This is a genomic window from Quyinboa sediminis, assembly GCF_042219855.1.
Taxonomy (GTDB): Bacteria; Bacteroidota; Bacteroidia; order Bacteroidales; family UBA5342; genus JBHJHP01.
Window position 1 is genome coordinate 115,343 of sequence record NZ_JBHJHP010000005.1, and the last position, 57,671, is coordinate 173,013.

Annotated in this window: 45 protein-coding genes (2 of these 45 running past the window's edge); 28 read left to right on the top strand and 17 right to left on the bottom strand. The window is 42.0% G+C overall.

All coding sequences use genetic code 11. The features are described 5' to 3' along the window. Positions 1–336: the 5' end (the start) of an aspartate kinase gene (locus ACE1EF_RS13080; RefSeq protein ID WP_375721123.1), read on the bottom strand. Its footprint begins 978 nt before the window's first position; the window shows 336 of its 1,314 coding nt (coding positions 1–336); it begins with the start codon at positions 334–336; its stop codon lies beyond the left edge, outside the window. 159 nt (positions 337–495) lie between these two features. On the opposite strand from ACE1EF_RS13080, the gene ACE1EF_RS13085 reads away from it, so the two are divergent. Continuing rightward, the gene (locus ACE1EF_RS13085; protein ID WP_375721124.1) at positions 496–1,791 is read left to right on the top strand and encodes an MFS transporter; all 1,296 of its coding nucleotides are present in this window, start codon (positions 496–498) and stop codon (positions 1,789–1,791) included. A gap of 50 nt (positions 1,792–1,841) precedes the next feature. Here the strand turns inward: ACE1EF_RS13085 and ACE1EF_RS13090 are convergent, their stop codons facing one another. After that, complete coding sequence (locus ACE1EF_RS13090; RefSeq protein ID WP_375721125.1) at positions 1,842–2,105, bottom strand: DNA-binding protein; 264 nt, start codon at positions 2,103–2,105, stop codon at positions 1,842–1,844. Between the two features lie 172 nt (positions 2,106–2,277). Further along, positions 2,278–2,991, bottom strand: a complete 714-nt coding sequence (locus ACE1EF_RS13095; RefSeq protein WP_375721126.1) for a phosphatase PAP2 family protein — start codon at positions 2,989–2,991, stop codon at positions 2,278–2,280. Positions 2,992–3,108: 117 nt separating this feature from the next. Here ACE1EF_RS13095 and ACE1EF_RS13100 point away from each other — a divergent pair, with 117 nt between their 5' ends. The 5 genes from ACE1EF_RS13100 (at position 3,109) to ACE1EF_RS13120 (ending at position 8,431) form a co-directional block, all read left to right on the top strand. Further along, positions 3,109–5,541: an SPOR domain-containing protein gene (locus ACE1EF_RS13100; protein WP_375721127.1), complete on the top strand. Its 2,433-nt coding sequence runs from the start codon at positions 3,109–3,111 to the stop codon at positions 5,539–5,541. Position 5,542: 1 nt separating this feature from the next. Further along, positions 5,543–6,013, top strand: a complete 471-nt coding sequence (locus tag ACE1EF_RS13105) for an NfeD family protein (RefSeq protein ID WP_375721128.1) — start codon at positions 5,543–5,545, stop codon at positions 6,011–6,013. 4 nt (positions 6,014–6,017) lie between these two features. Beyond that, the gene (floA, locus tag ACE1EF_RS13110; protein WP_375721129.1) at positions 6,018–7,049 is read left to right on the top strand and encodes a flotillin-like protein FloA; all 1,032 of its coding nucleotides are present in this window, start codon (positions 6,018–6,020) and stop codon (positions 7,047–7,049) included. Between the two features lie 48 nt (positions 7,050–7,097). Continuing rightward, positions 7,098–7,739, top strand: coding sequence for an O-methyltransferase (locus ACE1EF_RS13115; protein ID WP_375721130.1), 642 nt, complete (start codon positions 7,098–7,100; stop codon positions 7,737–7,739). Between the two features lie 254 nt (positions 7,740–7,993). After that, positions 7,994–8,431, top strand: a complete 438-nt coding sequence (locus ACE1EF_RS13120; protein ID WP_375721131.1) for a hypothetical protein — start codon at positions 7,994–7,996, stop codon at positions 8,429–8,431. A gap of 38 nt (positions 8,432–8,469) precedes the next feature. Here the strand turns inward: ACE1EF_RS13120 and ACE1EF_RS13125 are convergent, their stop codons facing one another. The 4 genes from ACE1EF_RS13125 to ACE1EF_RS13140 are packed head-to-tail and all read right to left on the bottom strand — an operon-like array spanning position 8,470 to position 14,575. Continuing rightward, positions 8,470–9,777 (bottom strand): glycosyltransferase family 2 protein, encoded by a 1,308-nt coding sequence (locus tag ACE1EF_RS13125; RefSeq protein WP_375721132.1) that lies wholly within the window; start codon positions 9,775–9,777, stop codon positions 8,470–8,472. Between the two features lie 3 nt (positions 9,778–9,780). Further along, on the bottom strand, positions 9,781–11,184 hold the full coding sequence (locus tag ACE1EF_RS13130) for a TackOD1 domain-containing metal-binding protein (RefSeq protein WP_375721133.1): 1,404 nt from the start codon (positions 11,182–11,184) through the stop codon (positions 9,781–9,783). A 3-nt stretch (positions 11,185–11,187) separates the two neighbouring features. Beyond that, positions 11,188–12,240: an HlyD family secretion protein gene (locus ACE1EF_RS13135; RefSeq protein ID WP_375721134.1), complete on the bottom strand. Its 1,053-nt coding sequence runs from the start codon at positions 12,238–12,240 to the stop codon at positions 11,188–11,190. A gap of 10 nt (positions 12,241–12,250) precedes the next feature. After that, positions 12,251–14,575 (bottom strand): SPOR domain-containing protein, encoded by a 2,325-nt coding sequence (locus ACE1EF_RS13140; protein WP_375721135.1) that lies wholly within the window; start codon positions 14,573–14,575, stop codon positions 12,251–12,253. A 507-nt stretch (positions 14,576–15,082) separates the two neighbouring features. Between ACE1EF_RS13140 and ACE1EF_RS13145 the strand changes: the two genes are divergently transcribed. The 6 genes from ACE1EF_RS13145 (at position 15,083) to ACE1EF_RS13170 (ending at position 26,734) form a co-directional block, all read left to right on the top strand. After that, the gene (locus tag ACE1EF_RS13145; RefSeq protein ID WP_375721136.1) at positions 15,083–16,567 is read left to right on the top strand and encodes a glycoside hydrolase family 28 protein; all 1,485 of its coding nucleotides are present in this window, start codon (positions 15,083–15,085) and stop codon (positions 16,565–16,567) included. Between the two features lie 6 nt (positions 16,568–16,573). Next, complete coding sequence (locus ACE1EF_RS13150) at positions 16,574–18,676, top strand: TIM-barrel domain-containing protein (protein WP_375721137.1); 2,103 nt, start codon at positions 16,574–16,576, stop codon at positions 18,674–18,676. A 22-nt stretch (positions 18,677–18,698) separates the two neighbouring features. Further along, complete coding sequence (locus ACE1EF_RS13155) at positions 18,699–19,823, top strand: glycoside hydrolase family 88/105 protein (RefSeq protein ID WP_375721138.1); 1,125 nt, start codon at positions 18,699–18,701, stop codon at positions 19,821–19,823. A 196-nt stretch (positions 19,824–20,019) separates the two neighbouring features. Continuing rightward, entirely contained in the window at positions 20,020–22,863 is a 2,844-nt protein-coding gene (locus tag ACE1EF_RS13160) for a glycosyl hydrolase (protein WP_375721139.1), read from the top strand. A gap of 34 nt (positions 22,864–22,897) precedes the next feature. Beyond that, positions 22,898–25,705, top strand: coding sequence for a glycoside hydrolase family 2 protein (locus ACE1EF_RS13165; RefSeq protein ID WP_375721140.1), 2,808 nt, complete (start codon positions 22,898–22,900; stop codon positions 25,703–25,705). 12 nt (positions 25,706–25,717) lie between these two features. After that, entirely contained in the window at positions 25,718–26,734 is a 1,017-nt protein-coding gene (locus ACE1EF_RS13170; RefSeq protein ID WP_375721141.1) for a glycoside hydrolase family protein, read from the top strand. A gap of 49 nt (positions 26,735–26,783) precedes the next feature. On the opposite strand, the gene ACE1EF_RS13175 is transcribed toward ACE1EF_RS13170, so the two are convergent. Further along, positions 26,784–27,299 carry an aminoacyl-tRNA deacylase gene (locus tag ACE1EF_RS13175; protein ID WP_375721142.1) on the bottom strand — a complete coding sequence of 172 codons (516 nt, stop codon included), beginning with the start codon at positions 27,297–27,299 and terminating at the stop codon, positions 26,784–26,786. Positions 27,300–27,625: 326 nt separating this feature from the next. On the opposite strand from ACE1EF_RS13175, the gene larE reads away from it, so the two are divergent. The 5 genes from larE to nikR are packed head-to-tail and all read left to right on the top strand — an operon-like array spanning position 27,626 to position 31,547. Beyond that, positions 27,626–28,462, top strand: coding sequence for an ATP-dependent sacrificial sulfur transferase LarE (gene larE / locus ACE1EF_RS13180; protein WP_375721143.1), 837 nt, complete (start codon positions 27,626–27,628; stop codon positions 28,460–28,462). Positions 28,463–28,484: 22 nt separating this feature from the next. Then, positions 28,485–29,669, top strand: coding sequence for a nickel pincer cofactor biosynthesis protein LarC (gene larC, locus ACE1EF_RS13185; RefSeq protein WP_375721144.1), 1,185 nt, complete (start codon positions 28,485–28,487; stop codon positions 29,667–29,669). Beyond that, a complete protein-coding gene (larB, locus tag ACE1EF_RS13190; RefSeq protein WP_375721145.1) occupies positions 29,659–30,396 on the top strand; it encodes a nickel pincer cofactor biosynthesis protein LarB in 738 nt (245 codons plus the stop codon). The genes larC and larB overlap by 11 nt, the downstream gene beginning before the upstream one ends. Before the next feature lie 2 nt (positions 30,397–30,398). Continuing rightward, the gene (locus ACE1EF_RS13195; RefSeq protein WP_375721146.1) at positions 30,399–31,133 is read left to right on the top strand and encodes a hypothetical protein; all 735 of its coding nucleotides are present in this window, start codon (positions 30,399–30,401) and stop codon (positions 31,131–31,133) included. Positions 31,134–31,145: 12 nt separating this feature from the next. After that, entirely contained in the window at positions 31,146–31,547 is a 402-nt protein-coding gene (gene nikR, locus ACE1EF_RS13200; RefSeq protein ID WP_375721147.1) for a nickel-responsive transcriptional regulator NikR, read from the top strand. Between the two features lie 75 nt (positions 31,548–31,622). Here nikR and gnd read toward each other — a convergent pair whose 3' ends face one another. From gnd to ACE1EF_RS13220, 4 genes are all read right to left on the bottom strand, one after another. Next, on the bottom strand, positions 31,623–33,077 hold the full coding sequence (gnd, locus tag ACE1EF_RS13205; RefSeq protein WP_375721148.1) for a decarboxylating NADP(+)-dependent phosphogluconate dehydrogenase: 1,455 nt from the start codon (positions 33,075–33,077) through the stop codon (positions 31,623–31,625). A gap of 14 nt (positions 33,078–33,091) precedes the next feature. Continuing rightward, positions 33,092–34,366: a nickel-dependent putative hexonate epimerase gene (locus ACE1EF_RS13210; protein ID WP_375721149.1), complete on the bottom strand. Its 1,275-nt coding sequence runs from the start codon at positions 34,364–34,366 to the stop codon at positions 33,092–33,094. Between the two features lie 10 nt (positions 34,367–34,376). Next, positions 34,377–35,456, bottom strand: a complete 1,080-nt coding sequence (locus tag ACE1EF_RS13215; RefSeq protein ID WP_375721150.1) for a sugar kinase — start codon at positions 35,454–35,456, stop codon at positions 34,377–34,379. Positions 35,457–35,591: 135 nt separating this feature from the next. Next, positions 35,592–36,437 carry an SDR family oxidoreductase gene (locus tag ACE1EF_RS13220; RefSeq protein ID WP_375721151.1) on the bottom strand — a complete coding sequence of 282 codons (846 nt, stop codon included), beginning with the start codon at positions 36,435–36,437 and terminating at the stop codon, positions 35,592–35,594. A 203-nt stretch (positions 36,438–36,640) separates the two neighbouring features. Between ACE1EF_RS13220 and ACE1EF_RS13225 the strand changes: the two genes are divergently transcribed. Genes ACE1EF_RS13225 through uxaC form a run of 3 tightly spaced genes read left to right on the top strand, consistent with a single transcriptional unit; the run spans position 36,641 to position 40,373 of the window. Then, complete coding sequence (locus tag ACE1EF_RS13225) at positions 36,641–37,669, top strand: LacI family DNA-binding transcriptional regulator (protein ID WP_375721152.1); 1,029 nt, start codon at positions 36,641–36,643, stop codon at positions 37,667–37,669. A gap of 25 nt (positions 37,670–37,694) precedes the next feature. Next, complete coding sequence (locus ACE1EF_RS13230; RefSeq protein ID WP_375721153.1) at positions 37,695–38,945, top strand: tagaturonate epimerase family protein; 1,251 nt, start codon at positions 37,695–37,697, stop codon at positions 38,943–38,945. A 21-nt stretch (positions 38,946–38,966) separates the two neighbouring features. Next, positions 38,967–40,373, top strand: coding sequence for a glucuronate isomerase (uxaC, locus tag ACE1EF_RS13235; protein ID WP_375721154.1), 1,407 nt, complete (start codon positions 38,967–38,969; stop codon positions 40,371–40,373). A gap of 428 nt (positions 40,374–40,801) precedes the next feature. Here uxaC and ACE1EF_RS13240 read toward each other — a convergent pair whose 3' ends face one another. Both ACE1EF_RS13240 and ACE1EF_RS13245 read right to left on the bottom strand, forming a co-directional pair. Beyond that, positions 40,802–41,413, bottom strand: a complete 612-nt coding sequence (locus ACE1EF_RS13240; protein ID WP_375721155.1) for a hypothetical protein — start codon at positions 41,411–41,413, stop codon at positions 40,802–40,804. Positions 41,414–41,441: 28 nt separating this feature from the next. Continuing rightward, positions 41,442–43,424 (bottom strand): CotH kinase family protein, encoded by a 1,983-nt coding sequence (locus ACE1EF_RS13245; RefSeq protein WP_375721156.1) that lies wholly within the window; start codon positions 43,422–43,424, stop codon positions 41,442–41,444. A gap of 110 nt (positions 43,425–43,534) precedes the next feature. Here ACE1EF_RS13245 and ACE1EF_RS13250 point away from each other — a divergent pair, with 110 nt between their 5' ends. From ACE1EF_RS13250 to ACE1EF_RS13270, 5 genes are all read left to right on the top strand, one after another. Then, a complete protein-coding gene (locus ACE1EF_RS13250) occupies positions 43,535–44,125 on the top strand; it encodes a hypothetical protein (protein WP_375721157.1) in 591 nt (196 codons plus the stop codon). Positions 44,126–44,171: 46 nt separating this feature from the next. Then, positions 44,172–45,278: a metallophosphoesterase gene (locus tag ACE1EF_RS13255; protein WP_375721158.1), complete on the top strand. Its 1,107-nt coding sequence runs from the start codon at positions 44,172–44,174 to the stop codon at positions 45,276–45,278. A 252-nt stretch (positions 45,279–45,530) separates the two neighbouring features. Then, the gene (locus ACE1EF_RS13260) at positions 45,531–45,950 is read left to right on the top strand and encodes a peptidase associated/transthyretin-like domain-containing protein (protein WP_375721159.1); all 420 of its coding nucleotides are present in this window, start codon (positions 45,531–45,533) and stop codon (positions 45,948–45,950) included. Between the two features lie 158 nt (positions 45,951–46,108). Continuing rightward, complete coding sequence (locus ACE1EF_RS13265) at positions 46,109–46,594, top strand: hypothetical protein (RefSeq protein WP_375721160.1); 486 nt, start codon at positions 46,109–46,111, stop codon at positions 46,592–46,594. Between the two features lie 215 nt (positions 46,595–46,809). Continuing rightward, the gene (locus ACE1EF_RS13270) at positions 46,810–48,522 is read left to right on the top strand and encodes a T9SS type A sorting domain-containing protein (RefSeq protein ID WP_375721161.1); all 1,713 of its coding nucleotides are present in this window, start codon (positions 46,810–46,812) and stop codon (positions 48,520–48,522) included. A gap of 390 nt (positions 48,523–48,912) precedes the next feature. Here the strand turns inward: ACE1EF_RS13270 and ACE1EF_RS13275 are convergent, their stop codons facing one another. Beyond that, complete coding sequence (locus tag ACE1EF_RS13275; RefSeq protein ID WP_375721162.1) at positions 48,913–51,339, bottom strand: glycoside hydrolase family 2 TIM barrel-domain containing protein; 2,427 nt, start codon at positions 51,337–51,339, stop codon at positions 48,913–48,915. A gap of 297 nt (positions 51,340–51,636) precedes the next feature. On the opposite strand from ACE1EF_RS13275, the gene ACE1EF_RS13280 reads away from it, so the two are divergent. Continuing rightward, on the top strand, positions 51,637–51,873 hold the full coding sequence (locus ACE1EF_RS13280) for an SRPBCC family protein (protein WP_375721163.1): 237 nt from the start codon (positions 51,637–51,639) through the stop codon (positions 51,871–51,873). A gap of 3 nt (positions 51,874–51,876) precedes the next feature. Beyond that, a complete protein-coding gene (locus tag ACE1EF_RS13285; RefSeq protein WP_375721402.1) occupies positions 51,877–52,095 on the top strand; it encodes an SRPBCC domain-containing protein in 219 nt (72 codons plus the stop codon). A 109-nt stretch (positions 52,096–52,204) separates the two neighbouring features. Here the strand turns inward: ACE1EF_RS13285 and ACE1EF_RS13290 are convergent, their stop codons facing one another. Further along, complete coding sequence (locus ACE1EF_RS13290) at positions 52,205–53,821, bottom strand: hypothetical protein (protein ID WP_375721164.1); 1,617 nt, start codon at positions 53,819–53,821, stop codon at positions 52,205–52,207. Between the two features lie 194 nt (positions 53,822–54,015). Beyond that, positions 54,016–56,868 carry a bifunctional fucokinase/fucose-1-phosphate guanylyltransferase gene (locus tag ACE1EF_RS13295; RefSeq protein WP_375721165.1) on the bottom strand — a complete coding sequence of 951 codons (2,853 nt, stop codon included), beginning with the start codon at positions 56,866–56,868 and terminating at the stop codon, positions 54,016–54,018. Positions 56,869–57,007: 139 nt separating this feature from the next. On the opposite strand from ACE1EF_RS13295, the gene ACE1EF_RS13300 reads away from it, so the two are divergent. Continuing rightward, a protein-coding gene (locus ACE1EF_RS13300) for a metal-dependent hydrolase (protein WP_375721166.1) crosses the window boundary here: on the top strand, positions 57,008–57,671 show its 5' portion. 134 nt of this gene lie beyond the right edge of the window; the window shows 664 of its 798 coding nt (coding positions 1–664); it begins with the start codon at positions 57,008–57,010; its stop codon lies off the right edge, out of view.

The following is a 57,671-nucleotide window of genomic DNA, read 5'->3' on the forward strand; positions in this document are numbered from 1 at the left end:
TTTCTCCTCTTTTTCTGAAAAGTCTGAATCAGCAAAGGCACGCAGAAAATTAAACTTATCCTTAATCAGGGCATGTCCCTTTTCATTGTATGCATCCGAACTTAAAAGTTCATTAACGACATCCCTGTATTTTGCTTCCAGTCCGTCAATAACAGCTTTTGCACCCTGAATATCCTTTTTAAAATAGTGTTTACAAATTTCAACAAGGGTATTAGTGGTTCCTGACATAGCAGAAAGAACAACGATCTTTCGATCGCCTGTATCAATTAAATCAGCTACATTTTTAATTCTTTCTGCGGATCCTACTGATGTCCCGCCAAACTTTAGAACTTTCATTTTAGAGGTATTTTTATGTTTTTAATGAATTAATAATCAGCTTTAAATTTGGCTGCAAATATAATATTTTATCAACGTATTTATAATTTCAACAATAAAATGATATATCTGTTTATTATACTTTAAAATATGGAGATTTAACCGCAAATTTTATACACAATGAGGAATCTTTCTGAAATACCCTTTAATCCGTCCAAAACAAAATTCTTTTATGGCTGGGTTATTGTATTTGCCGGAACCGTTGGAATAATTTTCAGCATCCCCGGACAGACAATGGGTGTAAGTGTATTCACAGATCATCTGATTGAAGCATTACAGCTGGACAGGGATACTTTGAGTATAGCCTATATGCTGGGTACTATTGCGAGTTCTTTTCTGTTAACCTATGCCGGTGTATTATACGATAAATACGGCGCAAGGACTGTTGCCATAGGAGCAGCTTTATTTCTGGCCCTGTCCCTGTTGTTTGCATCCTACAGTCCTTTCATCAGCAAAAGCCTTTCATCGTTCTTAAACCTGCGGTATACCCTGATCTCATTCACACTGATCAGTATCATTTTCTTTTTAATCCGCAAAAGCGGACAAGGCATACTGACGATGGTTTCGCGCAACATGATCATGAAATGGTTTGACAAGCTTCGGGGTCGGGCCAATGCCGTAAGCAGTGCTTTTGTCTCTTTTGGATTCGCAATTTCGCCGCTAATATTCAGCATGCTCATCAAAGACAACGGCTGGCCGGGGGCATGGCGAATCATAGCAGCATCTCTTGTACTATTTGCAGTTTTAGCCTATATCCTGTTTCGTGACAACCCGGAGGAAAGCGGACTGAGACCTGATGGTAAAATCACTAAAGCAAAAGAGGAAACCGTTGTTCAACGTAAACAGTTCACACTTGAGAAAGCACAACGCACCTGGCCCTTCTGGGTCTTTACCTTTGCACTTGCTTTTTACAGCTTCTTCGGCACAGGTTTCACTTTTAATATCGAGTCTGTATTTGAAACTTTCGGTTACGATAAACTGGAAGGCATACGGATACTGATACCTATCTCGGTTGTTTCCATCGTGGTCTCTCTTATCAGCAATTTTATCAGCGATTTTGTAAGACTGCAATACCTGCTTTTTGTGCTGATATTCGGACAGTTTCTGGCCACTACGGGCATTATTTTACTCGCAGGGTCAATCGGATACTATCTCACTGTTGCGGGATTCGGAATTATGGGTGGAATATTTGTTGTTCTGGTATCTGTAACCTGGCCGCGTTTTTACGGCCGCAAACATCTTGGCGCCATTTCTGGTCGCAGCGGATCCATTCTGGTCTTTTCAAGTGCTACCGGCCCATTGTTCTTCAGCAAAATACTCACGGTCACCAAAGGATATCAGATGGCTGGTATCATCGGACTTGCCATGGTCATTGTGCTGGCAGTAACTTCCCTGAAAGCTAAAAACCCGCAATAAAAAAGCAGCGATTGTTTTTCAATGCTGCTTCTTTATTTTTTCGGTAGTGTTTACACTATTTTCTCCTGTTGTTCGGCCAAAATGTGTTGTGCCATTTCTAGAATAGTTGTATCGTCTAGCACAACAATACCTCCATCTGGTCCTGGTTCGTAATGTACCCCGGCGCTTCTCCCTTCCTTAAAGTTATAACCACCGAAATAATTACGTACAGTTTCTACCTTTAAATCGAGTTCATCCGCAATACGATGCATACTGCCGTGAGGCAGGCTATCTTTGATTTTGCGAAGTTCATTAAATGTGAGTGTTTTTGTCATAGCCCAGGAAATTATAAATTATTTACTCTGATTAATTGCATGCATTAAAGATAAAGAAATTTGCCGTTTATCAAAATTTTTACAGGGCTAAAAAATGTTAAGTTCATGTTGTTTAATGTCCTTTAACAGACTTAAAACCTTTGTTGATAACCGGATAAAAAAGAAAGGTGTTTTACGGCATAAAATCGATCACAAAACCGGAAAGAAGAATAAAAAAGAAGATGCTCATTAAGAAAACCAAAACCACACTAAACAGCTGCGATTTCCTAAAACCTGTCCTGGTATGGCTTCCGATGGTACGCTCTGTAGTGATGGATGAAAAAGCCGGAAGTTTAATACGCAAAAAGTCCAGACCTTTAAATGCAGCCCAACCGATCAGCAGGCCAAGCAATGCTCCCACAATAACATCAAACGGGAAATGTACACCTAAATACACGCGTGAATAACCGTTTAAAAATGCCCATGCAAACATGGTTAACGAAAACCAGCCGTTTCTGACTATCAGCGACATTAACATGGCTACACCGAAGGTATTGGCCGCATGGGACGATACAAAGCTGTACAATCCTCCACGGTAACCATTCACAATATGGATATTGTACATCATGTAAGGATTGTGAGAAGGGCGTAGTCTACCCACGAGATCCTTTATCAGACCTGACAACTGATCTGCCAGCAGAACGGTTAAAGCCAGGCTCAGAATTATCAGTATGCTTTCTCTGCCTTTATTGGCGATGATGACGTAAATAAGAATCAGGAAAAAAGGCAACCACGACATCGTGTCTGTTACTGCCCACCAGAATCCGTCCGCCACAGCGGTATGTGATCCGTTAAGAAAATCAAACAACCTGACATCAAGATCATTCATCCAATCTAAAAAGGCCATAGCATTTATTTTAGAAGCTCTAATATAGTATGTTTTAACGCAATGACAAATTACTTTGTTGCTTTTCTCTTTTAAAAAAAGCCGCTATCTTTGAGAATCGTAAAAGAACAGTACACAATGCAATTGAAACAGGCAGTTTTTCAACTCTTTTTAATCGTATCATTAAGTCTCTTTTCTTCCCTCAACGCCCAGACCAAACTCAGCGATGAGGCTGAAGAAATGTACCGCAACGAAAACTATCAGGAAGCCGCTACAATGTACCGGGAAATTCTGAAGAAATTTCCTTCCAATGCCATATACAACCATCGGTATGGTGTGTGTGTGTATGAGATAAACGGGGATCTGAATACAGCTTCCAGACATTTGGAGTTCGCGGCAAAAAAAGGCATTCGCTTATCCAGTTTTTACCTGGCTAAAATTCGTTTCAAACAATATGAATTCGATAAAGCCATAGACTATTACAATCAGTTTAAGAATTACATCCGGAATAACGATCCAAGGCAGGAAGAGATATCCGAAGATATCCAGCGTTGTGAGAGGGGAAAAGAGATGCTTCAGCGGGTTGAGGATATTGAGGTGACCGACACACTGGTGGTTCCCTTCGAACTGTTTTTCAGGCATTATGATATCAGCCATGAAACCGGCAGCTTTTCCAACCGCTTACCCGACGGTTCTGTATCTTCCGATTCACTCTACCTTCTTTATCTTCCTGAAAAAGGAGACAGAAGCTTTTATGATGAATTTGTAGACGCTACGGAAAAACGAAATCTGTTCAGAAAGGATAAACTACTGGATGCCTGGTCCGAGCCCAAAGCTATTGATGCAATCAATACGGTTTACAATGAGGTTTTTCCATTTTTAATGAGCGATGGCCTGACCATGTATTTTTGTTCTGACCGGCCTGAATCCTTCGGTGGTTATGACATCTTTGTAACACGTTATAATCCCTCCATTAACGGCTTCCTCCCTCCCCAACCCATCGGCATGCCATTTAACTCTTACGGGAACGATTACCTGTATGTTATAGATGAGTTCAGAAATACCGGTTGGTTTGCATCTGACAGGCACAACAAAAAGGGCTTTGTTACCATATATAAGTTTATTCCAGGTGCGACGAAAAAATACCTCAACACCGACAATACTGCCAGGTTAAGGAGTGCAGCACTCATTCATGATGTAAATTCAGCTGAAGGAGACATCCTTTCCTTACCAGAGGATACGACTTATGAAGAACCAAACCCCGAAGACCTGGAAGACACCGGAATGATTGATATACCGGGACCCCGGGAGCGCCGTTTTACTTTTATCGTAAACGATACAACGGTCTATAAAAATATGTCCGACTTTAAAAACAGGGACGCACTTACTACGTTTAAAACCTATCTGACCTTTAAGGATAAAACCGATTCGCTTTCTGAAGCCATCATGAACTACCGCATTAAATATGAATCCGAGTCCGGAGAGAACCAGCGAAACGCGCTTTCAGGTAAAATACTGAATGCCGAAGAGATGTTGCAAAATTATCAGTCTAAAGTTGACTCGCTGGAGCAAAGGACCCGTAAGCTGGAAATTGATGCATTGAAGGCTTACACCAAAATGATTAACGACGATGATGCTTATCTGGCGCCATGGAAGCCGGAACCACTGGAGATTAAAGTACCGAAGAAAATTGTTCCTTCCTTCTATAATCCGTATATGCAGCAACACTATGCCGAAATTTTCACTCCTGCTGAAATTGAACGGCTAAAGGAAGTGGAACAGGATAAACTGACGGCAGATAACCTGGTCCTTGACTGGCAGGAAATTCTCATGAAACTGAATAAGGATCCGAATGCAGACAGAATAATCGTAGAGAAACTGATTGAACGGGATTCCGCTTTTGCAGAACCCATGACCAGGGAACAGCTGGCAGAAATTTCGGATCAGATGAGACGGGAAAGTACGGACTATTATATAAAGGCACTTACCGGGAAATATGATATTCTCAGAAATAAAAACCTGTTTCTGGCCCGGATGACACCCGATGAGGTAACAGGAAAAGCGATGAAACGCCTGCAACAGGATGCTGAGTTTAAGTACTATAATGCATCATCAAAAACAGGTAACTTCACCGATTATCATTACCTGAATTTTGATGAATTGCAGCAGACAACCGGAAACCTTGAAAGCTCCATCGATCTGCTTGAACGCGAAATTGTGACCTACGATAAAGCAAAAAAAGCGTCTGAAATCAAGGCACAACAACTTGCAGCAGCTCAGGAACAGAAAAGCAACACCCCCAACCCGGGATTGAGTTATAAAGTGCAGATTGGCATTTTTAAAAACAAACCCAACAGCACAGCACTGGCTCAGCTCCCTCAGATTTCGACTGAACCGATAGAAGGATCTGACCTGGTTCGTTATTATTCCGGCGAATATAACACTAAGGAAGAAGCCGAAATTGAGGCCAAAAAAATCGGCACATCCGGTTTTCCCGGCGCATTTGTTGTTCCGTTTATAAACGGTGAAAAAAGTACCTGGGAAGCCATACAGAAACTTAATTCAAAATAAGATGAACCTCGTTATTATTATTTTGCTGATCCTGACAGGAATACTGCTGTTTGCAGTCGAATTCCTGTTGATTCCCGGTATTACCATAGCAGGCATCGGGGGCTTTTTGTTTATTGCTGCCGCAATATATTTCGGTTATGATGAATACGGAACACCCGGCGGACACTACATTTTTGCCTCTGCACTGGTGCTTACGGTCGGAGGCCTGTACCTGATGCTTCGGGGAAGAACCTGGAAACGATCCATGTTGAGCACATCAGTTGATGGCAAAGTACCGGAAATTAATACACTGGATGTTAAGGTTGGTGATCATGCCATTACCATTTCAAGACTGGCTCCTATTGGAAAAATTAAAATTAATGATACCTTTATAGAAGCAAAATCCCTGACCGGTTTTATTGACCAGAGAACTGAAGTTGAAATCGTGAAGGTGATGAAAACAAACGTGATTGTAAAACCCGTAAATAAATAATGTTATGATGAATCCCGGATTATTAAGCTTGATGGCTCCTGCATCCGACATGAGCAACCTTGGTTTAATCGGTTTAATTGCAGCCCTCGTCGTTGTTTTTATAATTTTTCTGTACTACGTTCCGGTTCTGTTGTGGTTCTCTGCATTGGTTACCAATGTAAAAATCTCACTGGTTCAACTTGTATTGATGCGCATAAGGAAAGTTCCTCCTCCAATTATTGTAAGAGCAATGATAGAGGCGCATAAAGCCGGACTGCGGAATATTAAACGCGATGATCTGGAAGCACACTACCTTGCCGGTGGACATGTGGAACAGGTTGTCCATGCACTGGTATCAGCAAGTAAGGCCAACATCGATTTGCCATTCCAGATGGCAACGGCCATTGACCTTGCCGGTCGTGACGTATTTGAGGCCGTTCAGATGTCGGTAAATCCAAAGGTGATTGATACACCGCCTGTTACTGCCGTTGCCAAAGACGGGATTCAGCTAATTGCTAAAGCCAGGGTTACGGTAAGAGCCAATATCAAACAGCTGGTTGGTGGTGCAGGTGAAGAAACCGTACTGGCACGTGTTGGTGAAGGTATTGTATCTTCCATCGGTTCATCCAACAGCCATAAGGCTGTACTGGAAAACCCGGACTCTATTTCGAAAGTCGTGCTTGAAAAAGGCCTGGATGCCGGTACCGCATTTGAAATTCTTTCCATTGATATCGCCGATATTGATATTGGTAAAAACATTGGTGCTGTTCTGCAGATTGACCAGGCCGATGCAGATAAAAACATTGCTCAGGCCAAAGCAGAGGAACGCCGTGCCATGGCTGTTGCATTGGAACAGGAAATGAAAGCCAAAGCCCAGGAAGCCCGCGCTAAGGTTATTGAAGCGGAAGCCGAAGTACCTAAAGCGATGGCCGAAGCATTCCGGTCAGGAAACATGGGAATCATGGATTACTACAAATTCAAAAATATTGAGGCTGATACCAACATGAGGGATTCCATCTCGAAACCGGACAGCAGCAACAGGAAGAAAAAAGACTAAAACACAGATAATAACGACAGCAGGGGCATTCTTTGTCCCTGCTTTTTTATGAAACAACTACCGGATAAAATCGAACAATACATTCTGGATCACATCGACGAAGAACCGGAATACCTGAAGAATCTCAGCAGAGACACCTTTGCAAATATTCTGTATCCGCAAATGTTAAGTGGTCATTTGCAGGGACGCATACTGAAAATGCTGTGCCGCATGATTAATCCGGAACGCATACTGGAAATAGGCACTTTTACGGGATACTCTGCATTGTGTATGGCCGAAGCACTTTCTGAAAACGGAACGATTGATACCATTGAAATAAATGATGAGCTGGAAACCTTTATCCGCGAACATTTCTCAGCGACAGCACATGGTTCAAAAATAAACCTGATTATTGGTGATGCCCTTAAGGTTATTCCGGAATTACCCGGAACATGGGACCTGGCCTTTATTGACGGAAACAAACGGTTTTATCCTGACTATTACAAACTGGTAATCGACCGCATAAAAACCGGTGGCTACATTATTGCCGATAACGTGCTTTGGGGTGGCAAGGTGGTTGAACCGGTGGAATCCAAAGACAGCCAGACCAAAGGCATACTTGAATTTAATACCCTGATAGCAGCCGATAAACGCGTTGAAAAAGTGATATTCCCGGTACGCGATGGGTTTACTGTGATCCGAAAACAGTAATGTTCATAACCCTGTTTTGCTCCTCTTCAATGACGCTTCTTGCTTTTAATCAATTATTTACTTACTTTTAGATCGGAAAACCTAATCAGGATTTATCTGATCAACAGTACTTGCCTTAATAATTTATTTTAAAATCGTAAAAGGAGTAAAAATGCACCACTAAGAATCTGCATAAGCCATTTCAAAATATCCAAAGAAACAGATAATTCCAAATCAACTTACAGTATTAACATCTACTTGAAAAACAACCCAAAATGACTAAAAACACTACCCGCCAATTATTAATTGCCATTTCCGTGTTGCTATTAACTTCCTGCTTATTATCCAATAGTTCCGGCAATTCTAGTACTGATATTAAGGAAGTTCTGGGCTCCTGGAACATCACAAAAGCATCATTACAGAAGATAAAACGTGATGACAAAAAAACCGGGGATAAGATGATAAGCTCTTTTACATTAAATGCAGATTCCACTGCAGTAGTATTATTTGGAGAATCCGGCAACAAAAAAATGGAAGGAACCTGGATATGGCAGGCAGAAAAAAAAGTGGGAAGTAAGAACTTTGGTCTTTCTTTAAAGAGCGACGTTGTTATTCGTGTGCATGGATTATACACCTTAGGATTACAATTAAGAAAAAACGGAAATAAGAAGAATCTGGTCGCCGGAGATTACACTTTTGAAAGACAAAAATAAAAGCTTAAACCATATGGTAATAAAATGCTGCCTTCGCATCAAATTCCCATATCCCTGGCCTGGCGGGATGATTTGGCCGGGTTCCACGGATCTTTATAGGAAGAATACCAGAACATCTCCAGCACGTAGGCAAAGGTTCTGACAATGCGCATAAACACACCCACATAGAAAAACATTAAGGGCACGTAGATCCAGTATTTCCACTCCTCACTTTTACGTTCAGAAAAGCCCATGGCCACGGCAAACTGAATAAAGTTTTTAATGATGTACAGGAACAGTTTAAAAAAGAATATCTGCCAGAAAAATTCAATATTGGTTATAATCAGTCCGATGATGTAGTAAAACCACAGAAAGTCCATAACCAGGTTGAAGAAGATGTTTTCGAAGCTGGCAAAGAAGTTGAGAAAATTAAAATTGCCCTGAGGCAGCAAAACATCAAAGTGTTTTCTGAGTCTGAACCGCACCAGTGATTTCGACCAGCGCAAGCGTTGCTTGGTCAGTTTCCACGGTGTATTGGGAACGCTGGTCAGACAAACAGCACGATCTGCAAATGCGATCTTATATCCCCTTTTTCTTACTTTCACAGTAATGTCACCGTCCAGTCCGGGACCGATATCCCATCCTCCGAGCGAGGTAATAACCTCACGGTCGAAGGCCCCAAAAGCGCCGGAAACAATCTTGTAAATGCCGAGGAAAGACGTCACAATCCTTCCCATTGAAATGGTAAACAAATATTCAATGGCTTCAAGCGTTGTCAGTACGTTTTCGTTATGGTTGCGAACCTTAACATTCCCGCCCACCGCCTTTACTTTCGGATCGATATAAAAAGGCAACAGCACCTGCTCAATGGCATCCCGGTCCATACTACAGTCTGCATCCAGGTGAACAATATACTTCCCTTTGGTATAACGCAAACCAAAATTAGCAGCACTGGCTTTCCCTCCGCGGTGTTCATTCCGGAGATAACGATCTATCATTTTCTGCCGCTCCAGGTTTCTGCAAATGGTAGGTGTATCATCGCTGGATCCGTCATCAATGATAATGAGCTCATAATTCTGCCAGGTCTGCTCTCTGAGACTCAAAACCAATTTATAAATGTGCCTCCCTTCATTTTTACCCGGAACGATAATAGATACCAGCGGATTGTCGAGCCGGAGCTTATTTTTGGCCATATCGAATTTCCGGTTCCGGCGTTTTTTGCCCAAAACAAAAATCAGCAGCACAACGATTTCAAAAAGGATGTATCTCGGGACTTCCAGAAAGAAAAAATACCAGAATAAGCGGACTATTTTTTCAAAGCCCATATTATACCAGTATTCAAAAAAGTTGTCCCAAAGTGTTGTCATAGGCTATGAAGATAGCATCTTGTTCACAATAACCTCAACGCTGTCTTCTTCCTCTATCTCATGTATTTTGAAATTCGTCAGAATTTTCCCCTTGTACTGTTCATTGCTGTCGATCACTTTCGAAAGAGAGTTCACATTATCGCTCAGCTGCTTTTCAATCTTAAACTGAAATTCATCCGGGACAATGAACATAAAGGTGTTATTCTTAAATGAAAATATAGATGAAGGCGGTGAAGATTTCAGTATAATCTCCGAAATTTCATACTGCAGTTTATTCAGTTGCTGCTTACTTAACACATCTTCCTGCGTAAACCTCAGGTTGATTGAACCTACAATGGTACACGAACTGTACCTCTTTGTCCTGTCAATTTCAAATTGCAGATAGGTGGTAAATATATTATAAGGTATAAATCCCGGGAAGAATGTTTCATCTTTTAGTGTCGGACTGCTGATACCCGATTTTGCGATCTCCTTACCCAAAGGTGTAAGTTTAAACGAATGGATGTCATACGGCAGCAGATCCTCCAGTTTATTGTGCGATTTACAGTTCATGCAAAAGGCTTCCATTACCGGTTCCTGAAAAAACTGTTTACAATCCTGGCATTCATAGGCCACCGATGGTTTATCATAATCCACACCAATGTGCCTGCATACTTTTTTACATTTGGGGCATACCAGTGATCCGTCCACAACAAAATCACTTTCCGGCCCGACATAAGCACACACAAAATGGTGCATGATATTTTCGGCTTTAAGCTGAGCCGAAGTACAGCTGGGACAAAGCTCACGGATGTTATGATACACCGAAAAACAATCCGGACAGAGATGTACCCTGTCCATAAATGTGCTCGACAGATAGCCCTCTGATACTGCATCGGTCAGCAGAGGCAGAATCTCCTGAGCAGACTGATCATTTGAAATGTGAATATCGATAAACGGATAAACATATCCGTACACATTACCAATATCAATAATAGGCCTTAGCTCCTTCTTCCGGGTATATAAAAACCGGAATGCCTTGGTTATGATACGGGTGGAATAAGGCGGCAGTGAAATATTGGGAAGTTCTTCAATGCTCTTGTTTATGCGCTCTGAGATTATGCCTATTTTAGGATCGTTGGGAGAGCGTACTATGCCATCTGTCAGTTCGAGGTAACGTTCCGGAATCTCATCCGGATCGTTAAACAGAAATACCGGAACCAGATATGTTAATTTTGAATTACTGGTACGGATCTGCTCTATAACTTTACCTGTTTCGTAGGTGAACTCCACGTGCAGATCAATGGCAACAGCATCCACGGCATTGTCTTCAATATCTGTCAGGTTAAACGTTGCCGGACTGGTCACCAGAAGAATTAGACGTCCTTCAGAGTTTGATAAAATGGCATTTTGTTCGTTTGATCCCATAGCTTAAAACAAAAAATCGAGAAACCGTTTGGTTTTAAACACTTTCACCCCAAGATTACTGTAGTGCAGCGGCCATTCCTTCCGGTGCTCCTCGTCCCAGGGTTCAACAATTATCTTTAACCGCATATTATTCGGATCGGTTGGGTTCTGCAAATACAAGGGCATCTCCTGCGCAGTGTAACTTATAAAAGACACTTTGCCTGACGACATCTCGCCGCCGGGAAATTCGATCCGTACCCTGGAACCAATTTTGAAATCGCCGATATCCGATTGTTTAACGTAGGCGGCTACCGTCACATTTTTAGGATCGATAACCTCCATCACAATCTCGCCCTTGTAGTTGATTTCCCCGGGGCGCCTGTGAATCAGGTTCACTTTGCCGGCTACCGGAGAGGTATAATAAAGGTTTCTGGACATCACATTCCGCTGATGCAGCAGCTCACCCTTTTCTGCCATACGTTCTTCCAGCTGCTTTTTGTAGTTCTCCAGGTATTCCACCTCTTTTTTTAATCCGGATATCTCGCTGGACAGGCCATCCACAACAATTTTTTTCTTATCTACCTCGCTCTGATTTGAAATATCCAGATACACTTCCTTTTCCAGTTTCCGCAAATCGGAGCGTGCACTGCTATACTGCCGTTGTTTTTCCTGTATTTGGGTGTTTTTCAGGCCAATGGATTTTTCGGTATTGATGATCTCACGATTGTACCAGTCATCTGCCAGAAAGTTTTCCTGTTCATCCTGAAGGGTATCGTAATCTTCACTTGGTGTAAAATAAAATAAGGTATCACCAACATTTACAAAGTCATCCTGGTTGACATAAAACCGGGACACCTTTACATCTTCCATAAATTTTATTTTAAAGCCCTCAGTTACCAGCTCCCCGGAACTGAATACAAACAATGTTTTCTTTCCCACATAAAACAGCAGGCTTCCGAGTATGGCCCACAGTATGACAAGATATATAATACGGTCCCAGTTTTTGCGCTTTTTCATTTCAATCTCAGCAATGCTGCGCAAACTGCTTCCTCTGTTATTATATGAGAATTTCTTCATGCCTGTCTGATTAATACACCATGTAAATCCATGGCTCCGGGAAATCCGGCCATCTTTTCTTAAAATTATTTAACGTACCCAGTGCAGCGTCAAAGTTATTAAAATAGCCCAAAACAACACAATATGTTCCATTCCTTTTCCATGTAACCTGTCCGTTAAAATTCAGTTTTTTAAGCTGCTTTGAAAGTGCCGTTGCATCTGCCTTATTTCTAAAGGCACCGGACTCAACTCTGTAGGGCTGATAATGCGGTTCATCCCACGAATCCTCAGTAAAATCAGTCGTGAACCGGTTCAAACCACGCAGATCATTAAAACAATACCGTTCAATACCGGTATTTTTGATGATGTGTAATAAGGTGTAATCCAGGTCCTTCAGGGATGTAAAATCTGAGGGACGGATGGAAACGACCAGCTTTTTACGGTATTTATCCTTTATAAAACCATTTAATCGCTCAATCAGCTGATGCTCATCCTTTGCATTGTAATTCATAATATACACCTGATCACAAATCTCAAATGCCTGGTCAATTACCGTTTCAGGATAATGAAACGGCAGAGATACAGATAATTCCATGCCTCTGGAATGACACCACTCTGCTGCAGTCCTGTAAACATTCAGAAGTTTTGTTAAATAGTCAGACTGATTTTTATCAAAGTCATTGAACGCATGCGGTTCTACATCCAGGTGTATGGCGTTAAGTTTGTACGACTCAAAGGGAGCAAGATATGCAATTATCTCCTCAGCACTCTGGTTAACCAATGCATTATTGCCAATTAATCCGGCGGGATTAATATTATTAGTTTCAGCTTTCTGAATAAAATCGTTAAGCTTATCCTCATCGTTTAACCGGCTCAACGAAATCATAACCTGGTCAATCTCACGATCCTTCATAAATGTAATGAGATGATCGTTTTGCATCACATTAAAAAGACCGGACCATAAATATACTGCCCGGTTACCGGGAAAATTCTTGTACGAAAGGTCATATCCCAGTTTATCAAGGTAATTCACAGGATCTTCACCTTTGGCAGCAAAGCTTACGTCCAGTAATCTGAGGTAAATGTCTTTCTTCTTATCCAAAATCCCCGCTTCATAATCAAGATATTCATCAAAGTAACCTAATGCTTTTATGCCGTTAAATCCGAGCAAATTGATCTCTCTCTTTTTAAGCTCACGGCTGATCCTTTCACGCAGCAGATCGCGCTGGTAAACGAGATAAACAAAATCCTGCACCTTTTCTTCATACAAGTGTGTCAGGTTCAGTACATCAGTGTACACCTGATCTTTTTCCTGGTGATACTCTTCTGTAAGTCTTTGTTTCTCCACCTGTAGAAGATCTTTTTTTCCCGTGGACTTTGAAACCGGCAGATTTAGTGTAACCCCTGCCGAAGGATATGATCTGGCATTTGTGCTCAAAAAATCATAAAAATTATACCGGACATAAGGCCTGATACTAACATGATCCACATAGTCATCATAGGTGTTCTTCAGATCATTTATTTTAAGGGCATATTTAAGACTGTCGTACTTTGCCATGGGTATACCGCCTAATACTTTATCTGTATTGATCCCGAAAACCGTAAGCCCCTCAACATTTAAAAGCTCATTTGTTTCAAATCCGGTGTTCTCAATAATCTGTTCATTTCTTCGGAGTAAAAGCTCTACTTTTTTAATTTCTCCTTTAATTTTAAGTAACCTCTCCCAATCCACACGTTTCAGGTAAAACAACTCCTGGTAAATATCAAAAAGACCAAGTAGTACTTCATGACGTTGTTGCAGATACGGATTCTGTGCGTTTACAAAGGATGCCGTTATATATTGGCGGGTAAAGAAATAATCTTTTTTTATGTTTTCCTCCTTAAGCTCTATCAGGTCGATCTGTTTCTCAGCTTCAAGCGAAGCCAGTTTTTTACGGTTACCGATGGAACCCGTCTGCATTACGTTCCATTCCAGCCCTAAATATGTCCGCTGATTGTAGTAAATATCTTCATCTTCAGCAAAACCACCTTTCAGGTTATTGTTGTAATTACCGGTGAACCGGATGCCTAAATCTGATTTTAAATATTTTTGCTTCAGTGCGTAATACTGTTCAGCAAGTACACTACTGTTTTCAGGCATTTCTTCCGGCGACAGAAACAGAAAACCCGGAATTTCATTATTCGCAGGTTTGCCGGGATTTGTGAGGAGAAAAATATTGGAAGAATCCAGTAATTCATTGACCCTGGTTATGGATTGCTCAAGCACGGATTCAAACTGATCCTGGGCTGATACAGCAAGATTCAGTAAAAACAGTAATGGCAGCAGCAGGTATAATGCTTTGATAAATTTAACCATTGGTCAACTTTTGAGTGATAAAGATATAAATCTTTTTTAATATAACATTATAAATTCAAATATTTTTTAACATTAAATTAATTTTAGAACACCACATCCTGACCATATAAACAATTTAATCCTATGCATTACCCTTATAATAGTCAAACATACTCCCTTTAACTTATTATTAACATACCCGGATTTACGGTTTGTTCATAATCCATTTAATGTATGGATGCATAACAATCCGGATCACAAACAAAAAACACAATTCAAAAAAAAATCTGTTTTTTTTCAGAAGATAAAAAAGTCATTTTTTACAAAAATGGAATAATCAGGTATTATATTTTAATCTCGTTTACAATTCTGTATTTGTGTATTTTATATCACAATACCATAACTATAATGCTGACACAAACCGCTTGCTTTTACACTTTTTGTCACTGGAATAATATTATTTTTTTTTGTATATTCGAACCATTTTGAATCAACATTAATTAATCAAACCAACTTCCCAAAATGAAGATGAACGTTACAGTTTTCTATTCTCCTTTTTTCAAATCCAGCTCTGCTGTAAAACCAGTACTTGTCCTTGTCCTTTTTTGGTTTTTCTCAATGCCTTTTCTATCGGCACAAATCAGCAAACCGGAATGGACCGGTGATTTGGGAGCCCGAACCTTTCCGGATAAAAAGCTTGTGGTAAAGGTCAATGATTATGGTGCGTTCAGGAATGAATTCATCGCCTCTACAGAGGCCATCCAAAAGGCCATTGATACCTGCTCAGCACAGGGTGGCGGAATGGTGGTCTTTGAGCCCGGTGTCTATCATACCGGTGCATTGTTTCTAAAAAACAATGTCAACCTGAATATTGGTGAAGGTGTAGAACTTCGCGCTTTGATCGGACTGGAATACTATCCTGAAATAAAAACAAGAGTTGCTGGCATCATTATGAACTGGCCCTGTGGGGTTATTAATATTCTGGATCAGCAAAACGTTGCAATCACAGGGAAAGGCGTACTGCACGCTCAGGGTAAGATTCACTGGGAAAGATACTGGAACCTCCGGCATGAATACACTCCCAAAGGGCTTCGCTGGGCATCAGATTATGATTGCAAAAGAGTGCGTACCATAGAAGTCTCAAACTGTAAGGATATTACCATTAAGGATATTACCATCAAGCAATCGGGCTTTTGGACCGTCCATCTGTTTTTCACGGAATATGCCACCGTTGACGGTATAACAATCCGGAATAATATTGACGGATTTGGACCAAGCACAGATGGTGTCGACATAGATTCTTCTGTTAAGATTGAAGTTATGAATTGTGATGTGGATTGTAACGATGACAACTACTGTGTTAAAGCCGGACGTGATGCAGACGGAATTCGGGTGAACAGGCCATCGGAATATGTCTACATTCACGACTGTATTGCCAGAAGAGGTGGTGGTGCACTTGTGATTGGTAGTGAAACATCCGGATGGATAAGACATGTATTTGTGGAGAATATCAAAGCGATCGGTACTAAAAATGTCATCTATCTTAAATCGGCCAAAACACGTGGCGGTGGCATCGAGGATATCCGGATGACGAATGTTGTAGCACATGGGGTCCGCGATTTCTGTGGCGTAACCGTTAACTGGAATCCTTCCTATTCTTATGCCAAACTTGAAAAAGAGATGGACAGTATTCCGGCACACTGGAAGATTATGCTGCAGGAAGTACCCGAAGAGATTGGCATCCCGCACATCAGAAATGTAGAAGTGAGCAATATCAAAGCCGATAGTATAAGAGGAACAGCCTTCAATATTCAGGGCATTGAAAAATCCATTATTAAAAACTTTACATTCAGCGACTTACAATTATCTTCGGAAAGAACAGGAATTATCAACTGGGCCGATGGCATTAAATTTGATAATGTAACGCTGAAGACTGCCGGAAATGATGAATTAACAGTAAAAAACAGCAGGCACATTTCTACCAAAGGATTGAAAATAGAACGTGTAAACTAAATAGTAATGAAAAAAAGATTCTCTTCAGGACTGTCATTGCTAAGTGCATTGGTGGTCATTTCCATTTCCTGCAAAGAACCGATGGAAAGGGAAATAAAAGTTTCTGTTCAGGATGAATATCCATCGTTTTTGATCCCCAATGGCGAACACCACATTGCCGTTGTTTCTGAAAATATAAATTCCGGCAGCATTGGCTTCATCAAAAATGGTGATACAACATGGATTAAAGGTAAACCGGAGATTGATGCTTCCATCAAAAACCGGATTGAATACAGCTGGCCACTGGATGAGGAAACAGAGGTCACCTTCACAGTAACAAGGGACAGCAGCAATTTTGACCTGAAATTATCAACAACAACGCCGGAGCCACCATCAGAATGGTTGTTCAACATTAAATCAGATGCAAATGAATACTTTACCGGCGTATTTGAACGGGTAGTGGATGGCAATCAAAGTGCGTCGTGGGCCGATGGCATTCAAACTGCACTGAATCTCAGAGGGACAAAAATGGACGTGAAACTTAAACCTACAGTTTCTGCTTATGCGCCGTTCTATCTATCGTCGACAAATTACGGCCTGTTTATAAAAGGAACATGGCCCGGTGTGTTTGACTTCTGTGAAAGTAATCCCGACCTGGTTAAAGTGGCTTTTGAAGGCCCTGAACTACATTTCAGAATTTACACGGCACAAAACCCGATGCAGATCGTACAACAGCATGCACTGGATGCAGGACCATCCATAGTTCCGCCCCGGTGGGCCTTTGGGCCTTGGCGATGGCGCGACCAGCATTTTAACCGGAAGAGCTATTACGATGGAACGCAGAAAAAAGCACCTTTCAATACTGATCTGGTTGAAGATGTGCTGATGATGGAAGCTTTCGATATTCCGGTTACCGCTCAGTGGATTGACCGGCCCTGGGGCCCGGGTCCGAGAGGCTTTGACGATTATGAATTTGACACGAAAGAATTTCCTGATCCTGAAGGTATGATTAAATGGATCAACAGTAAAGATCAGGAACTTATGCTCTGGATCGGTCCCTTTGTGATGGGTGATATGGCCGATTATGCAGAAAAGCATCATTACGGACTCATAAGCAAACCCTGGTTCAATGCCCATTCGGTTTTAATGGATTTCACCAACGATGAGGCTGTGGAATGGTGGGGCAAGAACGGTCCCGGCAAACTGGCTGAAATGGGGATTAAAGGATTTAAACTCGATCGTGCCGATGGTGAAAAACTGGCTGATTCATTGCATTTGCGCACCAGTAATGAGACGACCTACCGTGAAAATTATAATGACTATCCAAGGCAATATGTAAAAGCAACATACGACGCTGTAAAGCCGGTACTGGGTAATGACTTTGTATTGTTTCCCCGGGCTCAGTACACAGGGAGCTCCAGGTACGGTGCCATGTGGGCCGGCGACACCAACGGGAAACCGGAAGGATTAAGGTCGGCAATAATCGGCATGCAACGCTGTGCCGTAATGGGTTACCCCAACTGGGGTTCTGACATTGGCGGTTACTGGGGCAGGTTTTCAAGAGAATCGGCTTTACGCTGGCTCGGATTCGGCTGCTTCTCTCCTATCATGGAGGTTGGCCCTACCAATAACCTGGCTTTCTGGAGCAATCCCACAACACCATCCTACGATACTGAACTGATTGCCACCTGGCGTCTGTATTCAAAAATTCACTATGCACTGGCACCTTATATTCATGGGCTTTCTGCAGAAGCAGGCCTGAACGGCACTCCTATAGTAAGGCCACTCTTCCTGGTTTATCCGGATCAGAGCGAGGCATGGAATGAATGGCAGACCTACCAGTTTGGTCCGGATATCCTGGTATCGGCAATATGGCAGGCTAAAGATGTGGAACATAAAGTATACCTGCCGGCCGGTGAAACATGGATCGATGCATGGGATACTACAAAAGAATACGAAGGAGGATCATACATTACTGTACCGGCGCCACTTCATAAAATACCGTTTTTCATCCGCAAGGGTTCTGATATAGAACTGGGTGATCTGAACGCACTTTACAACGAATCATTAAAAATAGCTTCAAAAAAACCAGATCTTAAAGCACTGGAAAATGCTGAAGGCTGGAAATAATTAAACATTAAATTTCTGAATTATGAGACTTATTAAAATTGCAAGCCTCTTACTGCTGTTCGGTTCAATGGTGGTTACCGCACAGGATATTCCTGACAGGAATGAAGTATTGAAAACCATGATCCTGACCAACAAATATTTTATGGATAAATGGCCTGATGTGGGCAAAACAATTATCACAAATCGTGAAAGACCAAGTAACATCTGGACCCGTGGCGTATATTATGAGGGACTTATGGCACTCTACTCTATTTATCCCAAAGAGGAATATTACAGGTATGCGCTGGACTGGTCAGAATTTCATCAGTGGGGATTCCGTAATGGAAATACTACGCGGAATGCAGATGACCAGTGTGCAGGCCAGACCTACATCGATCTTTATAATATTGAACCGCACCCTGAACGCATTAAAAACATCAAAGTCTGCATGGATATGCTGGTTAATACACCACAGAATGATGACTGGAGCTGGATTGATGCCATCCAGATGGCCATGCCTATATTTGCCAAACTGGGAGTGCTTTATAATGACGACCGTTATTTCGAGAAAATGTACGACATGTATATGTTCACGAAAACGGAACACGGCTTGAATGGTCTGTATAACCCCAAAGATAAACTGTGGTGGCGGGATGCCGATTTTGATCCGCCTTACAAAGAACCAAACGGCGAGGACTGTTACTGGTCACGCGGCAATGGTTGGGTGTTTGCAGCTCTGACCAGGGTATTGGATATTATTCCGGAAGATGCACCGCACCGTAATGAATATCAAAAGACCTTTTACGAGATGGCCAGTGCTCTGGTTCCGATTCAGCGGGAAGATGGATTCTGGAATGTCAGCCTGCATGATCCGGATCATTTTGGAGGAAAAGAGACAACCGGAACGGCACTTTTCGTGTATGGAATGGCATGGGGCATTAACAATGGAATACTGGACAAAAACACATACCTTCCTGTCGTGACCAAAGCCTGGAATGCCATGGTAAAAGAAAGTGTGCACAAAAACGGCTTTTTAGGCTTTGTGCAGGGAACAGGAAAAGAACCCAAAGATGGTCAGCCGGTTAGTTATGACAGCGTCCCTGATTTTGAGGATTACGGCTTAGGCTGTTTCCTGATGGCCGGATCTGAAGTGTATAAGTTGAAATAGATATAAGTTATAAGAATCAAGACACAAGACAAAACGGGTTGTCCCTCTTTAGCTGCTGAGTAGTCCTTGCTTGGAAGGACGTATCGCGGCATAAAGGAGTTGGTCCAGACCGTAGTTTCGGGAACGGAGGATTTAACTAATAACAACCACAATACAACATTAATAACCAAAAAGAAAACCGATAAATAACACCGAGATGAATAAAATTCTCAAAACACTGATTATTACAGGAATTATTACACTGGGCTATTCCTGCAATGGTTCCACTCCTCAAAAAGAGGACGTTAAAGCCGGCTGGCCGGAAGTAAGTAACGTCACCAAACCATGGACCAGATGGTGGTGGATGGGCAGCAATGTAAAAGATAAAGACATCTCAGCTGCCATGTCAACCTATGCAAATGCCGGACTGGGTGGCATGGAAATCACTCCCATCTATGGCGTCAAAGGTCAGGAAAGTGAATTTATAAACTTCACCTCCGATGCCTGGATGAAACGACTGGAACATACATTGAAGGCGGCACAGGAAAATAATATGGGCATTGATATGGCGCTGGCTTCGGGTTGGCCGTTTGGTGGTCCGTGGGTTGCACCCAAAGATGCCTGCAAATATGTCGAGTATAAAGTATGGAAGCTGAAAGCTGGTTCTGAACTTGATGAAAAAATTGAGATGCAACAGGCACCGATTTTAAGAACAGTGGGGAAACGCGCTTCTTTTAAGGACCTGAAATATCCTATTGCCAAAAACGACAGCCTGCAGATTTATGCCTTTGATCAGGTCAGGTTCCCGGTGACCTTAAAACCAGTAACTGTTATGGCATTTGCCCAGGATGGTGAAGTATTTGAAGTAACTGATAAAATAGATGAAAATGGCATGCTGAAATGGACGTCAGATAAAGACTGGACCATTATAGCAGCATTTCCTGGCATGCACGGTAAAATGGTTGAGCGTGCGGGACCGGGAGGTGAAGGTGATGTGATCGATCATTTTTCAAAACAGGCTATTGGAGATTATCTGCACCATTTTGATGAAAGTTTTGAAGGACATGATATTTCCGGTTTACGCGCTTTCTTTAATGATTCGTACGAAGTGGATGATGCACGGGGTGAAGCCAACTGGACACCGGAATTCTTCGCTGAATTTCAGAGAAGAAGAGGGTATGACCTCAAGGAAAAACTCCCTGCTTTACTTGGCATGACAACAAAAGAAGAACAACAGCGTGTGCGTTGCGATTACCGCGAAACGATATCCGACATGCTGCTGGAAAACTATACACAACCCTGGCAGAAATGGGCGCAGAATCAAAACAAGATCATCCGTAACCAGAGCCATGGATCACCGGCCAACATACTCGATCTTTATGCAGCAAGTGATATTCCTGAAACCGAGGGAACAGAACTGCTAAACATCAAATTTGCTTCGTCTGCTTCGCATATAACGGGCAAGGATCTGACAGCTGCTGAGGCTGCCACCTGGTTACGGGAGCATTTTCTGGCTAATCTGGCCGATACAAAAGAAAATGTTGACCGCTACCTGATTGGAGGTGTTAATCATATCGTTTATCATGGAACACCATTTTCACCTGAGAGCGAAGGATGGCCGGGACGCATGTTTTATGCAGCCGTACACTATGCCCCCACCAATCCCCTGTGGCGTGATTTCCCCGCATTCAACAGTTATGTCACCAGAGCGCAATCCTTTTTACAAAGAGGGACGGCTGATAATGACATTCTGCTTTACTTCCCGATTCAGGATGACTGGATGAAATACGAACGCTCCGGAATGCCGCATTATCATGGTGCTCTGCATGGCTCACATGTATATAATCTGGCAGAAGAGCTGCAAAATGAAGGTTACACCTTTGATTTTATTTCGGACAAAATGGTAAATGATCTTACTGTTGATGGTAAAGTGGTCAAAACCTCCGGAGATGCGACTTACAAAACAGTGTTGGTTCCGGAACTGGATTATATGTCGACCACAACATTCAAAAAACTGATTACCCTGGCTAAACAGGGGGCAACCATAATATTTATGGGCGCACTTCCTGAAGACGTTCCCGGACTGGGCAATATGGAATCCCGTCAGAATGAACTGGGGCTTATGGTTGAGGAACTTGGAACACCATCGGATGCAGCGAACTTCAGCACTTATACGTCAGATAAAGGGCAGATTTTAGTTGGCTCAGCACATCATTCAATGCTGAATGAGGCCGGAGTTATACCGGAAGAACTGGGAGCCGAAAAACTGGGATTTATTCGACTGAATGATGGTCAGACCAAAACATACTTTGTGACCAACTGGTCGGGTAAAGCCGTAAATAAATGGATCAAACTGAATACGGAAGCAAAAACTGTCCTGATTTACAATCCGGAAACGGGTGTTTATGGAAGGGCACAAACAACGAATGATGCAAAAACAACGGTTCACCTGGTGCTTAACCAGGGAGAATCTGTGATTCTTCAGCTTTGGAATAAAGATATAGAAGCTGAACCATATCCCTACTGGACTGAAGGCAAAACAGTAGTTGCGCTGGATAAAAACTGGAACCTGATGTTTAAAGATGGCGGACCGGAAATTCCGGCGTCAGTACAGAACGTTGAATTAGGTTCCTGGACAACCCTTAGTGAACCCGCTTCCTGGTTCTCCGGCACCGCCGTCTACAGTACCGAATTCAGTAAACCCCAGGCATATGCCGATGCGTGGAAACTGGATCTGGGAACTGTTAATGAAACAGCGGAAGTCTTCCTGAACGGTAATTCTCTCGGAACACTGACCGGACCGGATTTCACGCTTGTAATTGATTCTGCAACCATTCAGGATCAGAACAAACTGGAAATCTTTGTCACAAACCGGATGGCAAACCGGATTATTTATATGGACAAGCACCAAATGCCATACCGGATATTCTACAACATTAATTTCGCTGCTCACCTCAGAGAAAATGCAGGACCTGACGGAAAATTCACTGCCATCAACTGGGAGCCTCTACCGTCAGGATTAACAGGTCCCGTCGTACTGACTCCGCTAAGCAAACAGTAAAAACAACATGAAACTCATAAAACGGAATACATTCATGAAACTAAAACACATAGCCATAGCTGTTCTGTTATCGGTGTGTATGTTAGAAACATATGCAGGAGATACGAGCACTGAATATCAATACCTTTCAGGCAAGGGTTATCAGAATACAAAAACCTGGGAGTTTTTCTGCACGGGTGGAAGAAACAGTGGAGTCTGGACCACTATTGAGGTTCCGTCTCACTGGGAACAACAGGGATTCGGCAATTACGATTATGGCCGTGATTACATGACATACGGTAAAGATTTTCGCTTCTCGGATGAGCAGGGCCTTTATAAATATTCGTTTAAGGTTCCTGCGGAATGGAAAAACAGAGATGTAAATATTGTTTTTGAAGGATCCATGACCGATACAGAAGTTAAGATCAATGGAAAATCTGCGGGCCCGGTTCATCAGGGCTCATTTTACCGGTTTAAGTACGAAATAACTGATCTGCTGAATTACGATGCAGATAACCTGCTGGAAGTAACCGTGAGTAAAATGTCATCGAACAAATCTGTAAATCATGCGGAACGTTATGCTGATTACTGGATTTTTGGAGGAATTTACAGACCGGTATACCTTGAATCAAAGCCTGAAGAACACATTGATTATGTCGCCGTGGATGCAAAGGCAGACGGTAGTTTTACAATGGATGTATATGTTAAGGGCCTGGATGAAAAGCGCAACATCAAAGCTGTAATCAAAGATTATGACGGGAATGAATATGCTTCATTTAAAGGTAAAATTTCTTCTGATGATCCTAAAATAACTTTATCCGGTGATGTTAACAATATTAAACCCTGGACGCAGGAAACACCGGTCGTATATATGGTCAGTGTGGATCTGATGGACGGAAAAACTGTGCTTCACCATGTTAACGATAAATTTGGTTTCAGAACTATTGAAATCCGCAAAGGAGACGGGATTTACGTTAACGGGACTAAAATTAAAATGAAGGGTATCAACAGGCATGCCTTCTGGCCTGAATCAGGGCGTTGTCTGAATGACGAACTGAACCTGAAAGACGTAAAAATGCTGAAGGACCTGAACCTGAATGCCGTGCGTTGTTCTCACTACCCACCGGATAAGGTATTCCTGGATTATTGCGATTCCCTGGGACTTTACGTCATTGACGAACTTGCCGGGTGGCAGAATGCCTATGATACACAATCCGGTGAAATCCTCGTTGAAGAAATGGTGAAACGCGATTTAAACCATCCTTCGGTAATTTTCTGGAGTAACGGTAATGAAGGTGGTCACAATTTTGATCTGGATGACGACTACGGCAAATGGGATCTTTCCAACCGTCCTGTTATCCATGCACATCATAAACCGGGGAATGATTATAATGGCATCGACTGTAACCATTACGAGGACTATTACAGCTGTAAAAACATTCTGAAAGGTCCGAACATTTATATGCCGACTGAGTTTTTACATGGCCAGGATGACGGTGGTATGGCTGCCAGTCTCTACGATTTCTGGGAACTTTTCTGGAATGAAAAACTATCCGGTGGAGGATTTCTGTGGACTTTTGTGGATGAAGGTATTTCCCGCACTGATCTAAACGGTTACATCGATGTGAACAGGGTGAATGCACCTGACGGTATCGTTGGCCCACACCGTGAAAAAGAGGGTAGTTATCCTGCAATGAAAGAAATCTTCTCCCCCATCAAAATCAGCATGAAGACCCTTGCTGAAGATTTTAATGGCACTGTTCCAATTGAAAACAGATATCATTTTACAAACCTCGATCAATGTACGTTTAACTGGAAACTGGTTAATTTTAATAAACCGGCTAACCGGAGATACGGCTATGAAACTCAGTATTCTGCTACCGCCACTTCACCGGATGTCGCACCGGTATCGATGGGATCGTTGCAACTGGATCTTCCTTCAGACTGGAATTCTTATGACGGTATTCTGCTTGAAGCCATTGATCCTGCAGGAAACAAAGTGCTGGAATGGAGCTGGATGATCAAATCCGGTAGCGAGATAAGGAAAGAACTGGTAACATGGGAAAACGGTTCAGTTGATGTGACCGAAGATGATAAAACCATCTCTCTTCATGGTGGTGAAGTCACCCTCATCCTTAAAAAATCTGACGGAACAATTCAGGGGCTGAGAAATGACAAAAGTCTGCCGCTTTCATTCAAAAACGGTCCGGTTTCTGTAAGCGATGTACCGCAGACCCTTAAAGAGATGAAACAGTATAAAACGGATGACGGTTACAGTGTTGAATTTCTGTTTGACGGAGACCTGAAGATGATTAAATGGACCATGAACCCAACCGGTTGGGTAAGTCTTGACTATGAATATATGCAGGAGGGCAAGCAGAGTTTCACAGGCGTCTCCTTCGATTATCCTGAGTCAAGGATAATAGGTGTAAAATGGCTTGGCCATGGCCCTTACCGCGTCTGGAAAAACAGGCTGCAGGGTGGTAATTACGATGTATTCGAAGCTTTCTATAACAATACATACACCGGATCATCGCCATGGGATTACCCGGAATTCAAAGGTTATTTTTCAAATATTTCCTGGATGGATTTTAATACCGTGGAAGGCCATTTTCTCGTCGTAGCTGAACAGCCCGATCTTTTTGTACGCCTGTTCGACTTTTGCTCACTTTCGGCACCTGAAACGCTGCCTGCTTTACCTAAAGGAGATATCTCCTTTCTTGACGGTATTCCACCTACGGGAACAAAACTCTGGATAAATATCAGTATGAATACAGAACGCTTAGGTCCATCAGGAGAATTGAATGTGATGCAAAAACCGGTTAAGCGGAAACTGTATTTCTATTTTGGATTACCACAATAAAACAAAGCAAACGTGAAAGCACTGAAATTTTTAGCATTAGTTATAATTCTGACAGCCGGTACGTGCAAAGGGCCGGATAAAGTAACGGAACCCAAACTGGCAGACAAACCATTATACCGCGATACGATATTTGACGGGGCTGCAGATCCTTCAGTCATCTGGAACAGGGAAACCAACAGCTGGTACATGTTTTACACAAACCGCAGAGCAACACTGGCCCATGGCAATGATGTCAGTTGGGTACACGGCACTCCAATAGGTATTGCCGAATCAAAAGATGGTGGAGCAAGCTGGCATTACGTAGCCAATGCGGACTTTAATTCAGACAAGGACAGTATAACATACTGGGCACCTGAAGTTGTGTGGCATGATGGTCTCTATCATATGTATATCACTATTGTTCCGGGAATTTTTACAAACTGGAGCCATCCAAGACATATTGATCACTATACCAGTAAAGATCTGCTTCACTGGGATTTTGATTCACAGTTAAAACTGGCCACAGACAAGGTAATCGATGCCTGTGTGGTTCAACTTCCCGACGGCACATGGCGCATGTGGTATAACAATGAAAAAGCGGGCAAATCTATCTGGTATGCCGACAGTCCTGATTTGTACAACTGGACAGATAAGGGTTTAATAACGCTTGACGGTAAACAACGGGGCGAAGGGCCCAACGTATTTCAATGGAAAGGAAAATACTATATGGTTGTGGATGAGTGGCGTGGTCTTGGTATATTCTCGTCAGTGGATGCACAGAACTGGAAAAGGCAGGCTAACCGCATTCTTGATGTCCCCGGAACCGGTGAAGGAGATCAGGTTATTGGACAACACGCCGATGTAGTTGTAAATAACGACCATGCGTATATTTTCTATTTCACACATCCGGGCAGGATTAATCGCGATGGCAGTGATCACGAGAAAGCACGTTCATTAATTCAGGTTGCCGAACTTGAAACAGATGAAAATGGCAACATTATCTGCGACAGGAATAAACCGGTGTACATCAATATGGTCGCACCGGAATAAAACAATATGAGTGAGGGTTTCGCTAAGCGGAATCCTCACTATAACTCATTTAATAATAATCCAGTTCCCAGCGCTCTGCCGGATCATGTGGTATGGCCACATTTTTCCATGAAAACCTGAACACCTTTGGATTGACGAGCTGTTCATAATCCTCATAATTCATCACAATAAGTTCGGTATGTGTTCCGGCATTGAACGCAATCTCATCATCTTCAGTCAGTGATTCTGCGACATACACATCCATTCCGTAAAGATTTCCAAACGGAGGCATGGCACCGATTTCACAGTCCGGAAACATCAGCGTAAACTCCGCTTCTGAAGCAAGCTTGATATTTGTTGTTCCAAGCATAATCTTCAGAATATCAAAATCAACCTGGTATGACGCCGGTAATACGGCCATCGCCATTTTATTGTTGATTTTTATCATAACGGTTTTAGCAAACTCTTTTCCGGCGATGTGAACCGTTGCTGCTTTTTCCTGCGAAGTATTCGCCATCGGATGAAACAATATATCGTATCTTATATGATTTGCGTTCAGAAACGCTTTTAATTTTTTTGCAGGCATAACTAAAACTTTATGGTTATTTATAAAAGACCGGGAACCTTTTCCCCTGTATATTTTTTGTACCTGAATTCACTTTTAAAGAATTCATTTGAGAGAAGCCGGGGCCGGATATCTTTCAGCAGTCATGTTAGTGCTCTAACAAACTGATAAAGGAAGACTTGCAGTCAATAAAATTCTGACACTTACAATTTAAAGAATTAATTGCAAAAAAGTAAGAGCTATTTTTTAAAAAAATTATGTTGTGCAGTTATAAAAGGATTCAACATGTAATTTAGAATTGTATACGTCGTTTGTTTTGATAAATTTGTGTTACTATTAATTAAAACGTGTTACGCATTACGATGAATCAGCTCAGTTCTGAATTAAAAGATAAACTCACTACGCTCAAAACATGGTTTTCACAATATAAGGGATCTATTGTTGCCTTTTCAGGGGGAATAGACTCTACGCTTGTCCTGTATCTTGCGCGAAAGTTCCAGGGTAAAGAGAATGCCATTGGTGTCATTTCTAAGTCTGAAAGTCTGAAACAAAAGGACTTTAACATGGCAGAGGATTTCTGTAAAGCATTCGACATTACCCTTGAAGTGATAAAAACGGATGAACTGAATGATGACCGCTATAACTCCAATCCTGTTAACCGCTGTTTCTTTTGTAAGGAACATTTGTTTACCGATCTGACAAAAATAGCAGAGATGTATCCGGATTTTAAGGTCCTGAGCGGAACCAATCATGATGATCTTGGTGATTACCGTCCCGGCATTGATGCAGCTAAAAAACTTAATGTTCTCTCTCCCATGGTCGATTGTAAAATTACCAAACAGGAATTACGTGAGATTGCCCGTTATTTTGAGCTGCCTAACTGGGATAAACCGGCAAGCCCGTGCTTAAGCTCCCGGATGCCTTACGGACATAAAGTTACAAGAGAGAAACTGCTTCAGGTTGAGATGGCAGAAAATATATTGAATGATTACGGTTTTAACGATGTCCGGGTCAGGCATTTTGAAACATACGGAAAAATTGAGGTACTGAAGGATGATCTTGAAAAACTAAACATTCAAAAGGATGAAATTGTAAAAAAGATCACAGCGCTTGGTTTCAGCGAAATTGTTATTGACGATGAAGGACTGGTTTCCGGCAAACTGAACAGAGCTATAGGAAAATAGGTATTTACAAGTATTACAACATATGAAGATATTATACTACGACTGTTTTGCAGGTATCAGTGGTGACATGAACCTGGGTGCATTAATTGATCTCGGTGTTGATCCGGATTATCTGAGGAATGAACTTTCAAAACTCCGGATCGAAGGCTTTGAGCTCAGAACAGAAAAAGCTGCCCGAAGAGGGATTAACGGTACTTTGGCTACCATCATCATTGAAAACCCGGAAAATGAAAAGCACCGACATTTGCGCCATATTGAGGAGATCGTAAACAACAGTACCCTATCTGATCAGATAAAAAAAACTGCGTTGGATATTTTCAACCGTATTGCGGTTGCAGAAGCTAAGGTGCATGATATCGATATTCAGAAAGTGCATTTTCATGAAGTGGGTGCGCTGGATTCCATTGCGGATATTGTTGGGGCTGCCATTTGTCTTGAACATCTTAAGGTTGATAAAGTCTTATCGTCAGCGGTTCAGCTTGGTGGTGGAACCGTAAAATGTGCCCATGGTATTATGCCTGTACCGGCACCGGCCACAGCCCTTATAGTAGAAAACATTCCGGTAAGAACCGGTCTGGTTCAGCACGAGGCAACCACGCCAACCGGAGCAGCTATCCTGGCTGCAACGGTCGATGAATTTACAGATAACTTCGATTATCCCATCGGCAAAACCGCTTATGGCATCGGTCAGCGTGATGTTTCTGAAGTGGCCAATGTACTCCGGGTATACCTTTTGGAATCATCACAACAAAGGGATGATGTGAATTCCGGAGTCGCAACGCTCCTTGAATGCAATATTGATGACATGAAACCGGAGCATTTTGAATTTTTAATGGATATGCTCCTGGATAAAGGTGCCAGCGATGTATGGTTTACACCAATCGTCATGAAGAAGTCCAGACCGGCACACATGATATCAGTACTTTGTGTACCTGAGAGAACAGAAGTTATGAAGGAGATGCTTTTTAAACATTCCACAACGCTTGGCATACGCGAGCAACACATTCAAAAACACATGCTGAAACGGGACGAGCAACTGGTTAAAACAGCCTACGGCGATGTCCATATAAAAATAAGTTATTATGGTGGTAAAGTACTAAACAGCAAACCGGAGTTTGAGGACTGTAAATTACTGGCCGTACAGCATAATGTTTCGGTTTCTGACATTGAAAAAGCTGCATTAAACGCATTACAGGATGGAAATTAAGGATATACTGAATTTGTATAAAGAGGGAAAGCTGGATCTCGGTCTTGCTGTTCAGAAGTTGTCAGGGAAGGGCATCGAAGAGTTGGGCTTTGCCGCCCTGGATACCGACCGACTGAAACGCACCGGTATCCCGGAGGTAATTTACGCTGAAGGTAAAACAGTGGATCAGGTCGTGAAAATTGCAGAACGGCTTCACCAGAAAGGCATCGATATCCTGGCAACAAAGGCAACAGAAGAGATGTATGAACTTGTGCGGAGTGTGATCCCGCACGCCTCATATAATAAACTGGCAAAAACCATTACCTATAAGCATAAAGATGAGCCGTTAAATGAAGGATATATTGCCATTGTCGCAGCCGGAACGTCGGATATGCCGGTAGCTGAAGAAGCTGCGGAGACCGCACGTTTTCTGAATAACCGGGTTGAAACGGTTTACGATGTAGGCGTTGCCGGCATTCACAGGCTGTTTAATAAGCTGAAAATCATTCAGGATGCAAGGGTTGTTATTGTTGTAGCCGGAATGGAAGGTGCCCTTGCCAGTGTGGTTGGTGGATTAGTCAGCAAGCCGGTCATCGGTGTACCCACAAGTGTAGGTTATGGTGCATCATTTAACGGTATTTCTGCCTTACTGACTATGCTCAATAGTTGTGCCAGCGGAATTAGTGTTGTAAATATTGATAACGGATTTGGCGCTGCCTGCCAGGCTTCGCTCATTAATCGACTGTAAGCATGAACGAACTGTATTTACTCATTGGAACAGCAGCCTTTCTGGGTTTCTTTCATACGGCAACAGGACCGGATCACTACATCCCCTTTATTGTTCTTAGTAAAGCCCGGAAGTGGACACAAACCCGCACCATGTGGATCACCTTTATTTCAGGTATCGGTCATATCCTAGGTTCGGTTATTCTGGGCATCATCGGTATAGCATTGGGCATCAGCCTGTCAAAACTGGAACTGATAGAAGCTCACCGTGGCAACATTGTTAGTTATCTTCTTTTGACTTTTGGCTTGCTTTATACGGCGTACGGACTATATAAGTTTTTTACAAAAGGGAAGCATTTCCACCTGCCCGGCTTTCTTATTCCCAAACGCATCAGGCGTTTGCAGCATGTGGTAACGCACCAACCCTACGATCTGAATAAAAATTTCCGCGTTTCTGACGACACGGAGGATGTAACGAAAATAACGCCATGGATCCTTTTTCTGATATTCGTATTCGGACCATGTGAAGTACTTATTCCATTATTAATTTTTCCTGCGGCAAAATTCAGTGCAATGGGAATTGCATCAGTCAGCATTGTTTTTGGCATCACGACTATTCTCACGATGTTGATCATTGTTTTTTTAGGATATAAAGGAGCATCAACCATAAAAATTAAGGACGGCGACAGGTATTTTCACCTTATTGCCGGTATGGGCATATTAATCTCAGGCCTGGGCATGCAGTTTTTTGGTTGGTAAAAAATTAAAATTATGACAGTTACACGTTTTGGAGTATCGCTGGAAGAAGATCTTTTAAACGATCTGGATCATATTGTTACAGAACAACGGTTCCCAAACCGGTCAAGGGCTTTGCGCTATCTGATAAATCAGTATAAAGTTGACAAAGGTCTGGAAGAAGAGGCACAGGTTACCGGGGCCATTGTGTTGGTCTACGATCATCGCATAGCGCGCTTACATGCAGAAATTGCCGGGTTGATGCATGAGTATAACTGTATGGTTTTGTCCAGTCAGCACATTCATATCGATGCCCAGAACTGTATTGAAACCATTGCAGTACGGGGGAGCTATCAGAAAGTTGAAAAGCTGGGTAATAAATTACAGGCGATAAAAGGTATCAGACACGGGAAACTGGTTGTCTCCATCATCGAATAGGATGAGCTGAAAACGATATAATAAAAAAGGGTTGCATTAAATTGCAACCCTTTTTTTATTGTTTTTTTGTACGGTTTATACATCGTAAGTAGATGCAGACGTATCTCCTCCTCTACCTGTCCAGTTGGTATGGAAGAATTTACCTCTTGGCCGATCCACTCTTTCGTAGGTATGAGCTCCGAAATAGTCACGTTGTGCCTGAAGCAGATTTGCCGGTAAACGTTCCGTACGGTATCCGTCAAAATAAGCCAGTGCAGTAGAAAATGCAGGTACCGGAATTCCTTTACTGGCTGCGGTAGCGACCACATTACGCCATCCGGCCTGAGCCTTATTAACTTCTTCTTTAAAATACGGATCAAGTAACAGGTTTTCAAGCTTAGGATCGTTATCAAACGCTTCTTTAATGCGTCCCAGAAATGCGGAACGGATGATACATCCACCACGCCACATCAACGCAATACCACCGTAATTAAGATCCCAGCCATATTCTCTGGCAGCATCCTGCAACAGCACATAACCCTGGGCATACGATACTATTTTGGATGCATATAAAGCCTGCATGATATCCTGAACAAAGGCCTTTTTATCTGCATCAAACGATTTTTCAGGACCTGTAAGAATTTTCGATGCCCTTACTCTTTCATCTTTCTGTGCAGAGAGGCAACGCGCAAAGACAGCTTCACCAATTAAGGTCAGCGGAATACCCTGATCCAAAGCAGCTACACCGGTCCATTTTCCTGTACCCTTTTGTCCTGCAGTATCAAGTATCTTTTCTACCATTGGTTCACCATCTTCATCTTTGAATCCCAGAATGTCACGGGTGATCTCAATGAGATAGCTATCGAGTACACCGGTATTCCATTCCTTAAACACCTCGTGCATCTCATCAGCGCTCATACCCAACAGATCGCTCATAATCTGATACGCTTCGCAAATCAACTGCATATCACCGTATTCAATACCGTTATGCACCATCTTAACAAAGTGTCCTGCTCCGTTTGCACCAACCCAGTCACAACATGGTGTACCATCTTCCACTTTTGCCGCAATTGACTGGAAGATTGGTTTTACATGTTCCCATGCTTTAACCGAACCTCCCGGCATGATTGAAGGACCTTTCAAAGCACCTTCTTCACCACCTGAAACACCTGTTCCGATGTAAAGCAGCCCTTTGCTTTCAACATATTTTGTTCTGCGAATCGTATCCGGAAAATGCGTATTACCACCATCAATAATAATATCACCTTCTTCCAGGTATGGAATGATTTTTTCGATGAAATCATCCACCGCCTGACCGGCTTTTACCAACATCATTACTTTACGTGGCCTCTTAAGGGATTTTACGAGATCTTCGATACTGTGCGCGCCGTAGAATTTTTTACCTTTTCCACGGCCCTCAATAAATTTGTCAACTTTTTCTACAGTACGGTTAAATACGCTGACAGTGTAACCATGGCTTTCCATGTTTAATACAAGGTTCTCGCCCATTACAGCCAGACCAATCAATCCGATATCTGATTTAGCTTCCATAGTGTTTTATATTTCTATTGTTTAATAAATCTGCTTTTTTCTGCCCATAAACCGATAGCCGGATTGGAGATGAAATATATTTCTTCCCCGTCCACAACATTAAATCCGTCCTTCAGTTTTTTAGGATCATATTTCTTCATGGCTTCATCCAGTTTACCATACTTATAGTTCACCGATACTATTTCGTCTTCCGTAAGGTGACCCGGACAGTAGGTTACACTGAACCGGTTTTCGGTTGATCCGTGAATCAGGTGAGCTGCAGCACTCAGGTTATTCTGAATATCTTCGTTGTTTTTCACAAAGTCGAGGACCTCAGGTGTAGTGCGGTAACCGTATTTCCGGATGAGCCGGTCAATTTCCTTGTCTTCCCCGAATTCCTTAAGTGCCGGTGCAAGGACAATCAACTCACCTGCATCAGCAATGGCCATGCGGGTACGGTAAATACTTTTGTTGCCAAGCCATGTACTTTTAAATTCTGTAGGATCAAGATAGACGACCACTTTTTTCAGTGGTTTATCCAGCATGGTAAAGTTCACTTTCAGCGACAGGTCAGCTGCCAGCGTAAACACATCCAGATCGTCACCGATATACAGACCACGCGTTACCAGTTTACCACTGTCATCGCGGCCAACAACCGTATGAATATACACCACCGGCAAATCCTTTATAAAATGATCCGAAGCATAATTAAGAAGCTTACGAACCGGATTTATGGCGCGTCCCATAATACGTTCCATGCCGTAAACTGCTCCGGCAAAATGGCTCTTATTAATGCCTTCAGGACCACCCGTTCCTACAAAAAGATTTTTATTGTAATTGGCCATTCCAATTACTTCGTGGGGCACTACCTGACCGATGGACAGGATCAGATCATGTCCGCCATTCAGAATAAGCTTATTCAGCTGTGCCGGCCACTCATAGTCCAGCATACCATCTGTATATTCCTTAACAACAGAACCCGGTACCCTGCCCACTTCAACCACATCGTTCCGCCAGTCGTGCACTTTGAATTTATCCAGTGGAATACCGGGATACATCTGCGTCAGTTCCGACTCTGTCATACCGGCATGTGTTCCTAATGCAGGAAGCACATCGGCAAGTTTATCACCGACTTCCCGGTAAATTATGGATGTAATCTCACCGGCACGTGAATGGTAGCGGGTAAAATCCGGCGGAATAGCCAGAATTTTTTTACGGTCACCAATCTTACCAAATGCCTCCAGGATACCTTGCTTCAGGTCCTCTGAGCTGAGTACATCTGTTTCTGAACCTCTCTGATAATATAGCATAAATCAAATTTTAACGTTTTACGCGCGCATTACCTTCCCAAATGCTCCATACCATCTCTTCATCGGCTGGCTGAGCATAATCTGTAAGGAACGTAGTCGCCATGGCACCTGTTGCCCATCCAAACTGAATCCATTTTTCAGGATCCCATTGTTTTAAAATACCATATAACAGTCCGCCAACGAAACCATCACCTCCACCTATACGGTCGAGTACATGAATATCGCGCAGGTTAACCACATGCCAGTTTGTTCCTTCCAGCATAATACCTCCCCACATATGGTGATTTGCATTGACAACTTCACGCAGGGTGGTTGCGAAAACTGATGCATTGGGGAATGCCTGCTTCACGCGACCAATCATCTCCTTAAATCCATCTATTTTTTCCTCAATACCTTTACCGCCGGCTTCCGGTCCCTTAATTCCAAGACACAGCTGGAAGTCTTCCTCATTTCCAATCAGGATGTCTGCAACTGAAGCAATCTCCTTAAAGGCTTCGCTTAACTCCTTCTCACGGCCTTTCCAGAATGAGGCCCGATAGTTAAGATCGAAAGAAATGCGGGTTCCATGTTTTTTAGCGGCTCTTGCCAGCTGAAGGCAGAACTCGCTGGTATCCGGCGATAATGCCGCGATCAATCCGGACAGGTGAATAATCTGTACTCCATCTTCACCAAAGATACGTTCCAGATCAAAATCCTTCACGTTCAATGTACGTCCCACCTCACCGGCACGGTCATTATGAACCCTTGGACCACGTGATCCGTAACCACTATCTGCAATATTAAACTGGTGACGGTAGCCCCACGGATCCCCCTGTTCAACCTCAGGTCCTTCATAGTCCATGTGACGATTGCGCAGGTTACCTTTTATAAACTGAGCAATAGGACTGCCCTTCACGAAAGTGGTCAGCACTTTTACGGGTAATCCAAGATAAGAGGGAATACTGGCAACATTGGTTTCAGCACTCGTTGCCTGGAGCTTAAATGTATCACTGCTGTGTACAGGTTGTCCGTTTTCCGGGGTAATCCTTACCCCCATACTGGTTGGAACGATAAGAGAATATTTACAATTTTCTTTTAAAGTCAGACTCATCTTATAATTTTTTTTGGTTTTCTTCATCAATTAATCCGGATCATTTCAAGGTAAAGAGATTCTGGCAAAAGCACATAATTATTTTATGTGTTTTACAATTATTTATGATCTGATCCGAAAAACTATTTCAAACTGTTAAACACCGCCAAAAGCACTGTATCCGCCATCCACAGGAATAACGATACCGGTGACAAATTGTGCCAGATCTGAAACCAGGTACAGGCAGGTTCCGATTAATTCGTCCACCTCACCATACCGTCCCATAGGTGTATTGTCGATGATCTTTTTACCTCTTGGGGTCATTTCACCGGTCTCTTTATCTGTCAGCAAGAACCTGTTCTGATTTGTCAGGAAAAATCCGGGGGCAACAGCATTTACCCGTACACCTGTTTTGGCAAAATGGACTGAAAGCCATTGCGTAAAATTATTAATGGAAGACTTAGCAGCTGAATATGCCGGAATTTTTGTCAACGGACGGTAGGAATTCATGGAAGAGACATTCAGAATTGATCCTTTTCCGCTGCGGACCAGTTCTTCACCAAATACCATGGTTGGTAACAGGGTACCTTTGAAATTCAAATCAAAAACCCAGTCAAAACCTGATGAATCAAGTCCGAAAAATGAATCCTGAAAGTCCTTTTCCACATCTACAATGGTTTCAACCTTAGTGGTTGCCTTCGGAGAGTTTCCACCAGCACCATTTATCAGGATATCTACAGGTCCTAATGCTGCGTGTACTTTTTCCTTCGCCTGAATCAGCGAATCCTTATCAAGCACATTGCAGGCCAGGCCAACACAATCTGTTCCTGTTTTTGCTTTAATATCTTCAGCTACTTTAACGGCTGCTTCTTCATTAATGTCAAGAATAGCCATTTTAATGCCCGATTCCGCCAAACCTGTGGCGATAGCTGTCCCAATAACTCCGGCTCCACCGGTAAGTACAGCTACTTTGTTTTTTAAGTGTTCAAAACTATACTTCATAATAAAAGTAATTTGTATTTAATTCGTTAATTAATGTTCAGAATTTTAAACCTCCCTCTTTAAAAACAGATGTGGTACAAGTAAGTTTTATTACATCAGAAATCATTGAGGTCATCATAACAAATAAACAATTTTTTTTTGAAAAATGCAATCGATTGCATTTTTATTTATCTTTTCTTATATTTGTTTAATTGAATTGTATTATGACAGCTAAGAAAACCACCATACATGACATTGCACGTGAACTTGGAATCACGGCAAGCACTGTATCCAGGGCTCTGAATAATCATCCGTCCATCAGTAAAGAGACAAAAAAAACAGTTCTGGCGAAAGCAAGGGAGATGAACTATCTTGCCAACAGTCTGGCTTCTTATCTGCGTACAGGGAAAAGCAATACCATTGGGTTGATTGTTCCACGAATCAATCGTTTCTTTTTTGCAGATATTATTGCAGGTATCGAAAGCATCACCAATCCGGCCGGCTACAACCTTATCATATGTCAGTCGGACGAGAGTTTTAAGAAAGAAGTTGAAAACATCAATACACTCTTTGCCAACCGCGTGGACGGTGTATTACTTTCCGTATCAAAAGAGACAACAACCACTGACCATTTAAAGCTACTGACTGAGAACAATTTACCGCTGGTACTGATTGACCGTATTATTGAAGGCATAGATGTAAGCCGTGTTACCAATGATAATTTTCAGGGTACATATGATGCAACCCGCCACCTGATTCAACAGGGCTTTAAAAATATCGCACATTTTGGTGGTGATTTCAGTCTTTATATCTATAAAAGAAGGCTTGAAGGCTATATAAAGGCCATGCAGGACTACCATCTTCCGGTCAGGGAAGAGTGGATTGCAGAACATATGGTATCACGTGAAGAGGCCTTTGATTTTACAGCAAAATTGCATAACTTGAAACAATTGCCGGATGCATTTGTATGCGCCAGTGATTACGCTGCCCATGGTGTATTATTGTACCTGATCCAACATGGAATTCAGGTTCCCCGGGATGCGGGCATCACAGGTTTTGCCAACGAACCGTTTACGCAATATGTGCAGCCTTCCCTCTCATCCATACATCAGTTTGGAAATGAAATGGGAAAGAAAGCAGCCAATGTATTATTAAACGAAATTGAGGCTAAAAGTGAAGATAGCTTAAACCCGCAAACAATTTATATCAAACCGGAATTATTAATACGAGACTCATCAAACAGAAATATTTAGAAAAGTTTAATTAAATACCATTACAATGAAATTAGTAAAATATTCTATGGGTGTTGGCGACCGTTTTGGCCAACAAGGTAAAGCACAGTTAAAAGCACTTATGAAAGCGCATAAGGAACTGGGACTGGAAGTTGCTCCGGTATGGAACAAATCGAACCGTGAGCATCAGATAATCGGAACACAACCGGATTCGGTCCGTACCGAGGCTGACAATGCTGTAAAAGCGCTTGGTTATTCTGGTCCGTATTATGTAGATGCAGACCACATCAATGCCAAAACAGTGCATGGTTTTATTGCGCCATCCGACTTTTTCACACTCGATGTGGCCGATTTTATTGGTGAAGCTCCGGACGAAGCTGAACTGAAAAGTTTTGTTGAAGCCAACAAAAAGTATGTAGGTGACTTTAAAATTCCGGGAATAGATCATGTATATAAGGTGACTGAAGATCTGTTACTTGAAATCGGAAGTCAGTTTCTTTTTGCTGTAAAACAGGCAAAAGAGGTATATACCATTATCAAAAACAACAAAGCTGATTTTATTGCCGAGCTATCCATGGATGAAGTGGATGTACCACAAACTCCACTGGAAATGTTCTTCATACTCAGCATGGTTGCAGCACAGGAAATTCCTATCCAGACGATCGCACCTAAATTTACAGGTGATTTCTTTAAAGGCATCGACTATGTAGGTAACATTGATAAATTCACACAGGAATTTGAAGAAGATATTCTGGTGTTGAAATATGCCGTAAAGGAATTTGGTTTACCAGAAAATATCAAACTCAGTGTCCATTCCGGAAGTGATAAATTCAGCATTTATCCTATTATGGGTAAAATCATTAAAAAGCAGGGCACAGGTATCCATATCAAAACGGCCGGCACAACATGGCTGGAAGAAGTTATTGGTCTTGCCATAGCCGGAGAAGACGGACTTGCAGTTGCCAAGGAAATTTATCGTCAGGGTTATGAAAAACGTGAAGATTTTATGGCACCTTACCGCACTGTGATTGATATTAACGAAGATAACCTGCCTTCTCCTGAAGAGGTGGATTTGTGGTCGTCCGAAAAATATGCCAACACCTTGCGCCATGATCAGGAAAATGAAGATTTCAACCTTGATTTCAGACAGTTGATTCACATATCTTATAAGATTGCTGCAAAAATGGGTGATAAATACCTGAACCTGGTTCAGAAATACGAAGACATTGTTGGCAATGAGGTAACCACCAATATTTTCGACAGACACATCATGCGTGTTTTTAACTATGTGGTATAAAACCAGAAAATAATAATAATAATGAAACCATTTTTAGACAAGGATTTTGTTTTAAACAGTGATGCGGCCAAAAAACTGTATCACGACTTTGCTGTTCAGATGCCTATCATCGACTACCATTGCCATTTAAGTCCTCAGCAAATTGCGGAGAATAAAAAATTTAAAACCATTACGGAGGCCTGGTTGTACGGTGACCATTATAAATGGAGAGCTATGCGTACATTTGGTGTTGATGAACACTATATCACCGGTGAAGCCAGCGATTGGGAGAAATTTGAGAAATGGGCTGAAGTTGTCCCTTATACCCTGCGCAATCCGTTGTATCACTGGACACATCTGGAGCTCAGAAGGTATTTTGGCATTGAAGACCTGCTCTCTCCTGCTACAGCGCGATCCATTTATGACCGCTGTAATGAGATGCTGAACAGCGATGACTACCGCGTTCAGGGCCTGCTGAAAAAAATGAACGTGGAGATTGTATGTACTACAGATGATCCAATAGACGATCTGAATTTCCATACACAGCATAAAAGTTCAGGGGCAGAACTGAAAATGATACCTGCATGGAGACCGGATAAAGCAATGGCCATCGAAACAGAACAGTTTAACGCCTATCTGGATAAACTGGAAAAAGTTTCGGGTGTAAAAATTTCAGCTTTCAAGCATTTGATTGAGGCCATAGAGGTGCGCCACCAGTTCTTTCATGATAATGGCTGCCGTTTGTCCGATCATGGAATTGAAGAATTCTATGCTGAAGATTATACGAAGGATGAGATTAAGGACATCTTTAAAAAAGCCAGGAAAGGCGGAGAAGTCAGCCACAAGGAAGTGCTGAAGTTCAAATCGGCCATGCTGTACGAATTTGCCAAGATGGACCATGCAAAAGGCTGGGTTCAACAGTTCCATTACGGTGTGATCCGGAATAATAACAGCCGTATGTTTGCCAAAATGGGACCCGACACCGGTTGGGACTCTATCGGTCAGTTTAATGTGGCTAAAAACATGCAGCTCTTCTTTGATAAACTGGATCAGGAGGATAAGCTGACAAAAACGATACTGTATAACATTAATCCATCAGACAATGAGGTAATCGGCACCATGATCGGCAACTTCAACGATGGTTCGGTAGCCGGTAAAATGCAGTTTGGCTCAGGATGGTGGTTCCTCGATCAGAAAGACGGTATGACAAAGCAGATGAATGCACTGTCGACTCTCGGACTGCTCAGCAAGTTTGTTGGTATGCTGACCGACTCCAGGAGTTTTCTTTCCTATCCGCGCCATGAATACTTCCGCAGGATTCTTTGTGATCTTATGGGAACCGATATGGAAAACGGAGAGATTCCGGCCGATTTCGATCTGGTTGGTGGTATTGTACAGGATATTTGTTACAACAATGCAAAGGCATACTTCCCGTTTGCACACGATTAATCTTTTTAAGATCAAATATTTCAGAGGCCGTTCGAATGAATGGCCTTTGTTTTTAGGTACTTAAAGGTATTGATTTGTATCTCCCTTCAACTACAAATCAAAAACCGACAGAAACAATATCACGATAATACAGGTATTGCACGGTTATAATATAGGGCTTCACTTCTGTATCCCGGATTGCAGCCGGGTTACAAATCTGTCACTCCTTCGGAGTTGCTTCATTTTTTTATATTCGTATTTTTCTTCTGGATTTCAACAAAACCTCGAATAGGTGACCATATTGTAGAAGTCAATGAACGATAATTAAACCTGGCCGGGCAGAGGTGTGGAAAAATGAGATAACGTTATTGCCGGACATTTGACGGAAGCTGAATAATGTTATCGGCGTCAGATAAGAACATGAATAAATTTTATTCTTTCATACTTCTTCAGATCATGATGGTAATGATAGTGGTGAAGATGCTCCAGATGCTGATGCCATTAATAAACAGTATTTCGGTCACACCATTTATCCCGTTAAGGATCATGGAAATAATGACCATGATCAGAATGACACTCACAATAATCAATCCTGACAATCCCAGAAAATAATTATCAGGCCACACCGCCACCTGAAATGTTATAATCATAACAGATAGCGTTAAAAAGACAAGCACTGCAAACACATTGTGAAAAAACCGCTGAATGGTAGTCCCCAGATGTTTGAAACTGTACGGATAGATATTATGGGGTATAAATGCCAGTATGGCCAGAAATGCAAAACTGTAATCTACATACCGCATATAGTCGGCATGTTCACCCAGATCGTAGTGTTTGGAGAGCAGCCAGAAGAAAGAATAATTTAAAAGTGCAGCGACCAGCAATAATCTTTTGTAGCCTTTTTTAAACTTTTCACCATACAGCACTTTATTGCTCAAAAAACTCAGGGATTGTTTTTTGGGATCAAATTCCATATGCTGCAACACCTTCCTTACAGAATGAGGTAAAAGGCCGGCATACAGAAACCCGGTAAGCAATATTCCAAACTTTATCCAGAACATCAGCAGCATTCTGGTTCACACTGTATTCCTATTGCCTGATGATGCGGAATACTTCTGAACTGTTTTCAGTAAACAATTTTACGAAATAAATTCCGGATCCTAACTGCGAAAGATCTATGGATGATCCTGACAGTGTTGCTGATAAAACTTCTTTTCCACTCAAATCGACAATAAGGTATGATAAATTCTCTGGCAAACCCTTGTCTGAAGCTATAAACAGCTTATTTTCAACAGGATTCGGATATACACTCAGATTTAAATGCAAGGTATTGCGAACCAGACCTGAAGGAATACTCTCGATCTTTTCAAATACCCACTGCTGATTCTGGTTAGACGCCACCTGGTTATCCCATTCAATGCATTTTGTACCGTTCGATGTTCCTCCACCGGAATTATCAATGGCGTTTCCGGTTCCTACATTAATTAATCCAAACAGATTGACAGGCCCAAGCGGTTCCAGTGTCCAGCGAAGGGAATCGTTGGTTTCAGAGATTTCACTCAGCACCACACTGTTGCCTTTGCCCATACCTTTTATGGCCATACCGGAGAACCGGTTTTCAAAACGAACGGTTCCATCTCCCAGATCTACGATCTCCCACTGCTGACTTAACAAATCATCCGTGTACTCCCACATGTTAAGGACATTAGAGTCTTCTTCAGAAATATCAATTACAAGATCTGAACGATTATTTCGTATGGCATAGTAATAGTTTTCAATGACAAAGGGTTCCACATACTGTGCAAGATTATCGTTCAGAAAACTAATACGCTCTGTCATATAATCCCGAAGAAAATCAATATTCTCTTCCCATGTATCAAATAAAAACTGCTCAAGATAGACCTTATCGGGCAAAATATCCCAACGTTCAAAATTTTTTACCTGCGACTGATCAATCAGATTGGCTGCATCGTTGATATAATTTTGAACCGAATCGGAAATACCGGTTTCAACCAGGTTTTCCCAACGCTTACCAACAGCTCTTACAAACCAGTCATCCTGCCACAGGCGGTTGATCCATACTCTTGGATTATACGCACTTTCACGCATAAGTTTATATTGGGCATCTTCCTGGCGGCTGTCGTTGTTGAACGCAATATCATAATCCCACATTGGCCCCCAGAAGAGTTTATCGTTGGAACGTTTCTTGTAAATATTTGTGCTCCAGAAACAGTCAGGGTTCCCTGTGAGTTCGGAAGCAATATACCAGTTTACCAGGGTAGCGGAGTCATTATATGCACGATATCCGGTCTCCGGATCTTTATAGGTTTCCGAAAACAGTACATCCTCATACTGTTGGATGTAAGTCTTAATATAATCCAGCTGTTCCGTATTAATATCATCATCATCGGGGTACTTGACGGTTGTTTTAACACCCCGTGTTGTCTGAAACCATACCGGTTCACGATCTGCAAAACCATCCACTTCCAACAGGTAGCCTCCTGAAAGATCAGGCAAAGAAACAACAGAAGTATCCTGCTTTTCAACAGGCACACGGTTTTTTGCCACCTCCACCTGGTCGGTGAGCATGTAATTACCTACATAATTACCATTCAGAATTACATCCACAAATCTGAAATCGGGATTAAACTCAAGGTTCACCCACTCTCCTATTTTAAACGCCAGTGCATTCCTTATCAGGGATTTATCGGCGTAATTTGCCAGTAAAACCCAGTCCCTGTTTTTAGCTTTCATGCCAAGCAAATGCTTGTCATCATCCAGTTTGATCCGGAACGGTTTCTTAGGCATTCCCCATGTGGAGTTACCGCGTCCGCGTATCTTCATGGGTAAAGTATCGTTTTTTATATCCGGATCAGTGCTTAAAACATAAAGTGTCCCGGGAATGTAAGTATCCGTACTGTTTATGGCTGCACCATCGGTATCAATAATGAGTGTTGTAAGATTTGATACCTGTTGCTGCGAATGAACAGATACCACAAGGATCAGTGCAAAAATCAGAAATATGCTACGCATTGCGAGTAAAGTATTGGCATTAAAACTTTTTGTTCCCAAAGCAAAAACAGCGTTAAATTAAACTTTAAAACCGAAAATCAAGAATAATGTCTGATTTTTTATATCATATTTAAAATTTGTATACCTTAAAGGCCTCAACCTGTTTTAACATGAATGAACATAAAATATCCGAACTGAAACGCATTTTTAACGATCGGGCCTTTTACTCTCCTGAACAGCGGTATGAGGCAGTTTCAGAACTGGAACTGTTTGAACCATTGAATGGAATTATGGATGAGTTTAAACAGAACTATGAAAATAACCTGTCAGAAGCTGAACTTTCAAAAAGAAATAACATTTTCTACAACGATCCGGACATCACATTCAGTGATGAAGCACCTTTGCTTTACCGAAAAGCAGTTATTCATCTGTTTTCCACTCTCTTTACTGTTTTTGCAGGTTCAATTTTAATGGCCATTAATCTAAAGGTTTTGAAGCGCGAAACAGAAAGCTTCTGGTGTGCCTCTTTCGGCTTCTTTATCTTTATGGGTATCCCATTTTTTATCATGATTTTTGACCTGAATACCTTATGGTTTATTTCGCTAAATGGAATATTAGGCACTGCGTTCAATGAAATGTACTGGAAACGCTACATTGGCATAGTACTGAAATACAGAAAAAGGTCTGCTCTGATTCCTGCACTGATATGGATTGTTATTTCCGTCGCTGCTGTTGTCATTATGATTTCAGCAAACAATTAGTCCTGCTCATGGGTTGTTTTCATTAGTTATCTACTAAATTCAAAGTATGAAAAGCATTGTTCCATTTATTTTTCTCACTGTGTTTCTTGGCATCATTACAGGTGCGGTTTTCTATCTGACACACCGGTTTAACTTGTATTTCAGCATCCCACATACACGTATGCTTTATCCTGTTTTTGCTGTACTGGCATTATTCATGCTATTTGGAGTGTTTACCACTGCCAATTCCGTATCGCTGGCCGGACATGTTATTTATATCGTTGCGGCCATGACCATGGGATTGATGCATTACCTTTTGATTTCGGTCATCTTAACGGATATCCTCAGGCTATTTACTGCGTTTCAACCGCTCACTTACGGGCTTATCGTTGTGATCCTGACCTTAGTCATCAACCTTGCCGGCACACTGAATTCATGGAACACCAAAGTCACGCATCATACAATACCACTTAAAGGGCTGAACCAAACTATTAGGGCTATGCATCTGTCTGATGTGCACCTGGGGCATTTTAGGGGGAAACGGTTCCTGAACAAACTGGTCAGCAAAACCAATGCACAGAATCCCGGTATTGTCTTTATTACCGGAGACCTTTTTGACGGCCGTTACCGCTTATCGAAAGAAGACCTGGAACCATTGGCAGACTTAAAAGCGCCGGTCTGTTTTATTGAAGGGAATCACGATAAATATACCGGGGTGCAAACCATTAAAACCATGCTGCGCGAAATGGGCATCCGGGTGCTTGAAAACAACATGACCGGTTTTAAAGATCTACAGATTATCGGGCTGAACCATATGGCTGCCGACGACCAAACATTTAATGTGCACACACAAAACGGTCACGCTACCATAAAAAGTACCCTGAACAAACTGTCTCCTGACAAAAGCAAACCAACCGTGTTGTTACATCACAGTCCGGATGGCATAAAATATGCCAGCGAACACGGTGTGGACCTGTACCTTTCCGGCCATACCCATGCAGGACAACTGGTTCCCATAAAATATATTGCCGCCCTGATGTTTCAGTTTAACCAGGGCCTGCATCACTACAACGGCACTACCATGTTTGTATCACAGGGCGCAGGAACCTTTGGCCCTCCTATCCGTTTGGGCACCATCAGCGAAATCTCGTTACTGACCCTGCAACCGGAATAAGCTATATTACATACGCATTCAACAGCGTCTTACAGAGGTTCAATAACATATTTTATGGATTGCCATTTATCCCTGATTTAGCTACCTTTATACAACAAACCGAAACAAACTGTGTGTGGAATAAATCCAGCCTGATTACTTATATGAATATGATAACAGGAAAGCTTGTTATAGGGACAGAATAAAGGAATAATATACTAAATCCTGGAGATAGCCTGTGTAACATTAACTCAAACACATTATATAAAGCTTATGAAATACTTAATCATTCTTTTAAATTTATGTTGTTTTTCAGCATTCAGTCAAACAACATCCGGAAAAGCAGACACTTGTCAGTATGAGATCCTCAGTGAAGCGGCGACTAAAAACATGGTAGAATTTGTTGTTTCTGAAAATGGGGAGCCATTAGTCGGGGTTAATATCGTATTGTTAAACCGGGAATCAGACACACTTAAAGGCACAATTAGCCATGTAAACGGAGAAGCAAAGCTGATCATTGATAATGGAATGAAAATAAAAGACAAAACCGTGAGAATATCTTTTATCGGCAGTCAGTCCTGCAACATAGATCTTTCCGAAATAATCGGGAAGAAAGTCAGTGTTAAACTAAAACCTGAAAAAAAGGATAAAGATGACGGTGTTAAGATTATTCCGGTACAAAACAAAAACTAACACCGGAGCACGTCCTTAACAACATAAAAAATTATTTAAATCATTTTTATTCCGTTGTAGTTATGCGCGATAATTCCTTTGTTATTAGAAAACTAGTTTTAATAACAACATTTTTTCTGCTTATATTCAGTAACAGCTACCCTCAAAACAGAGATTCTTTGCTCAGAGACATAAGAGCTAAATACAGCTGTATTCGAAACAATATTTACAGGTATGAAGAGAAAAAGATTGATATATCGGACGACTCGACGGAAGGTGGAGAGGTAGTTGCATATTATGACGGTACTGAATTAAAAATAATTCAGATGAGTTGGTTTGGAGAAACCGGGAAAAGAATTCTGGAATTTTATATTGTAAACGGAGAAGTATTCTTTGCTTTTGATCAACACTTTAACTACAACCGACCAATTTACTGGAATGAATCATTAGCCAAAGAAAACGAGGACGATGAAGTTTTCAATCCTGAAAAAACAACCGTTAGCGAGGACAGGTATTACTTTAACAAGAACAGACTTTTTATGTGGCTGAACCATGATTCAAAGTCTGTCGCTTTGTCTGCTGAATCATCTAAACCAAAGGAAAATGAATTAATTGAGTATTTTCAGAAAGTAAAAAACAATATAAATAAATCTGCATCAGATTAACAGAATGCTTCCGGGTATGGGTTCCGGTTTTGATCCGGTTTTTGATGCCCAGGATTAACCAGGTTGAGGTTTAACAAATCCAGAAGGTGATTTGGCTATCAACCACCTTTTTGTTAGCACCTTTCTTGTAAATCCTTAATTTTACAGTATAAAACCGTTGCTAACTTAAAGGATTATAGTAATATTGTGTTCATAACAACATTAATGCTTTTGTAATGAATCCCGAAAAAAGAATCCCGTTGCACAAAAATGCAACACTACGTCTGAGATTATCCGCACTTTACATGCTTATTATGGTTCTGTCATTCAGTGCCAAGGCAGCAACAGGAACCTGGAACAGTAGTGTTACAGGTGGGTCAATAAATTACCTAACTACCAATTCAGAAAACCAGGCCGTGGATCTTGCGGGTAAAAAAATGACCGTTGTATACCTTGAAAACCTTGGATTTGATAAAATCGGACAAAACACCAACGCAGAAGATGTGGCCTGGCTGCTCTCGCAGGGCTACCAGGTGATTGAGCTGGATTATGCAGGAAGTGCGGATGCCATATCTCCTAAAATAAATAATGATATTATTGCCATTAACGACGAAATCAATAACGGCTCTTTCTGCGGTCTGAATGATTGTTCCACAACCCGATCGTATATCCTTTTTGAGGGGTACCGCATAGCGCGCGATGTATCCTATTTTAAAAATGATCCGAAGGTGTATAACTGGCCAACATCAAACGGACCACTCGATTCACTATATATGGATATTGTATATCCTGCCAATGCAGATGTAAAAGTACCGGTAGTACTTTCATTCTCATACAGCAACAGTTACTATGAAAAAAGCACAAACAACAAACGGCATTTCAGACTTTTCCTGGGATATACTCTGGCCATGTTCGATGACTCATTTCTGGAAGGTGCACCAGCTAAAGGTATCGCCTGGGCCATTGCAGACCATCCTAAATACTGCGATTGGGGCAAGGGCAAACCAATAGAAGGTGATGATAAGGATTATGGAGGGTATGAAGTAAATCCGGATGCAGCACAAAAAGTAAAATCAGCCGTGCGTACCCTGCGTGTCGCAGGTGATACCCTTGGATTATCCGGTAAGATAGGAATCTATGGCTTCTCCCGCGGATCGGATGCCGGGTCAATGGCCATCGGTGATAAAACTGTGGAGGAATTTGAAAATGCAGGCAACCACATTGGTGTTTCGGATGATGTTCAGGCGGCAGCACTGGGATCAGGAGTCTTTGATTTTACACAGATATTCAATTCACTTGACGATGGTGATGGAAACCTTGAATCCAAATGTCCAAAGGTGTGGGGACCACTGGATAGCAACCGTGCCTTGTGGGAATCCATGGGATCTGCAAACCTTGTGCAAACATCAGCCACATCACCAGTCATGTTCTTCTATAATACCGGTGATGCCCATTATTACCAGGATCAGATTCAACATTTAAAGGAAAAACTGGAATCACTGGATGTACCGGTCTCAACGATAACAGATTACGGGAATGGTTTTGGTGATCTGACAAACAATACCCATGGTGTACCAAAGGATACCGCATCACTGGCTAAACTTTATGCATTTTTTAACGAATACCTGGCAACTGCAAGCGATACAACCAACACAGCTATTCAGGCTCCGTCCATAAGCACTGATAATTTATCGGTCACCGTGTCCCCAAACCCGGCGAGTAATGAATTGCGTTTAATGGTTGATCTTGCAACTACAGGAAATCTGAAAATAGAAGTCTGTAATTTATCAGGAATGGTCCTCTATAAAACAGAAAAATATTATAATCGAACTGGCAGGATCAATGAAACAATAAACCTGAATAGTATTAATCTCCCACAGGGAATCTATATGCTTAAAGTTTATTCTGAGGATCAGCAAAGTATCAGCAAGTTTGTGAAAAAAGGGTAATACTGATGTATTATCCTTCTGTAGTGCAAGTGTATCGTCAGGTTTTTCAATTTGATGAATTTAAACCAATCGTTTAAATTCATCCCTTCGGGATTTCTATCTTTCTATATGTATGCTGTTTTACAATAATTACAACCCGTCAGGTTTAACTGAAGTTACAAGACCTTATCATACTCAATACCGTGATAATTTATCAATCCAGAAAAATGGCAGTATAATAATCTGACAACGGATTACAGAATATTTTAGAGATGATTGGATTATAAATAATAAACTAAAATCCCGAAGGGATGAAATTATGATCCTCAGACAACTAAAACATAAAAATCAGGCTCCCCTATGATTGGAAACCTGATTTTCAGCTGTAATATCTTGTGTTCTGAGCCCTCTTTATTCAGCTTTTATTTGCACCGTAGCACCTTTCAACCATGGGGCCGAAAAATCTACACTGATCTCTCCTGCCTCGCCGTTTGCCTGAATGTATGCTGTGAGTTTTCCCATAAATACGCGCTGGCTGCGGTCGGTATAACTGGTCATATCCGATGGATTACCGGCCTCAAGTCCCAGCAATTTGGCTGGTCCATGAATCCGGCAACTTACCTCGTCATCAGATAAGATAACTGGAACGCCGTTTTCATCCACCACCTGAATGGTAACAATTGATAAGCCCTTGTCTTTATCCACAATTTTCTCTTCAGTATTTGCTTTCAGGGCAAAAGGCCTTTCAGAAGTCTGAATGACATCTGTACATATTTCCTTTCCATCTTTATCCAGTCCCACCACCTGTAGTTTACCGGGTTTAAACGGAATATCCCAGGCAATCACTCCCGTCTCATCATCATATGGTTTTACCTCTCCAACCTGCTCACCGTTCAGCATTAGTCTGGCTTTGGCTGCATTGGTATAGCAGACCACCCTGATATTCTGTCCTTCGTCATAATTCCAAATCTGCCAGGCATCAATTGATTTATAATCCCTGTTCCTCCAGTTGGGATACGTTCCCACATAAGCAAATGGTTTATTACTCCAAAGTGCTTCCCTGAAATAACCACGTGGTTTAATGACGTTGGCCAGACTGATTAAACCGGAGTTGAATCCACGTGACGGCCAGCGGCCCGCTTCTCCCAGATAATCCACGCCCGTCCACAGAAACTGACCAAAGATATAATCGTTATCCCTTACGGCCTTCCATGCCGCCATATCGTGCCGGTTTTCGCTGCCGTAAATTATACGGTCAGGGTAGGTCTTATGATCTTCGGCGTAGCGGTTTTCAGTGTAGTTATAACCGGCCACATCCAGTGCACCGGGATAGGCTGTCTGGTTCGACATAACCACACCAGCCAGTGCAGCAGTAGCCGGACGTGATGTATCGTATTCTTTCACCACTTTAACAAGACGTTTGGCAATATCGCCTAACCTGTTTGCATCAGGGCTCTCAGGCTTGTAGCCGCCATACATTGGCTGACTGATGGCTGAACCATCCAGCACCGGATGCGAATACGGATCGTTGGGATAATCCACTTCGTTGCCAATGCTCCACATCATGATGGACGGATGATTCCTGTCGCGGCGTACCATATCACCAAGATCACGGCTGCTCCACTCTTCGAAAAAGTCGTATGATCCTTCAAATCCGGGTGTTCCAACATTCCAGCCTTCCAGCCACTTCCGTTTCGGAAATTCCCATTCATCGAAGGCTTCATCCATAACCAGCAAGCCAAGTTCATCACATAATGCATATAAATCGGGTGCCTGTGGATTGTGACTGGTACGAATAGCATTACATCCGATTTCCTTCAGCTCTTTCAGTCGTTTTTCCCAAACCAGTTTTGGCACTGCAGCCCCTAATACGCCACCGTCGTGATGCAGGCAAACACCTTTTACCTTCATCCATTCTCCGTTGAGCGCGAATCCCTTATCCGGATCAAATGTAAAAGATCGAATGCCGGTTTTTGTTTCGGTCTGATCCAAAACTTTATTCCCGCTTTTTACAGTGGTTTTAAGTGTATAAAGGGTCGGTGAATTCAGACTCCAAAGCTCAGGATTCTTTACATTTAATGATGCTAATGCTTTGTTCGACTCATTCTGCGACACAGAAAGTTTAGAAACAGATTGAGCGACCTTTTTTCCGTCTTCAGTATATAATTCGTTTAGTACATCGAGCTTTACAGCTTTATCTGAACTATTTGTCACCGAAGTTTCTACTTTTAGCGTTGCCTTCTTAGCTGAAGATGATTCCGGGTAAACAAACACCCCCCATTCAGAAATATGAACCGGGTTGGCATATACCAGCCATACATTCCTGTAAATGCCCGATCCGGTGTACCACCGGGAATCTGCCTGCCGGCTGTGATCCACGCGTACAGCCACCTCATTTGGTTCACCGTATTTAATGTAAGGCGTGGCATCGTACATAAATGAGATATAGCCGTTGGGCCTTTCGCCTAATAAGTGTCCGTTTAGATAGACCTTACTGCGGTTGTAAACCCCTTCGAAATATAGGTAGACTTTTTCACCGGCTTTATCCTTTGGAATATCAAGTGATTTACGGTACCAGCCTATTCCACCCGGCAAATATCCTGTACAGCTGTACAATGATGGATTAAGCGTACCTTCAACGGACCAGTCATGAGGCAGATCAAGTTTACGCCACCTGCTGTCATCAAAAGTTGTTTCGGCTGCATTTTCCGGATCAGCCAGAATAAATTTCCAGTTGTCGTTTATTTTTTGGGGAGTTCCAAAAGAAACCTGTGCATTGGTTGTCATGATTGTCATCAAAGTGACAATAAGTGTTAGTGTTGTTTTAAAGGTTTTCATGATATGTGATGTTATAAAGTACTGATCTGATATCAAAACGGGGTTATATTACCATTAACAAATATACCAATGTACCACCCCCTGAACAAGCAAAAATTCACCAATTAGTAGTAATTAATTGAGCATCTTTAAATAATACCTTCAAATTATGACATAAATTTTATCGTCCTTTCAGAGGTGCTAAATTAACTTAAAGTAAAACCTGTTATTCTCTATTCAACGTAATCTTTCGTAATTTAAGCTGACATTAAAATTTACACTGCCACTTTCACTGAACCTTATAAAATAAGTCAGATCATGATAAAACTTGATATCAATATCAACAACACACCGGATATCTGTTATAAAAAATTTACTAAAGAAATTGGGAACTGGTGGCCCAAAGCATACACCTGGTCGCAGGAGAAACTGATTGCCATGGAGATTAATGCCAGAAAAGACGGCTTATGTACTGAAACCGGACCGTTTGGGTTCAGGTGTGACTGGGGCCGTGTTATTCTGGCTTCAGCAGATCAGGAACTGATTCTGAACTAGCAAATCAGTGCCAGGCGTGAACCTGTTCCTGATCCGGATAAAGCCAGTGAAATAAAAATACGTTTTGAAAAACCGGATGCTGTAACAAAGGTCCATTTTGAACATTACAATTTTGAAAATCACGGACAGGAATGGAAAAACTATGAGAACATGATGCAAAGTGAACAAGGCTGGCCTTATATCCTGGATCAGTTTAAAGCATACTGTGAACTGCAAGGTTAATCGTTAACACCTGAAACCTACTATCATTCACGGATTTTCAGAAACTTTAAAGTAAAAATGGGTAAATGGCAGTTTTGTCTCCTTAAAGGATAACCTTAAGGGTTAGCACTTACCACATAATCGGTTGATAACTCATTTCGGTCAACCGAACTTTTTCAGCACCATTAAAAATACTAAAATGACCTGAGAATTCAGCATGACCGTGATCTTTGAATACCACAGACACAGCATATGTTTGAGGTGTTGTTGAACCTGCACCCAGTGTAACTTCATTCTCTGACCACACGACCGTATAATTCAAAAGATCTTCAGCACTGATTTCTATTTTAGACGTATCAATATTTCTGAAACGGATTACACTCTGGGTTTCATAATTCCTTTTCATCTCAAACTCAAAACAGTATTTTGTCCCCGGTTGAAATTTAAGGGTATCTGCATCCATAGCCCAGATATTCTCGCCATACATCCCAATTTCCGGGATGTTATAAAATGCGGTAAAATTTCGTTGCACAATTACCAGTTCCTTCGTATCGGTCAAGACTAACTCATCAGTACCTTCATAATATTCAATGGTACAATAGGAAACGCCAAACTGGTCTGGTTCCCACGAATCAAAACTGACTTCAGTATTCATAAAGTCTACACCCGGTAATGTTTCGAAAATACGGTTGCCCTGAGTCCCGCTTATGACACAATTTGTAGGATTATTTAATCCAATATGTATCATAAAACTCATTCCTTTAACCACAATCCTGCAGGATATTTCAGGATCGAGATTTGCGGCTAAGGCATAATTATCGCCATAATAAACGGTATCCACATCTTTTGAGAGTATATTTTTCCCGTAATAGGTTGAATCAGGAAAAGAAACAAGGCTATTGACTTTATATGCTGAATTCTCAATAAAACCGTCCACATAACTTTCAAAACCAGGAACAGAAGCTTCTATATTTTCTTTATTGCATTTTTTTTCAAGATTCTGACGAATTGCATCTTTTCTGATGAGTGTAGCCTGGGTCAACAGGATATTTCCAATGGAATCATCATCCAGCTTTCCATTGTCATATAGGTCTGCTTTTAAATCCGCAATCAGTTTTGAGAGATCTGAGGTCGAATTACCGATTTGCATTATGGCTGAGATAGCCAGTAAGCGGGCATTGGTCTCACCTTCTTTGGTGATATCGAGGTGCTCCGATGTGATGGTATCACTGCTCTCTCCCATTTCATAAACTGCGAAAATTTCATTCTGAGCCTGTCGTTTGGCGTTTATAAAGCTATCGCCCTCAGCCACCAGCTTCATAACGCGGTCTTTTTCAAGATGTGACAGCAGATTTATATTTAATGCGGATTGGTCTGTGATATTAGCAATCGCACTTAAAGTTAACTGTGCTTCTGAATTTTCTCCCGTACATTCATTGAAATAAAAGCCATTTGCCTCCACAATCACATATGGTGAAACGAGCGAAATATTGGATATTTCAAATTCCCCCCGGTTGTTGGTTATCTCACTTTTAAACACACGTCCGGTCTGCCCAAGTTCATTGTTGAGCTCAATAACAGAAACTGTTGTTCCGTTGTTATAAGGTCCCTTCTGAACCTGACCTGTCAGTTTTTCAATTTTTATAGTCTTTTCGCTATCATTCTCATCCGATATATCCGGATCAACACCGTAATCGCATGACACGGCAAGCATCAAAAAAGAGAAAAAATAAACAATCTTTTTCATGGTATTTCATTTTAGAGGTTTTTGATATATGCTTACATTTAGTTCGTTACAGGTACTTTCAAATACTATCCTCAAGTCAGATAAAACTGAATCTGCTTAAACAACCGGATCAAAACACCGGATCAATATGCATGTTAAAATTACAAAACTTTTTTAAAACACAGAAAGCTTGTCGCTCTAAAAAAAACTGTATATCAGGATCTTGAAACCTGAAATCCCAGCTGACTGACATCCATACTTACAAACCTTGCACGGCTGTTTGGGGGATTAGCGGTTAGAAGATGTTGTATTTTTGCTGCGGCTTCCGGATCTTTTGCACAAATGAGCATATATCCGCCACCACCGGCTCCAAGCAATTTAAAACCGTACGTGAACTCCTTTATCCTGTCAATGATCTGTTGTACTTCAGGTGTATTGGTTCCGGAATCCAGGGCCATATTAAGCTGCCATGAACGGGCAATCAGTTCACCCGTCCGTTTAAAATCATTCCTCTGAATAGCTTCTGCCATGGCGTATGAATGTTGCTTAATCTCGTTGAGCAGCCTCAGCCGGTAACCCTCGTTCAAAAACATCCCGCGGACTATTTCGGCCAGAATGTTTTTGGCTATTCGGGTCACACCGGTATAATACAGTAACCAGTTGCCTTTTGTATTGACATCGGTAAACAGGTGATCCGGTAACCAGCGAACATTCATCACCTCCTGGGTGCCAGGTTCAGATTCAAGCAGTTTTATACCCGGGAATATTCCGCCATACTGATCCTGCCAGCCGCCGCCTGTGGTCAGCAATTGCTCCAGAATAAGGGTGCGATGGCCAATGGACTGCAGATCCCAGTTCAGGGAGCAGAAATCTGAGAGTGTTCCCAGAACCGTTGCTGCCAGCACAGAACTGGTTCCGAGTCCTGATCCTTTGGGAATTGCCGCCAACAATGAGATCTCAAAACCACCACCGAACGCATCCAGTTGTTGTGCCAGAGTGGCATATTTTGCACCACAGAAATCAGGATGAAAACCTGCAAGGCAAAGTGCGGCTTTAGGGATAGAAAAGGCAGAACCTACTTCATTAAAATTCCTCAGTTCATCAAAGTTTTCAATTTTCTCAGAAATACCAATATCGATGGAACGCAGGGTAATTTTTTTCTCACTCGACAATCGCACATAGACCTGGATCGGCGGTTGTCCGTTCAGCTCCACGGCCATGTTTAAAACGCTGCCTCCACTTTGCAGGCAGAAGGGTGGCGTATCGGACCAGCCACCGGCTAAATCCAGACGAATCGGACTTCTCCCCCAGATAATCTGATCAGAACAGCTGTTCAGGCGGGGCACAGGATTATGCTCAATAGAGCTTACAATCGCCTTTTGCAACACGCCAAAAGCCTTCTGTTCTTCATCCTGACCAGCCTTACCACTTTGTTTCAATACTTCTGAACGGAACATATGATCCCTGAACCGGATCATGGGAGAAACTGCGTCATCAAGTTCGGCTGGTAACGCTAGCTTTCCATCGACAAAGTCTCCGGCAATCTGTTTTAGATTTGCCTGATAAAACACGCTGTGCTTATAGTTTTTAGCAAGTCCTGTCAGGTTCATTTGCCGGAACTGTTTTCGTTGTTCCTGAAGCCGTTTAAGATCAGCACCGGCGCTGATCATATCTGCAGAATAGCGTTCAGCTTTCAACCATAATTGTTTTGCTGTTTCATCATCAGACCCGGACAGCATCCATTTCACAATTTCTTCACTGAGCTGATCATCCGTTAAAACGGGAAATATCTTCGCAGACTGAATATCCGTTTCTCCCTTCAGGTCTGATGATGCAAAACCAAGGCCTCTTTCGTTCAGCCAGTCAGAAAATACCTTACCCATCCATCTTGTTTCAGAATCTGACAGAGCACCTCTGAAGGCATCATCCATACCATAGGGTCTGATGCAGTACTTATCTGATGCCACAGGAATAATATCCAGACATATCCCTGCAGGTAACTCCAGATTCCACGCATTTTGCGGTACTCCGCTTATAATGTGGTCATGGTTTAAGGTCCAGCCGGCAGGAATATGGCTGTTTTCGATCCATATGTTATAATGTCCGGCGTTCCACTTTACGGATGAATCTGCATTCTGGACAAATAATGACGGATGTACTTTCACCCGGTTATGCCAGATGGCCCGCTGATCTTTAATTCTGTTCTGAATTTTTTCTGTAGAGGAAATCAATTCGCGCGAGGTTCCGTAATGGTAAAACTCGCCCTTGTTTAAGGGCACAATTCCCACGGTTAATGCATTCAGTTCTTGATCCTTTACATCCGGTTTTGCTCCCAAAGCCACACCAAAGGTGCTGTACAGGTCATAGTAATCCGGTATACCGTTTGAAAATATTGTTCCATTCCAACCACTGCGTTTCATGAGCAGATTCACTGCTTTATCACTCAGGATCCAAATGCCGATATCCATCATAAACAAATGAGATGTAGCCAGCGATTCAATCTTTTGATGATCGGGCTTCTGGAGCATAAAATCAAGCTGCCGGGGATTATTCCGGGGTGTAAAAAAGACACCATGACGGGCTGCCAGGTGCGGATCAACCCAAATGCCCAGACATACCACATCCGCATCCGGAACCGAAATATCGGAATCACCGGCCAGAATCATCACATCACCACTGGCTATCAGTGTATTCTGAGCTGAAGATGTCAGCTTCATCACCCGCTCCAGTAAGGGCAGTTGCAGATCAAGCAGGGTCTGATCAAGACTTTGGCCACGGCTCCAGCGAAAAACGGGAACCGGTGTCAGAATTTTACCGGACGGAGCGTATCCCGGAAGGCGCCTGCTCTGTCCTCCTGCATGAATGATAATCTTCTTATCTTTTTGCAGGTAATCAACTAATCCACCTGTTTTTTTGGCATGTTCTGCCAGTAAATAAGCTGTTCCACCTCCTGAACCGATTTTATTTCCGGGTGGATCTGAGGCTACAAACCAATTTTCAGGAGAATATTGCGTTATAGAATGAAAAGCAGTTACCAGGTTTTCCGGCAGCGACAAGAGATATTGCATTTATCTGGGTTTTGTATCTGTTTAATAAATGTGCAGTTCCGTATAATAACCGGAATACACTCCAAAAATAAGGATATAATATTAAAACTGAAATAAGTGATATCCGCCAAATAACAGTAATATTCAAACATTCTAAAGAATGGATATTCTCACCCATATGATTTCAGGTATTGCAGCCGGCACTGTAGTAGCTTCATATTCAGGGCGTGACATTGCATACAAAACAGGTATATTACTCACCTCAGCAGCAGGTGGTATCATTCCCGATCTGGATGTGTTCAGTTTATGGTCAGAATTTGATGGAAGAATAGGAATACACTTCGGTTTATCTAAAGGTGAGAATGTCTATTATGCGCAATATTGGTATTCCCATCATGGTTTCTTCCATTCTCTGTTCGCTGCACTTTTCATTCCAGTTTTACTGTTTACCATAATATATCTGCTGAAAAAACCGTTGCGCCGTTCCCCCGATCCGGGATTAAAGAGCTGTTTCAAAAAAAATGCACTTATACTTTTGGCAATATCGGCAGCGTACATCATTCATCTGCTGGAAGATATGCCAACTCCGGGCTATACATGGGGCGGTATCAACTTTTTCTGGCCTTCTGCTCATTATACGGGAGGATCCGGCCATATATGGTGGTGGAATAATTATGATCTTTTTTTGATTATAAGCGGAGTCGTTCTGGTAAACCTGATCCTACTTATCGCAGGAAATGCCAGGATTAAAAACCTTATTCCAATTGTTTTTTCATTGGGTGTTATCTTTAGCCTTGTACAAATAAATTCCCGCAACATTGATT

What these genes read in the sequence shown, in the direction of transcription:
- ACE1EF_RS13085 (WP_375721124.1), top strand. Translation starts at nt 496, where the DNA reads ATGAGGAATCTTTCTGAAATACCCTTTAATCCGTCCAAAACAAAATTC.
- ACE1EF_RS13090 (WP_375721125.1), bottom strand. Translation starts at nt 2,105, where the DNA reads ATGACAAAAACACTCACATTTAATGAACTTCGCAAAATCAAAGATAGC.
- ACE1EF_RS13095 (WP_375721126.1), bottom strand. Translation starts at nt 2,991, where the DNA reads ATGGCCTTTTTAGATTGGATGAATGATCTTGATGTCAGGTTGTTTGAT.
- ACE1EF_RS13100 (WP_375721127.1), top strand. Translation starts at nt 3,109, where the DNA reads ATGCAATTGAAACAGGCAGTTTTTCAACTCTTTTTAATCGTATCATTA.
- ACE1EF_RS13105 (WP_375721128.1), top strand. Translation starts at nt 5,543, where the DNA reads ATGAACCTCGTTATTATTATTTTGCTGATCCTGACAGGAATACTGCTG.
- floA (WP_375721129.1), top strand. Translation starts at nt 6,018, where the DNA reads ATGATGAATCCCGGATTATTAAGCTTGATGGCTCCTGCATCCGACATG.
- ACE1EF_RS13115 (WP_375721130.1), top strand. Translation starts at nt 7,098, where the DNA reads ATGAAACAACTACCGGATAAAATCGAACAATACATTCTGGATCACATC.
- ACE1EF_RS13120 (WP_375721131.1), top strand. Translation starts at nt 7,994, where the DNA reads ATGACTAAAAACACTACCCGCCAATTATTAATTGCCATTTCCGTGTTG.
- ACE1EF_RS13125 (WP_375721132.1), bottom strand. Translation starts at nt 9,777, where the DNA reads ATGACAACACTTTGGGACAACTTTTTTGAATACTGGTATAATATGGGC.
- ACE1EF_RS13130 (WP_375721133.1), bottom strand. Translation starts at nt 11,184, where the DNA reads ATGGGATCAAACGAACAAAATGCCATTTTATCAAACTCTGAAGGACGT.
- ACE1EF_RS13135 (WP_375721134.1), bottom strand. Translation starts at nt 12,240, where the DNA reads ATGAAGAAATTCTCATATAATAACAGAGGAAGCAGTTTGCGCAGCATT.
- ACE1EF_RS13140 (WP_375721135.1), bottom strand. Translation starts at nt 14,575, where the DNA reads ATGGTTAAATTTATCAAAGCATTATACCTGCTGCTGCCATTACTGTTT.
- ACE1EF_RS13145 (WP_375721136.1), top strand. Translation starts at nt 15,083, where the DNA reads ATGAACGTTACAGTTTTCTATTCTCCTTTTTTCAAATCCAGCTCTGCT.
- ACE1EF_RS13150 (WP_375721137.1), top strand. Translation starts at nt 16,574, where the DNA reads ATGAAAAAAAGATTCTCTTCAGGACTGTCATTGCTAAGTGCATTGGTG.
- ACE1EF_RS13155 (WP_375721138.1), top strand. Translation starts at nt 18,699, where the DNA reads ATGAGACTTATTAAAATTGCAAGCCTCTTACTGCTGTTCGGTTCAATG.
- ACE1EF_RS13160 (WP_375721139.1), top strand. Translation starts at nt 20,020, where the DNA reads ATGAATAAAATTCTCAAAACACTGATTATTACAGGAATTATTACACTG.
- ACE1EF_RS13165 (WP_375721140.1), top strand. Translation starts at nt 22,898, where the DNA reads ATGAAACTAAAACACATAGCCATAGCTGTTCTGTTATCGGTGTGTATG.
- ACE1EF_RS13175 (WP_375721142.1), bottom strand. Translation starts at nt 27,299, where the DNA reads ATGCCTGCAAAAAAATTAAAAGCGTTTCTGAACGCAAATCATATAAGA.
- larC (WP_375721144.1), top strand. Translation starts at nt 28,485, where the DNA reads ATGAAGATATTATACTACGACTGTTTTGCAGGTATCAGTGGTGACATG.
- larB (WP_375721145.1), top strand. Translation starts at nt 29,659, where the DNA reads ATGGAAATTAAGGATATACTGAATTTGTATAAAGAGGGAAAGCTGGAT.
- ACE1EF_RS13195 (WP_375721146.1), top strand. Translation starts at nt 30,399, where the DNA reads ATGAACGAACTGTATTTACTCATTGGAACAGCAGCCTTTCTGGGTTTC.
- nikR (WP_375721147.1), top strand. Translation starts at nt 31,146, where the DNA reads ATGACAGTTACACGTTTTGGAGTATCGCTGGAAGAAGATCTTTTAAAC.
- gnd (WP_375721148.1), bottom strand. Translation starts at nt 33,077, where the DNA reads ATGGAAGCTAAATCAGATATCGGATTGATTGGTCTGGCTGTAATGGGC.
- ACE1EF_RS13210 (WP_375721149.1), bottom strand. Translation starts at nt 34,366, where the DNA reads ATGCTATATTATCAGAGAGGTTCAGAAACAGATGTACTCAGCTCAGAG.
- ACE1EF_RS13215 (WP_375721150.1), bottom strand. Translation starts at nt 35,456, where the DNA reads ATGAGTCTGACTTTAAAAGAAAATTGTAAATATTCTCTTATCGTTCCA.
- ACE1EF_RS13220 (WP_375721151.1), bottom strand. Translation starts at nt 36,437, where the DNA reads ATGAAGTATAGTTTTGAACACTTAAAAAACAAAGTAGCTGTACTTACC.
- ACE1EF_RS13225 (WP_375721152.1), top strand. Translation starts at nt 36,641, where the DNA reads ATGACAGCTAAGAAAACCACCATACATGACATTGCACGTGAACTTGGA.
- ACE1EF_RS13230 (WP_375721153.1), top strand. Translation starts at nt 37,695, where the DNA reads ATGAAATTAGTAAAATATTCTATGGGTGTTGGCGACCGTTTTGGCCAA.
- uxaC (WP_375721154.1), top strand. Translation starts at nt 38,967, where the DNA reads ATGAAACCATTTTTAGACAAGGATTTTGTTTTAAACAGTGATGCGGCC.
- ACE1EF_RS13240 (WP_375721155.1), bottom strand. Translation starts at nt 41,413, where the DNA reads ATGTTCTGGATAAAGTTTGGAATATTGCTTACCGGGTTTCTGTATGCC.
- ACE1EF_RS13250 (WP_375721157.1), top strand. Translation starts at nt 43,535, where the DNA reads ATGAATGAACATAAAATATCCGAACTGAAACGCATTTTTAACGATCGG.
- ACE1EF_RS13255 (WP_375721158.1), top strand. Translation starts at nt 44,172, where the DNA reads ATGAAAAGCATTGTTCCATTTATTTTTCTCACTGTGTTTCTTGGCATC.
- ACE1EF_RS13260 (WP_375721159.1), top strand. Translation starts at nt 45,531, where the DNA reads ATGAAATACTTAATCATTCTTTTAAATTTATGTTGTTTTTCAGCATTC.
- ACE1EF_RS13270 (WP_375721161.1), top strand. Translation starts at nt 46,810, where the DNA reads ATGAATCCCGAAAAAAGAATCCCGTTGCACAAAAATGCAACACTACGT.
- ACE1EF_RS13275 (WP_375721162.1), bottom strand. Translation starts at nt 51,339, where the DNA reads ATGAAAACCTTTAAAACAACACTAACACTTATTGTCACTTTGATGACA.
- ACE1EF_RS13280 (WP_375721163.1), top strand. Translation starts at nt 51,637, where the DNA reads ATGATAAAACTTGATATCAATATCAACAACACACCGGATATCTGTTAT.
- ACE1EF_RS13290 (WP_375721164.1), bottom strand. Translation starts at nt 53,821, where the DNA reads ATGAAAAAGATTGTTTATTTTTTCTCTTTTTTGATGCTTGCCGTGTCA.
- ACE1EF_RS13295 (WP_375721165.1), bottom strand. Translation starts at nt 56,868, where the DNA reads ATGCAATATCTCTTGTCGCTGCCGGAAAACCTGGTAACTGCTTTTCAT.